42 protein-coding genes (1 of these 42 running past the window's edge) are annotated in these 57671 nt (G+C 62.9%); 24 read left to right on the top strand and 18 right to left on the bottom strand.

From position 1 onward, the window contains the following. The 7 genes from M3P27_01190 to M3P27_01160 form a co-directional block, all read left to right on the top strand. A protein-coding gene (locus tag M3P27_01190; protein MDP9266925.1) for a TM0106 family RecB-like putative nuclease crosses the window boundary here: on the top strand, positions 1-1436 show its end. 2044 nt of this gene lie to the left of the window's left edge; the window shows 1436 of its 3480 coding nt (coding positions 2045-3480); the start codon falls outside the window, past its left edge; it ends in the stop codon at positions 1434-1436. A 1534-nt stretch (positions 1437-2970) separates the two neighbouring features. Then, positions 2971-5724 (top strand): response regulator, encoded by a 2754-nt coding sequence (locus tag M3P27_01185; GenBank protein ID MDP9266924.1) that lies wholly within the window; start codon positions 2971-2973, stop codon positions 5722-5724. Then, on the top strand, positions 5721-6098 hold the full coding sequence (locus M3P27_01180; GenBank protein MDP9266923.1) for a response regulator: 378 nt from the start codon (positions 5721-5723) through the stop codon (positions 6096-6098). Before M3P27_01185 ends, M3P27_01180 begins: the two co-directional genes overlap by 4 nt. 31 nt (positions 6099-6129) lie before the next feature. Further along, positions 6130-6813: a response regulator gene (locus M3P27_01175; GenBank protein MDP9266922.1), complete on the top strand. Its 684-nt coding sequence runs from the start codon at positions 6130-6132 to the stop codon at positions 6811-6813. A 586-nt stretch (positions 6814-7399) separates the two neighbouring features. Next, a complete protein-coding gene (locus M3P27_01170; GenBank protein MDP9266921.1) occupies positions 7400-7582 on the top strand; it encodes a hypothetical protein in 183 nt (60 codons plus the stop codon). 136 nt (positions 7583-7718) lie between these two features. Next, positions 7719-7898 (top strand): CsbD family protein, encoded by a 180-nt coding sequence (locus M3P27_01165; GenBank protein ID MDP9266920.1) that lies wholly within the window; start codon positions 7719-7721, stop codon positions 7896-7898. A gap of 1337 nt (positions 7899-9235) precedes the next feature. Beyond that, positions 9236-9892: a hypothetical protein gene (locus M3P27_01160; GenBank protein ID MDP9266919.1), complete on the top strand. Its 657-nt coding sequence runs from the start codon at positions 9236-9238 to the stop codon at positions 9890-9892. Positions 9893-10428: 536 nt separating this feature from the next. On the opposite strand, the gene M3P27_01155 is transcribed toward M3P27_01160, so the two are convergent. Continuing rightward, positions 10429-11064, bottom strand: coding sequence for a hypothetical protein (locus M3P27_01155; protein ID MDP9266918.1), 636 nt, complete (start codon positions 11062-11064; stop codon positions 10429-10431). Positions 11065-11225: 161 nt separating this feature from the next. Here M3P27_01155 and typA point away from each other — a divergent pair, with 161 nt between their 5' ends. Next, positions 11226-13055, top strand: a complete 1830-nt coding sequence (gene typA / locus M3P27_01150; protein MDP9266917.1) for a translational GTPase TypA — start codon at positions 11226-11228, stop codon at positions 13053-13055. Between the two features lie 22 nt (positions 13056-13077). Here typA and M3P27_01145 read toward each other — a convergent pair whose 3' ends face one another. Continuing rightward, positions 13078-14733, bottom strand: coding sequence for a protein kinase (locus M3P27_01145; protein MDP9266916.1), 1656 nt, complete (start codon positions 14731-14733; stop codon positions 13078-13080). Between the two features lie 115 nt (positions 14734-14848). Between M3P27_01145 and M3P27_01140 the strand changes: the two genes are divergently transcribed. Next, positions 14849-16348 carry a M20/M25/M40 family metallo-hydrolase gene (locus tag M3P27_01140; GenBank protein MDP9266915.1) on the top strand — a complete coding sequence of 500 codons (1500 nt, stop codon included), beginning with the start codon at positions 14849-14851 and terminating at the stop codon, positions 16346-16348. 101 nt (positions 16349-16449) lie between these two features. On the opposite strand, the gene M3P27_01135 is transcribed toward M3P27_01140, so the two are convergent. From M3P27_01135 to M3P27_01115, 5 genes are all read right to left on the bottom strand, one after another. Then, positions 16450-17538 carry an energy transducer TonB gene (locus M3P27_01135; GenBank protein ID MDP9266914.1) on the bottom strand — a complete coding sequence of 363 codons (1089 nt, stop codon included), beginning with the start codon at positions 17536-17538 and terminating at the stop codon, positions 16450-16452. After that, positions 17531-18103 carry a sigma-70 family RNA polymerase sigma factor gene (locus M3P27_01130; GenBank protein ID MDP9266913.1) on the bottom strand — a complete coding sequence of 191 codons (573 nt, stop codon included), beginning with the start codon at positions 18101-18103 and terminating at the stop codon, positions 17531-17533. Before M3P27_01130 ends, M3P27_01135 begins: the two co-directional genes overlap by 8 nt. A 117-nt stretch (positions 18104-18220) precedes the next feature. Continuing rightward, positions 18221-18895: a hypothetical protein gene (locus M3P27_01125; GenBank protein ID MDP9266912.1), complete on the bottom strand. Its 675-nt coding sequence runs from the start codon at positions 18893-18895 to the stop codon at positions 18221-18223. Positions 18896-18978: 83 nt separating this feature from the next. Then, the gene (locus M3P27_01120) at positions 18979-21012 is read right to left on the bottom strand and encodes a M13 family metallopeptidase (protein MDP9266911.1); all 2034 of its coding nucleotides are present in this window, start codon (positions 21010-21012) and stop codon (positions 18979-18981) included. A gap of 144 nt (positions 21013-21156) precedes the next feature. Then, positions 21157-22578, bottom strand: coding sequence for an amino acid permease (locus tag M3P27_01115; GenBank protein ID MDP9266910.1), 1422 nt, complete (start codon positions 22576-22578; stop codon positions 21157-21159). A gap of 61 nt (positions 22579-22639) precedes the next feature. Here M3P27_01115 and M3P27_01110 point away from each other — a divergent pair, with 61 nt between their 5' ends. The 5 genes from M3P27_01110 to xerC all read left to right on the top strand — a co-directional run bounded on the left by M3P27_01110 (position 22640) and on the right by xerC (position 28015). Next, positions 22640-24106 carry a class I SAM-dependent methyltransferase gene (locus M3P27_01110; protein ID MDP9266909.1) on the top strand — a complete coding sequence of 489 codons (1467 nt, stop codon included), beginning with the start codon at positions 22640-22642 and terminating at the stop codon, positions 24104-24106. A gap of 138 nt (positions 24107-24244) precedes the next feature. Continuing rightward, positions 24245-25339 (top strand): non-homologous end-joining DNA ligase, encoded by a 1095-nt coding sequence (ligD, locus tag M3P27_01105; protein MDP9266908.1) that lies wholly within the window; start codon positions 24245-24247, stop codon positions 25337-25339. A gap of 47 nt (positions 25340-25386) precedes the next feature. Beyond that, positions 25387-26133 carry a DUF72 domain-containing protein gene (locus M3P27_01100; protein ID MDP9266907.1) on the top strand — a complete coding sequence of 249 codons (747 nt, stop codon included), beginning with the start codon at positions 25387-25389 and terminating at the stop codon, positions 26131-26133. 27 nt (positions 26134-26160) lie between these two features. Continuing rightward, the gene (locus M3P27_01095; GenBank protein ID MDP9266906.1) at positions 26161-27096 is read left to right on the top strand and encodes a tyrosine recombinase XerD; all 936 of its coding nucleotides are present in this window, start codon (positions 26161-26163) and stop codon (positions 27094-27096) included. A gap of 13 nt (positions 27097-27109) precedes the next feature. Beyond that, on the top strand, positions 27110-28015 hold the full coding sequence (gene xerC, locus M3P27_01090) for a tyrosine recombinase XerC (protein MDP9266905.1): 906 nt from the start codon (positions 27110-27112) through the stop codon (positions 28013-28015). 81 nt (positions 28016-28096) lie between these two features. Here the strand turns inward: xerC and M3P27_01085 are convergent, their stop codons facing one another. Both M3P27_01085 and M3P27_01080 read right to left on the bottom strand, forming a co-directional pair. Further along, entirely contained in the window at positions 28097-30952 is a 2856-nt protein-coding gene (locus M3P27_01085) for an AMP-binding protein (protein ID MDP9266904.1), read from the bottom strand. Between the two features lie 154 nt (positions 30953-31106). Beyond that, complete coding sequence (locus M3P27_01080; protein MDP9266903.1) at positions 31107-31658, bottom strand: superoxide dismutase family protein; 552 nt, start codon at positions 31656-31658, stop codon at positions 31107-31109. Between the two features lie 184 nt (positions 31659-31842). On the opposite strand from M3P27_01080, the gene secA reads away from it, so the two are divergent. Then, positions 31843-34803 carry a preprotein translocase subunit SecA gene (secA, locus tag M3P27_01075; GenBank protein ID MDP9266902.1) on the top strand — a complete coding sequence of 987 codons (2961 nt, stop codon included), beginning with the start codon at positions 31843-31845 and terminating at the stop codon, positions 34801-34803. Positions 34804-34844: 41 nt separating this feature from the next. Here the strand turns inward: secA and M3P27_01070 are convergent, their stop codons facing one another. The 6 genes from M3P27_01070 to larC form a co-directional block, all read right to left on the bottom strand. After that, on the bottom strand, positions 34845-35414 hold the full coding sequence (locus M3P27_01070; protein ID MDP9266901.1) for a class IV adenylate cyclase: 570 nt from the start codon (positions 35412-35414) through the stop codon (positions 34845-34847). Then, positions 35415-36416, bottom strand: a complete 1002-nt coding sequence (locus tag M3P27_01065; protein ID MDP9266900.1) for a polyprenyl synthetase family protein — start codon at positions 36414-36416, stop codon at positions 35415-35417. Positions 36417-36421: 5 nt separating this feature from the next. Next, the gene (locus M3P27_01060) at positions 36422-36919 is read right to left on the bottom strand and encodes a YajQ family cyclic di-GMP-binding protein (GenBank protein ID MDP9266899.1); all 498 of its coding nucleotides are present in this window, start codon (positions 36917-36919) and stop codon (positions 36422-36424) included. 122 nt (positions 36920-37041) lie between these two features. Then, on the bottom strand, positions 37042-37845 hold the full coding sequence (locus M3P27_01055) for a TatD family hydrolase (protein MDP9266898.1): 804 nt from the start codon (positions 37843-37845) through the stop codon (positions 37042-37044). 154 nt (positions 37846-37999) lie between these two features. Next, the gene (metG, locus tag M3P27_01050; GenBank protein ID MDP9266897.1) at positions 38000-40144 is read right to left on the bottom strand and encodes a methionine--tRNA ligase; all 2145 of its coding nucleotides are present in this window, start codon (positions 40142-40144) and stop codon (positions 38000-38002) included. A gap of 72 nt (positions 40145-40216) precedes the next feature. Next, on the bottom strand, positions 40217-41704 hold the full coding sequence (gene larC, locus M3P27_01045; GenBank protein MDP9266896.1) for a nickel pincer cofactor biosynthesis protein LarC: 1488 nt from the start codon (positions 41702-41704) through the stop codon (positions 40217-40219). A 129-nt stretch (positions 41705-41833) separates the two neighbouring features. Between larC and M3P27_01040 the strand changes: the two genes are divergently transcribed. Together M3P27_01040 and M3P27_01035 are read left to right on the top strand one after the other, a co-directional pair. After that, entirely contained in the window at positions 41834-43792 is a 1959-nt protein-coding gene (locus M3P27_01040; GenBank protein MDP9266895.1) for an arginine--tRNA ligase, read from the top strand. Between the two features lie 62 nt (positions 43793-43854). Further along, positions 43855-44838 carry a hypothetical protein gene (locus tag M3P27_01035; protein ID MDP9266894.1) on the top strand — a complete coding sequence of 328 codons (984 nt, stop codon included), beginning with the start codon at positions 43855-43857 and terminating at the stop codon, positions 44836-44838. Positions 44839-44862: 24 nt separating this feature from the next. Here M3P27_01035 and M3P27_01030 read toward each other — a convergent pair whose 3' ends face one another. Further along, entirely contained in the window at positions 44863-46398 is a 1536-nt protein-coding gene (locus M3P27_01030; protein ID MDP9266893.1) for a leucyl aminopeptidase, read from the bottom strand. Between the two features lie 101 nt (positions 46399-46499). Continuing rightward, positions 46500-47027 (bottom strand): SsrA-binding protein SmpB, encoded by a 528-nt coding sequence (smpB, locus tag M3P27_01025; protein MDP9266892.1) that lies wholly within the window; start codon positions 47025-47027, stop codon positions 46500-46502. A gap of 172 nt (positions 47028-47199) precedes the next feature. Here smpB and M3P27_01020 point away from each other — a divergent pair, with 172 nt between their 5' ends. The 7 genes from M3P27_01020 (at position 47200) to M3P27_00990 (ending at position 57053) form a co-directional block, all read left to right on the top strand. Further along, positions 47200-49617, top strand: coding sequence for a type II and III secretion system protein (locus M3P27_01020; GenBank protein ID MDP9266891.1), 2418 nt, complete (start codon positions 47200-47202; stop codon positions 49615-49617). Further along, positions 49618-50091, top strand: coding sequence for a type II secretion system GspH family protein (locus tag M3P27_01015; GenBank protein MDP9266890.1), 474 nt, complete (start codon positions 49618-49620; stop codon positions 50089-50091). A 15-nt stretch (positions 50092-50106) separates the two neighbouring features. After that, on the top strand, positions 50107-50517 hold the full coding sequence (locus M3P27_01010; protein ID MDP9266889.1) for a prepilin-type N-terminal cleavage/methylation domain-containing protein: 411 nt from the start codon (positions 50107-50109) through the stop codon (positions 50515-50517). 37 nt (positions 50518-50554) lie between these two features. After that, on the top strand, positions 50555-52240 hold the full coding sequence (hutU, locus tag M3P27_01005; GenBank protein ID MDP9266888.1) for a urocanate hydratase: 1686 nt from the start codon (positions 50555-50557) through the stop codon (positions 52238-52240). A 1-nt stretch (position 52241) separates the two neighbouring features. Next, the gene (locus M3P27_01000) at positions 52242-52772 is read left to right on the top strand and encodes a hypothetical protein (GenBank protein MDP9266887.1); all 531 of its coding nucleotides are present in this window, start codon (positions 52242-52244) and stop codon (positions 52770-52772) included. Positions 52773-52856: 84 nt separating this feature from the next. Beyond that, the gene (hutI, locus tag M3P27_00995) at positions 52857-54128 is read left to right on the top strand and encodes an imidazolonepropionase (GenBank protein ID MDP9266886.1); all 1272 of its coding nucleotides are present in this window, start codon (positions 52857-52859) and stop codon (positions 54126-54128) included. A gap of 153 nt (positions 54129-54281) precedes the next feature. Continuing rightward, complete coding sequence (locus M3P27_00990) at positions 54282-57053, top strand: M1 family metallopeptidase (protein MDP9266885.1); 2772 nt, start codon at positions 54282-54284, stop codon at positions 57051-57053. On the opposite strand, the gene yihA is transcribed toward M3P27_00990, so the two are convergent. Continuing rightward, positions 56936-57559 carry a ribosome biogenesis GTP-binding protein YihA/YsxC gene (gene yihA / locus M3P27_00985; GenBank protein MDP9266884.1) on the bottom strand — a complete coding sequence of 208 codons (624 nt, stop codon included), beginning with the start codon at positions 57557-57559 and terminating at the stop codon, positions 56936-56938. The two genes, M3P27_00990 and yihA, sit on opposite strands and share 118 nt — an antisense overlap. Positions 57560-57671 lie beyond the last annotated feature (112 nt).

Raw genomic sequence — 57671 nt, 5'->3', positions numbered from 1 at the left:
ATCACCCAACCTCCGCATTTGCGCACACGCACGTGCCTGCCGAAGTGCTTGAGGAGGCGATCTACAGGATGGGAGAGAAGGTCGCTGACGACGGCGTGATAAGCGGAAGCAAGACCGAGGCGCACCCCGTCGGGCGACAGCTGCTTCTAGCGCGGCCACCGCGGCTATGTTCCGGGAAGTTTGTGCCGGAACCCGCCGAAACCGCCGTCGACTTTGCCGTGCGGATTGCCGCCGATCTGGACAAGACAGTGTTGGCGATCCAAGGTCCGCCGGGGTCGGGGAAGACATTCAGCGGCGCCCGGATGATCTGCGCCTTAGTTGGGCAGGGGAAGAAAATAGGCGTGACGGCGACCAGTCACAAGGTCATTCGCAACCTTCTCGACGCTGTCAGCAGGGCCGCGAAAGAACTTGGCCTCGGCGTGAGGCTGGCCCATAAGGGGGCCAAAGAGGACGACGAGGAGACTGGCAGCGCATCGCCTGTGGCTGTGCTGGGTGACAATTCGGAAGCGCTCGATGCCCTGCGGTCCGGGGAGGCAAATGTGCTTGGCGGCACCGCCTGGCTCTGGGCGCGGCCGGAGTTCGCCGAATCGGTAGACGTCCTCTTCGTCGACGAGGCCGGCCAGATGTCGCTGGCCAACGTTTTGGCTGTCTCACACGCCGGGAAGAGCGTCGTTCTTCTCGGCGACCCGCAGCAGCTGGAACAGCCACAGAAGGGCAGCCATCCGGAGGGCGTGGATGCGTCGGCGCTGCAGCATATCCTCGGTCAACAGAAGACGATCACACCTGCCCGAGGCATCTTCCTCGGGGTTACCTGGCGTCTTCCCCCCGACATCTGCTTGTTCACGTCGGAGTTGTTCTATGAGAGCCGGCTCGAATCGAAGCCCGGGCTTGAGCGTCAATGCCTGACTGGCACCGACGGCTTCGATGGCAGTGGTTTGTGGGTGGTGGATGTGGAGCACGACGGCAATTGCAACTCGTCGCTGGAAGAGATCGACGTGGTCGCTGATCTCGTCGCGCGCCTCCAGGCACCCGGCACCCGTTGGATCGACGAGCACGGAAAAGACAGGCAAGTGACCAGTAACGACATCCTGGTGATCGCTCCCTACAATGCGCAGGTCAGCCGACTGATTGAGCGGTTGGACGCCAGCGGCGTTCGCGTTGGGACGGTGGACAGGTTCCAGGGGCAGGAGGCCCCCGTGGTCATCTATTCCATGGCGACCTCCCGGCCCGAGGACGCCCCGCGAGGCATGGAATTCCTTTACAGCCCGAATCGTCTGAACGTTGCGACTTCACGCGCCCGATGCGCTTCCATCCTGGTTGCCAGCCCGCGCCTCTTCGAGCCCGATTGCCGGACGCCGCGACAGATGCAGTTGGCCAACGCGTTGTGCCGCTATCGAGAGCTGGCCAGGCCTGCTAACGCCGTCGCCCGTTCCTAAGCGGTCCGAGCGCCTCTGATTCCTGAAGACATCCTTGCAAGCGACCGCGGAGCCCTGTTCGGGATGATAAAGATAAATATGATTGTTCTGAAACCGGAACATGGCACTTCCGGTCAATCAGGCCGACTACTCGATTAAGAACCGAAGTAGCTTTCGCCGAACAATCGATTCCTTTGTTGTCTGACACTTCCAGACTTGAAGTACCTTCCAGCCCATCTGCTTAAGTTGCTTAGCTACGAACGCATCGCGGGCGCTGTTCCGGCCTACCTTGGATTTCCAGTAGGGTGTTTGAACGCGGAACGCGGGCGTTCTTGCATCCGCAATGTCCGTGCCAGAAGCACCCGTTTACAATAACGACCTTCCTCTTGCCTGCAAAAACTAAGGTCCGGCCTACCGGGGAGTTTGGCGCAATGGAGCCTGTATCTAAATCCGGCGTCACCAATTCGTCACCAAAACTCGTCCGAAATAGGGGTTTTGGTGACGAATTAAATTGCGGAAAAACAAAGCAGGCAAAGGCATTTAGGTTGTTGACCTCGTTGTTGACACGGTAGAGGTCAGGAGTTTGAATTTCCTCGTGCGTGCCTTCCTGTTCAGGTGCTTATCCCCGAATCCGACCCCTCCCGCGCACGTTACGGCGGTGAACCCCTGGTGAGCAACTAGGGGGGTACCACTTCACGATCATCTGACACCCATGCGTTTAGCACACTCCCCGAATCGTGTTCCAAATCCAGAACAAAAATGCAAGCTGCTGCGCAACTGCGCTCGAAACGTGGACAATTTCGGTCCTGAATTGACGCGTGAGGTCGGACTCCCCCGGATCGGTGGCCCTGATGGCTTGGTGGCATTTGCGGTGTCCTAAATGCATTAGTAGCGATATCCATGCGCGGCCTCCCAAGAGCCGAACGGAGCGATTCCTCTCGGGAATAGGCGTAAAGCGTCATTATTGGTGCCGCAACTGCAACTGGCCGTTCTCTGCCGTCATCTTTCGGCGGCCATCGGGTTTCCTGAAGCGTGAGGCCTGATCCGGCCGAGGACGGCCTTGCGCCCTCCTTGGGAGACTTTCGCAGAGATTGGTCGCAGCCTGCGGGTGAGCGTAGGAGACCTTGTTCTGGATTCAGAACAAAACGGCCGGTGAGCACCGGTTAGCGGGGCAGAAAGCCTTGGAGTTATGTGACCAGGGATCAGTGGCGGGGGGCAAAATGTACCTACATTACTCTGTTCTCTAGGCAACCAAAACTCTCGCCGGGGCACCTAATGTTTGATCTTGTTCCGTTTTCGGAACAGATACACGCCTATCGCCGTATTCGTCGAAGATTAAGGTACGTTTCTTTAGGCCATAGATAGAAGGCCCCGCCCCCCGCGGGGACTAGGATCTAGTGTTTCGGTAGCTTCCTGCAAGGATCGGCGCTCACCAGCCAGAGAAATAGACGGGACTGGAAGCAGGTCCACGGGCTACACGACACAGCAGGCCATCGGCCATGTGGAGCACCACGGCCCGGATGAGCACTTCACCAGGACACTACGACAGCGACTCATGCTGCAGTTGGGATTTCGCAGCGAGGTTCACTTGTCCATACGCTCGAAGCTGATTGTCGCGTTTCTCTCGATTATGGTTCCCCTCGCATTGGCAGGGGTTCTCTCCTATGTCGGAAGCAAGGAGTTAATCGCCAGCGATCAGCGGGTCACGCACACCCATCAGGTGCTGGGCGCCACCCAGCAATTCCTGCGCGCGATGTTCGGCATGGAAGCCTCAGCACGCGGATACATGGCCAGTCGCGACGAATCATTTTTGACCGACTATCAGGAACGCCGCAGTGGAGCTTCGCCGGCACTGGGAGTGATCCGCGCGCTCACCGCGGACAATCCAAGACAGCAGGGACGTCTGCAAGAGATCGATGCGCTGCTGCAACAGAAGATTGCCATCATGGACGGCATCGTGGAGGGCCGCCGCCAAGGCGATCCCATGGTCCCTCTCGTCGATGACATGCGGCACAGCCGTGAGCTGACGACAAAGATCGAGACTCTGGCGGGCGCCGTCACGGGAGAGGAGGAGGAACTCCTCGCCGAACGGAAACAACAGGCCCAGCGCCAGGCGGCAGTCACGCGGGGAGTGATCATCCTGGGCACGGGGCTGACGTTGCTCTTCGTTCTGGTCGTGGCATTCACTCTGGCGAACCAGATCGCTTCCCGGATCAGCCAATTTTCCGCCGGCGCAGACCGCTTGGGGACTGGCGATCTGACAACGCGGGTCGAGATCGGGAGTGGGAAACATGAGCTAGGGAAGCTTGCGTCCGCATTCAACCGCATGGCGGATGATCTGCAAACGGAGGACGAGCAGCTCAAGGCGAGCTTAGAGGAGCGGGACCGCTTCTTCAGTATGGCGCTCGACATGCTGTGTATCGCAGGCTTCGATGGCTATTTCAAGCGCGTTAATCCTGCCTTTACCGACACGCTGGGTTACACGACAGAGGAGTTTCTGGCTCTGCCATTCATGGAACTCGTCCATCCCGACGATAAGGCTCCCACTCTGCAGTCGATGGAGAGACTCAAGGCCGGAAGCAGTGTGGCGGGTTTTGAGAACCGTTGCCGGTGCAAGGATGGCTCCTATCGCTGGTTGGCATGGAGAGCGGTTGCCCATCCCGACGGTCTTATCTATGTCACGGGACGGGATATCACGGAGCAGAAACACTTACAGCAGGAAAAGCAACAGAACCTCGAGTTGATCGAGGCACAGCACAATCAACTGGAACTGCGCAATCGGGAGGTCGAGCGCGCCAACCAGATGAAGAGCCAGTTCCTGGCCAATATGAGCCATGAGCTGCGAACGCCGTTGAACGCCATCCTGGGCTTCTCGGAGCTGCTGGACGACCAGGGACCCGGGCCATTGAACGAGAAGCAGGCGCGCTTTGTCGGATACGTCCGCACCGGCGCGCGCCACCTGCTGCAGTTGATCAATGACATCCTCGACCTTTCCAAGATCGAAGCGGGACAATTGGAACTGCAATGCGAGGACTTTCACCTCTACAGCGCTGTGCCCGAGGTGATCTCCCTGATCCGGCCATTGGCGATGGGCAAGCGAGTGACCCTGGAAGTTTCTGAACCCGAACAGGAGCTGACGGTCTATGCCGACCGCTTGCGGATCAAGCAGGTCCTCTACAACCTGCTGAGCAATGCGGTGAAATTCACGCCCGAAGGAGGCAAGGTCACCCTCGAGGTCGGGATCCACGGCGGAAGACCTGCGATCATCGTCACCGACACTGGCATAGGCATACGGCCTGAGGATCAGGAAACGATCTTCGAAGAATTCCGCCAGGTCGGAGACGAAGCCAGCAAGCAGCAAGGCACCGGCCTGGGGCTGGCGATCACACGGCGGCTGGTCGAGAACCAAGGTGGAAAGATTTGGGTCGAGAGTGAACCGGGCAAGGGAAGCCGCTTCATCGTGGTGCTTCCCGCCGGCACTCAGGCGGAGCTGCTTGCCATCGCGAGTCCTGTTGCAGCGGAACAGAGGGCGCCGGCGCGCGGGCGTTCCCATCCCCTGCTACTGGTGATCGATGACCACCCGCTCGCGCGTCAGTTGCTGGCCAGTTTCCTTGCCCCCGAGGGTTTCGATATCCGCGGGAGCGAGGGCGGCGAAAGCGCGCTGCGCCTGGCGCGCGACCTGCAGCCGGACGCGATCCTGCTGGATGTTCTCATGCCCGTAAACGGCTGGAGCATCCTGAGCGACCTCAAAAAAGACCCGCGAACGGCAGAGATACCGGTCATCGTCGTCACCATCCTTGACCAGAAAAGCGCGGGCTTTGCGCTCGGCGCCGCAGACTATCTGGTCAAGCCGGTCTCCCGCGATACATTGCTGCGGGCCTTGCGCCGCCAGCTCGCGCCCACGACGCGACCGTACCGCATCCTGATCATCGAGGACGACCCCGCCCACCTCCATCTCGTCAACGAGGTGATCGAATCGGCCGGGTTCATCTCGCTGCAGGTTTCGAACGGCGCACAAGGTCTGCGGAAATTGCGCGAAGAACGGCCCGACGCCGTGCTGCTCGACCTGATGATGCCGGAAATGGACGGTTTCGAGGTATTGCGCACGATGAAGCAGGATGAGTCCCTGCGCTCGATCCCCGTCTTCATCCTGACGGGAAAGGACCTGACAGAAGAGGAGGAAAGATTTCTGTCGCGTGAGGCACAAGCGCTGCTGACCAAAGGCGGCCCGTGGAAGGAAGAGTTGCTCGCCAAGCTTCGCGCTGTGCTCGTCCGGGCCACCCCCGACCCCGAAGGGAAGCGCGCATGAACATCCTGGTGGCAGAGGACAACGCCGCGAATCGCGAGCTGCTGCGCGAGGCGCTGGGCATGAAAGGCCATTCCGTCACCGAGGCGGAGAACGGTGAGGAAGCGCTCGCCAGGCTAGAAGAGTTTGCCCCCGACATGATCCTGCTCGACATCCAAATGCCGAAGTTGGATGGCTACGAGGTGATACGCAGGATCCGCCTCGACGAACGCTGGCAGAAGCTAAAGGTCATCGCGCTGACCGCTTTTGCCATGCGCGGCGAGCAAGAAAAAGCGCTGGCCGCCGGTTTTGATGGTTACGTCTCGGAACCGATCACGCTTTCCGTGCTGTGGGCGGAGATCGAAAAGGTAAAGCAGTCGTCCGACGGGATGTCGTGAACACGTACTGAAAGACAGTGGAGGCACACAAGTGGCATTGCAAGTATTGGTGGTTGAAGACGACATCGCCTCGCTGGAGCTCATTCGGGAGGTGCTGATCTCGATGAAAGCAGACGTCGAGGCCTTCAGTAAGAGCCGGCAGGCGGTGCCCTTGTTGCAAGAGAAACGCTTCGACGGAATCTTTCTCGACTTACAAATGCCCGGACTGAACGGCTTTGAGTTCGCCCGATTGGTCCGCGCTTCCTCGCGCAATAAGGCTACGCCGATCATCATCGTCACCGGCCGCGAGGAGCGGGAAACCATGGGGCAGGCGTTCGAGGCAGGGGGAACCTTCTACCTGCAAAAGCCGATCGATCGTTACAAACTGATCGCGCTGTTCCGCACCACGCAGGGCGCGATGCACGACAACCGCCGCCGGTTCGCACGGATCTCCTTGCGCACCGAGGTGAGTTGCGAGGGCCCCGGATTGGCGGTCAAAGGCGAGAGCGCCAACCTGAGCTGCGATGGGATCCTGTTCGATTCCGCAGGCGCCCTGGGGTTGAAGGCGAACGTAAGCCTGACATTCAATCTGCCCGCGCAACGTGGTCCGATCCGCGCGCAAGGCTTGGTCGTTCGAGTCGACGACAAGGGCCGCGCGGGCGTGCAGTTCACAAGTATCAGTGCCCGCGACAAGCAACGCATCCAACAACTGGTCGACCAGGAAATAGGCCAGTAGCGCGAACCGCTGAGCAAGTGGCGGTGTTGCGTCGCCGCGCGCCCGGGATTCAGGAACGCAGGCGGTTCCTAGAGGAGGGGACCGATGAGCCCGACATCTCCCGACGGAACGGCGATTCTGCTCGCGATCGACGACGATCTACAAAACCTGGAGCTGATCTCTACCGTGTCAATTATGTGGTCACGAACCTAAATCCCTTTGCCTGCCTTGCTTTCCGCATTTTCATAACCCCAAAAAAAGGCCAAAATCGACGAGTTTTGGTGACGAATTGGTGACGAGTTTCTGTACGGTGCCATCGTTTCTGTGTCAGCTACCGGAACTGACTGCGAAAGGTCGAGCATGCCGTCCCTTTAGGCTCCTGTATAGAGACGATGAATCAGGAAGCCGCTCCTGCGCGACTGGCCGCGGTAAGTAGGTCGCTTCCCCACCCGTCATTCAGGTCCTCTCCCGCGGGTAGAGCACTTCTGAACAGACTAGGGGGGACCGCGCGCCTATAAGGTCTTGCGGTGCCTCTTTCGGGGCATAACGGCATCTTGCATCGAGCAGCACCTACCAACAACAGAGAGACCAGCAAAGGAGAAGTAAAATGTCAGATCAAGGAAATCGCAGCCCACAACATAGCGATCCGCAGAAGCCCGGTTCGGAGCAGAAACCTGGGAACCAGCCGGACCAGCCCGTGCAACAGAAACAGCAGGTCCCGAGCGGAGAGCCCAAGAGTCCGCAGTCGGAACAAGAGAAACACGATCAAGAGCAGAAAAAGCAGGGTTAGGCTGCAGTGGATTTAGACCGGTGAACTGGAGAGCTCAGGGCGGTTCGATTGACATCGAGCCGCCCTGATAAACGGCAAGGGCCCGGCAAAGCTAGATCAGGCAAGCTTCAACCAATCAACGATAAGGAGAAGACACATGAAGCCGAGTACGAAGAATGAGATTAAAGGCACCTTCCATGAAGTGAAAGGCACAGTCAAAGAGAAGGCAGGCCAAGTAACGGACAATCCTAAGTTGAAAGCTAAAGGCAAAGCCGAACATGTCCGCGGCAAGGTCGAGAAGAAGGTCGGCGAGATCGAGAAAGTGCTGGGGAAGTGAATCCCGGCGGTGATTCGGAGACGGAGGCGCCACCGCGCGTCCATGAACCTCTGCGGTGATGGGCTACAACGATGCCGTCGGCCCGTGAGCTAACGTTCAGAAGAAAGTGAGGATCCACAATGTTGTTGATAGTGGTGATCATTTTGGTGTTGGTGTTGGGTGGCGGTGGGGGGTACTACGGCCATAGCCGCTGGGGTTACGGTGGGGGCGCGGGCATAGGATTAGGCACCATATTGGTGATTCTGCTCATAGCCTACCTGTTGGGAGCTTTCCGCTGAGGCGAAGCCCGCCACTCATCACTCTGCACGACCAGTGCTAACTTGTGGCACAAGTGAGACGAGTCGCACACCTACGACTCGCTCGGACGCGGCCTGACGTCATCCCGCGCGAACGGCGTCCAGGCGGTGACGGTGACGTACCCGCAGTAACCATTGGGCTCATTGCGCGAGATTGAACAAAGAACCCTCGGCATGAGGCTGCCGAGGGTTCTTTTGCCGTTACCGCTGACCGAGTCCCGCTGATCCCTCCTCCCACACAAGCAAAACCAGCTTGTGTGGGGCACCCACATTTGTGTCGGGCGCAACCTAACCAGCTTGTGTTGTCGCCCATGAAGGAGAGACCATCGTGATGCGAGCGTTGTCTGGGCCACCCGCCAGCTCACGTGTGAGTGCAGCAAAGTCTGGTGGTTCTTTGGTCTTCGTGGAAGCTGCCATATGTCGACGATAGACCATAACCTTACTATTGGAAAGGTTCTTCCGCCCCGGGAGCACACGCTTAGCGGTCGTGCCATCGTCGAGAATGTGGAGGACACTAAGGAGAACAAAGCACTGAGGTCTGAGGTCTTTGAAAGTGGGGTCGGGCGGGAGGATCCTCAGCGGGGCAATCTTCGCGCCAAACGAAGTCGTGCCTGGGTCGGTTTATTGACCGCGGCGGCGGAAGTCGCCGCATGCGGCCGCAGTGGGACGGCGCCGATGACTCATTGCTGCTTTATAGCCCAGGAATCGTCCACGATTGGTCTCTTCGGACAGATACGAAAAGGCCACGTTGGGGTCGGGCGGGTTAGCGAGTTGTTCCTGCCTCAGCGCCGCGGCTGCGGCAAGAGCGTCGGCTAAGCGGTTGCGGCTGGTTACCTCCGTAACTTGCGGGCTTTCCCGCGGGGGTGCATTCTCTTCCCGTGAGCAAGCAGAAGCGCATCCTCTGGATCCGAACGGGGAAATGATCATGACCGTCGAGGTCGAAGGGTCACGCCCGTTCACGGTCTCGATAACTCCGGGGAACTTGAAACTCGGCAACACCAGCGGGCAAGAAGCGATTTTGACAATAGAGAGGGACCGGCAATGAGCACTTCCGAAGTGACACCAGGACAGTTGGCGCCTCCGAACACCATCGCGATCGAGAACATCTCGATGGATTTCACCGAAACCATGCCAAAGAAGAACCGCGAGGCGGAAGAAGACAGCAAGTTGAAGGACCTGGTGCAGGCGATCAAGACCTATCTTCGCCTCTCGACGCCGGCGCAGAACTGCCTCTCGCTCCCCGTAGGCCAACTGACGCTCGCGGACGTGGAATTGCGAAGCTTCTTGAATCCGTTCGAGGGTGAGTTGAGCTTCCGCGGCGATTATGCCGCATGCATACGCGAGCTTTTCGTGGTGCAGGTGCGGATGGCAGTCGAGTTTGCCGCGTTGCGCGGTCGTGGAGAGACGACCTACCTCTGGCAAAGCCATGCCGAGTCATTGAACTATCTCTTGCAGAAGGCGAACCAGGCGTTGCAGTCCTCCGTCCGCGTGATGGGACAAGCGGCCCGGCGGGGGTTGATCGAAAGGACCCACGAACTCGAGTGCTGCCGCACCAAGTTGGAGGAGACCGTCCGGGAAGTGACGGATGTCCTACAGCAGCACCCGAAGATCGCTTCCAAGGGCGAAGAAGACTTCGCCTATAGCGCCGACTCGATCCAGGAGGAAACACAAAGCCTCTCCTCATTGCTAGCGCAGTAGGAGCGATGTGTTTTTGCAGCCGGCTTCAGAAAGGCTAAAGACGTGGCCGCAAAAACTTGGGTCCAATTTGGGTCCAATCGGTGCCGAACACCCTGCACTTAGATGTACTACGACGCAGAACCAACCTAAGCGAACCAACAACATAGCGAATCGGTTATATTTCGGGACCAGGGGGTCGGAGGTTGGATGAGCGCTGTTTAAGCGCCAACGACCAACATCTTGGGTCCAATTGGGTCCAGCGGCGATCTCCCCTTCCACGCGTCCGTTCAATCCAGTCATCAAGCTCATGGCAGTGCGGACATCCTTATTTACCTGTGCCCAGAACTGTGCCCACGCTGCATGGGAAATGGTCGAAGACCATAGCAGAGCGAAGTACGGGGACGCTCAGCTAACCCTTTGTCTGTCTAGTACTAATGTCAACTGGTTCATACCAGTCCTCATGACTCCCGGCATCTGTTAACCGGAGGGTTGTAGGTTCGAGTCCTACCTGAGGAGCCATTTCTTAGCGCGAACCTTGCTTCACCCTTCCAATCTGCCTACCGCACCGTGAGCGTGACGGTTGTCGTACGCGTCGTGGCGCCCGATGTTCCGGTGACGGTCACGTTGTAAGTGCCAGCCGGGGTGCCGGGGATCTGGCGGCGCGCACTGCCGCTGCTGCCGCCGCATCCCGCCATCGCGAGCGTAAGCAGCATGCCCAGCCCGATCAGGCCGAGCACTCTCTGCCGCCGAGACACACGGCGCGCCGCGTTCCATCCCAGCAGCGCTAGCGGCAGCGGTAGCCACAGCGCGAAGATAGACGACTCCCGGAGCAGCGCCGCCGTGATGGGCGCCGACGTGCTGATGGTCAGCGTGGTCGTTGCCGGACTAGCTCCCGGCGTGACCGAGGCGGGCGAGAACACGCAGCTGGCCAGCGACGGCACTCCGGTGCAGGAGAAAGTGATCGCGCTGTTGAACGTTCCATTCTGCGGATTCACTGTCAGCACGAACGCGGCCTGCTGGCCCGCAGACACAGTCACTGGCGGTGGCGGGGTGCCGAAAGCGAATGTCGGTTCCAGGTTGAAGGTCGCGTTCACCGTGCGCGGCGCGTCCATCGTCACCACGCAGGCGCCCGCGCCGGAACAGTCGCCGCCCCAGCCGGCAAACACCGAACCGGCGCTCGCGGCCTGGGCCAGCGATACGGATGTGCCCTGCGCAAAGGGTGCTGCGGAGAGGATCGCTCTCCCACCTTGTACACATGCCTGGCCGCGGCCCCACCAGAACGTCGCCTCCGCGGCAAGTCAACCGGCACATTGTCGGTTACACTAGGAAGACCTACTTCCTGCAAGGAAATCCTTTGGATCAGGCAATCCGCAACATCGCCATCATCGCGCACGTTGACCACGGCAAGACCACCCTGGTGGACGCCATGCTTCGCCAAAGCGGCGTCTTTCGCGCCAACCAGGAGCTGGTCGACCGCGTCATGGACTCGAACGATCTCGAGCGCGAGCGTGGCATCACCATCCTCGCCAAGAACACGGCCGTGTTCTACCACCACGTGAAGATCAACATCGTAGACACGCCCGGCCACTCCGATTTCGGCGGCGAAGTGGAGCGCGCCCTCAAGATGGTGGATGGCGTCATGTTGCTGGTGGACGCCAGCGAAGGCCCGCTGCCGCAGACGCGCTACGTCCTGGGGAAGGCGCTCGAGGCCAAGCTGCCGCCCATCGTGGTGATCAACAAGATCGATCGCCCAGACGCGCGCGCGCAGGAAGTGCTGAACGAGATCTACGACCTGTTCATCGACCTCGACGCGGAAGAAGACCAGCTCGATTTTCCCGTGCTCTACACCAACGCGAAGCTCGGCACCGCCACGGCAGACGTTGCCAAGCCCGGCGCCGACCTGGCGCCGCTCTTCGAGACGATTGTCACCACCATCCCGGAGCCGACGGGCGATCCCGATGGTCCGCTACAGATCCTGGTGGCGAACCTCGATTACTCCGACTACCTCGGCCGTCTCGCCATCGCGCGCGTCGCCAACGGCACGCTGCGCACGAACGACGAAGTCGCCATCGCCAAGCTCGACGGGACGTTCCAGAAGACCAAGATCACCAAGCTTTTCACCTTCGACGGACTCACCCGCGTGGACGAGACCGAGACCGCGATCGGGGACATCGTCGCCATCGCCGGCGTCACCGGCATCACCATCGGCGAGACCATCACCAACGTGGAGAACCCCGCGCCGCTGCCGCCCATCGTGATCGATGAGCCCACCATCGCGATGCTGTTCACCATCAACACCTCGCCCTTCGTCGGACGCGAAGGCGAATACGTCACTTCGCGCCATCTGCGCGACCGCTTGCAGAAAGAGTTGCTCACCAACGTCTCCATCCGCGTGGAAGATACCGACAGTCCGGACTCCTTCCGCATCGCCGGTCGCGGCGAATTGCAACTCTCCATCCTGCTCGAGATGATGCGGCGCGAAGGCTACGAACTCATGGTCGGCAAGCCCGAGATCGTCACCAAGACCATCGGCGGCAAGACCATGGAACCGGTGGAGCACCTCACCGTCGATATCCCCGAGGCCTTCGTCGGCGTGGTGATGGAAAAACTCGGGATGCGCAAGGCCGAGATGGTGAAGATGCACAACCACGGCTTCGGCCGCGTGCGGATGGAGTTCCGCATACCCAGCCGCGGCTTGATCGGGCTGCGCTCGGAGATGCTCACTGACACGCGCGGCACCATCGTGATGAACTCGCTGTTCGACGGCTACACCGAGTGGCAGGGCGAGATCCCGCACCGGATAACCGGCGCCCTCGTCTCCGACCGCACCGGCGCGACCACCGCGTATGCGCTCTGGGGATTGCAGGAACGCGGCGAACTTTTCGTGGGACCGACCACCGAGGTCTACGAAGGCATGATCGTGGGCGAGAACTCGCGCGAGAACGATCTCGACGTCAACGCCGTCCGCGAAAAGAAACTCACCAACATGCGTTCGTCGAGCGCCGACGACGCTATCCGCCTCGTCCCGTACCGCGCGCTCAACCTGGAGCAGGCCATCGAGTTCATCGCCGACGACGAATACGTCGAGGTCACTCCGAAGTCGCTGCGCCTGCGCAAGAAAGTGTTGCAATCGAACCGCCGCCCGAAGAAGGGCGCCATCCCGGTGGGCGCAGCCGAAGAGTAGCAGGATCGCCGCCGCTGGCGCGCTACTTCACCGCGAGCAACTGGACGTCGAAGATCAGGGTTGAGTTCGGCGGGATCTCGCCGCCGATGCCGGTTGCACCGTAGCCGGCTTCCGGCGGGACGCGCAGCCTGCGCTTCCCGCCGACCTTCATGCCCTCGATGCCTTCCTCCCAACCCTTGATCATCATGCCCTTCCCGAGCGGAAACTCGAACGGTTTCCCGGCGTTAGCGCTGCCGAACGGCGTCCCATCGGTCAGGTGTCCGCTGTACAGCACCGTGACCGTCTTGCCCTTGGTCGCCACGGCGCCGGTACCTTCCTTCGTGTCCCAGTACTTCACGCCTGACGCGGTGGTCTGCATCGTCGGCAACGGAGGGGTCGGCACCAACTTGGCGGGAGTCGGCTCGGCCTGCTTGGACTCGGATTTGACGACGGGCGCCGCTGGCGTTGGAGTCGGCGTTGACGCAGGCGACGACGCAGGCGCCGTTGCTGCCGGTTGGTTGGCCGGGCTCGCCGGAGTCACACCCGGTGCCGCGCCCAGCGACGTCGCCGCCGCTGTCACTTCCGACGCTGCTGACTGCGCGTCTTGCCTCTCCCTCTTGCTCCAGACGAGCGCGACAACGAATATCGCGATGAGCGCCGCCGCGATAAACATCACCTTCTTTCCAGACCCTCGACCTTCGCCGCTGCGAAGCGAAGTGGCCCTCGTCGCGTGCGCGGGCTGCGCCGCAGGATCCATCGCGGTAGCTTTCGGAGCGCTCACGGGTGGCGCCGCGCTCATGCGCGTCGGCGCCGGAGCCACTGTGGCCGCCGGTTCGCGCAGCTGCGACACATCCGGAAGCGGGCGGATAGAAGTCGCCCTCATCCCGCTGAGCTCCTGCGCCAGCAAGTAATCGCGCACCGCCTCGCCAAACTCGCGCGCGGTCTGGTAACGGTCTGCCGGCTCTTTCTCGAGCGCGCGGCCCACCAGCTTGGCTAGCGACTGGGGCGACACTACGCCCTCGGCCTTCAGTTCCGGTGGCTCTTCCTGCAGGATCCGCATCATGGTCTCGGCGGTGGATTCGCCCTCGAAGGGAAGTTTGCCGGCGAGCATCTCGTAGAGCATGGCGCCGGCGGAGAAAACGTCTGACCGCGCGTCCACCGGCTTGGCCTTGAGCTGTTCGGGCGCCATGTAGGCCACCGTGCCGATCATCATGCCGGTGCGCGTGATGCCGGCATCGCCGGTGCGCGCGATGCCAAAGTCCACCAGCTTCGCGCCTCCTTTTGTCGGCAGGATCACGTTGGCCGGCTTCACGTCGCGATGGATCACGCCGCTCTGGTGCGCGAAGTGCAGCCCATCGCAGATGAGCGCGAAGATCTCGAGCTTGGCTTTGGTGGTCAGCGTGTTTGCGGCCAGCGCTTTATCGAGCGGCTCGCCCGCCAGGTATTCCATGGCGATGTAGGGCGCGCCATTGTCCTCGCCGAGGTCGTAGATCACCACGATGTTGGGATGTTGCAGGTTGCCGGCGGCGCGCGCCTCACGCAGGAAGCGCTCGCGCAACTCGCCTTGCTGGGCAAGAGCAGCGCCCATCACCTTGAGTGCGACGTGGCGTCCGATAGCAGCGTCGCGGGCGCGGTAGACCACGCCCATCCCGCCATGGCCGATGACTTCCAGGACCTCGTATTTCCCAATGGTCTGCAAAGGGTATGTGCGCGAGTGTAGCTTGCAAATACGCCGCGCGCAACGTCTCGCGACCGCCGTCGCGTGACGCCCAACGGTGGACACGCCCCGCATCCACGGTCTATCTTGTTCGGCCATGAACCGGCGAGAGCTTCTTTATGGCGCAGCGATGAGCGGGGTGGCGATGGCGCTGCCGCGCGCGGCCTTCACCCAGCAGGACGACCTGGCTCCGATCACGAGCGAGATCCAGAAGCGGCACGACGAGACCGTGCAGCGGCTGCAGCAGTGGATCCGGCAGCCTTCGATCGCGGCGGAGAACCGCGGCATGAACGAAGGTTGCGCCCTGACCATGCAGATGCTAAAGGATGCCGGCTTCCAGTCCGTTACCAAGCTTCCTACCGATGGAGAGCCAGGGATCTTCGCCACGCTCGACGCCGGCGCGCCCCGCACGCTCGGCCTCTACTTCATGTACGACGTGAAGCAGGTCGATCCGGCCGAGTGGTCGTCACCGCCGTGGGATGCGGCCCTGGTCGACAAGCCGGGCTTCGGCAAAGTGGTTATGGGCCGCGGCGCGGTGAACCAGAAAGGCCCGGAGGCGGCCTTCATCGCGGCGCTCCACGCCATCCGCGGCGCCGGACGCAAGCTGCCGGTGAACCTCGTGCTCGTCGCGGAAGGTGAAGAAGAGATCGGCTCGCCCCACTTTCCGCAAGTGGTGCGCCGGCCCGAAGTGCTGGCCGCGCTCAAGCATGTGGAAGGCATCTTCATGCCCAGCGCGTCGCAAGCTCCCGACGGCAGCGTCACGCTGACCTTGGGCGCGAAGGGCGTGATCGAGTGCGAGCTCACCTCGAGCGGCGAGCTGTGGGGACGCGGTCCGGCGAAAGACATCCACTCCAGCCTGAAGGCGCGCGTCGACAGCCCGGCGTGGCACCTGGTGAAAGCGCTCTCGACCTTGGTCTCCGAAGACGGCAACGACCCGGCCATCGCTGGATTTGCCGATAAAGCCCGGCCGCTCAGCGCCGCGGAGAAGCAGATGATCGCCGTCGCCGCCAAGCGGATGAATGAAGAGGTCGCGAAGAAATCCCTGGGCGTGAAGCATTGGATCCACGACGTGAGTTTCCAGGAATCGCTGGAGATGCTGATGTCGCGTCCCACCGTGAACATCGAGGGATTGGTCGGCGGCTACACCGGCCCCGGCGGCAAGACCATCCTGCCGCACCAAGCGGTCGCCAAGCTGGATTTGCGTCTGGTTCCCGACATGAAGGCGAGCGAGGCGCTCGCCGCGCTCAAGGCGCACCTGGTCAAGCATGGTTATGGCGACATCAACGTGAACATGACCGGCGGCTACGACCCAAATTCCACTCCTGCCGACGCGAAGATCATCAAGGTGCAGGAGCGGGTATACAAACGCGCGGGCATCGACCCTATCCTGCTGCCGCGTAACGCCGGCTCGTGGCCGGGATACGTCTTTACCGGAGAGCCGTTGCACCTCGGTGCCGGACACTTCGGATTGGGCCACGGCTCCGGCGCGCACGCGCCCGACGAGTACTACGTCATCGAATCGTCGAATCCGAAGGTGCAGGGCATCGACGGTGCGGTACGTTCGTATGTTGAATTCCTCTACGAGCTGGCGGCTTGAGCTACGGCGCGGTTGTCGAAGGTGGAGACGGCCTTCTGGCCGTCTCCAAAACAAGCAGCCTGAGAGATCCTCTCCGGCTGCGGCAATGCCTCTGCGTGGTTTCAATAAAGCCGGAAGCTCACCTCGATGTTCACCTGCACGGGCACCGCCCTGCCATCTTTTAACGCGGGCTCGAACTTCCATGTGCGGACGGCCTCGACCGCTTTCTCATCGAGACCCATGCCGAGCGAGCGGACGACCTTCACGTCGCGCGGCCGGCCATCCGGCCCCACGATCAACCACAGCACGACGGAGCCCTGATACTTCGCCTTGCGCGCTTCTTCGGAGTAATCCGGATCAGGCGCGTAGATGGCGCGCGGCGCGCTTACTCCTCCACCTACGCGGTATGCGCCACCGCCGATGCCACCTCCCCATCCAGGGCCAACGCCGGGGCCGCGGCCGCTACCCACGCCGCCGCCATCGCCACTGCCGATGCCACCGCCCGAGCCGGTGCCATTCGATGGCGGTCGGTCGAGGCGCGCCAGCGGATCACCGAGCGCGGCCAGGTTAGGCTGCGGCACGTTGATGTTCGGCATAACGACTGTCGGCTCTACCGCGAGCGCCGGATTCGGATTGCGGATGACCGCGCTCGGCGGTGTCACTTGGCTCAGCGAAGCCTTCGGCAGGCGTCCGGCAGAAGCATCGAGCTTGTCGCGGTCGCCGCCTCCACCGCCGCCACCAGCTTTCCCATCACTGATCGGCAGGTTGTACTCACTCAGCTCCGGGCTCACGAGCGCAGTCACATTCTGATGTTTCGTGCTGCTGACCTTCGCGACGAACATGGTGGAGCCGAGCACCAGCGCAATCATCGCGGCATGCACCGCCATGGAGAGCGCAAAGTTTCTTTGTCGCACGGGATAGGTTGCGGGACCGGCGCCGAACAGCGTCGGCAGCGCTTGTTCCGGTGCGATTTGCGCCGCAGGCCGACGAACAATCGGGGGCAGCTTGGGACGCAGTGGCAGGCCGAGCGCGTAGCGCAGGTCATTCTCGAGTGCGGCATGGAATTCCGGACGAGGCAGGCTGCGCAGCTCGGCGGCGAGCTCGAGCAGTCCGCTCGCCTCGGCATCGAGCGTGGGCAGTGCTGTCTCCGGCTCGGCGAGCATGAGCGTGATGGCGTTATCGAGTTGGTCGTAGGTGGTGGGGCTAGTCATGGTGTCCTCTGTCGGGTCCGTTCGGGGACCGCTGGATTCGCGTCCGCAGAGACTGGAGAGCGCGGAACTGCAACTGCTTCACCGCGCCTTCCGTCCGCCCGAGCTCCCGCGCGATCTCGCTGATCGAGCGCTGCTCCACGAAGCGCCGGATCACGACGGTGCGCTGATCTTCTGCGAGCGTCTCTACGAGCTGGCCAAGCAGTACGCGCCGCTCGATAGCCTCGCCGCCGCCGCCCGCCGCTTCCAGTCCGTCTTGTTCTTCCGGCGGAAGCGGATACTCGCGCGCCGCCTGATGATGGCGGTCGGCGATGGCGTTGGCGGCGATGCGCACCAGCCAGGCCGCGAAGGGTACGCCGCGCCATTCGTACTTCCCCAGGTTCTTCAGCGCCTGGTGAAAGACTTCGGCGGTCAGGTCTTCGGCTTCCTCGCGGTTCCGCACGCGGTACGCGATGTATGCGTAGACGCGGTGGAAGTTGTTCTCGTAGAGCGCGGCAAAGCGGTCTGGGTCCCGCTGTGCCGCCTCGATCAGCAGCCGTTCATCCGATGTCGTAGCTAGAGCCCTCAAGCGTTTTCTCCGCGGGACGCCGTTCTGACTAGGTAAACGGAGCGGGGGCCCAAAAGGTCACGCAGCTACTTAGATGTTCGCGGAAGAAAAGCTGGGCGGCGAAAAATGAGGTCAGGATCAGCGGATCTCGATCATGTAGGACTTGGCAAAGCCGATCGAGTCGGCGGGGAAGTGTTCGCAAGCGGAGGCGCCCAGACGGCAGATGCCGAAGGTCAGGCGCGCCGTCGCGAGGTCGGCGCTGAGTTCGTGCTTGGGGATCACGAAGGCGACGGTCTTGCGCCCGTCGGTCGCGGGCGTCACCGTCACGCTGCCCACCGACGGCGCGCCACCACAACCGCCCACCCCGCCACCGCGAATGAAATAGACAGGGCAGAATGTGCCCTCAGCGTCGAGCCCGTAGGAGCGGTCGACGCGCGCGTCCACGTGGCCGTTCTGGTTGTAGTCCACATCGAGGACCGGGGATTCCTCGGCCGCAACCTCGAACTCGAAGTGGACGAAATCCGCCGCCGGCCAGAAGTAAAGCGTCGAGGTGGGCGAGAGCTGCACCTGCTGCGTGCTCGCCGGCCGCGCACTGGCTTCCGGCGTGGGCGTGGGAGCAGGCGTGGGCGGCGTCTCGGGCTGCGGCTCGTGCTGGATGGCCGCCGTCCCGCGCGCTGTGCTCAGGTTCTCGAAATCGCTTTTGTGGCTGCGCCAGTAAAGCAGCGCGGCAAAGCCGGCGGCGATGACCAGCGCCAACGCCAGCACGCCGCCGAATCCCGGTCCGCTCTTCCTTCTCGCCTGCCTTTTTGGCATCGCCCGCAGAGTCTAGTGGTTGTCGCGGCTGAGTCCAAGCGGAGAATCAGCGTGGACAACGCTCCCCGAGAGTTCACGCGCGCCTACCAGACCTCGCAGCGCTTTTCCGGCGGACGCACCATCGTTGTCCCCACCTTGCACGAGAACGCTTTCGCGAACACCGGCATGTTCGAGAGCGGGCCGATGACGCGGAACTTCGCGACCGGATGCGGGTCGCCCTGGATCATCGTCCGCTGGGTCTCGGGACGGGTCTCGTCGCCGCGGAACTGTCCCCAGGCGATGAAGAATTGCTGGTCGGGAGTGAAGCCGCCGACCGTGGGCGCCGGCGTCTTCTGCTGCGCTTTCTGGAAGGCGAGGTAAGCGATCTTGGCGCCGGCCAGGTCGCCGATGGATTCGCCCAGCACGAGCTTGCCGTTGTGGTGGATGTTGGGCTCGATGAAGTAGCCCTCGAACTGGTTGACCACGCAGGCTGTCTTGCTCTGGAATTTCTTCAGATCGTCGGCGGTCCACCAGTTGTTGAGCCGGCCCTGCGCGTCAAACTGCGCGCCCTGATCGTCAAAGCCGTGCGAGATCTCGTGGCCGATGACCACGCCGATAGCGCCGTAGTTCACTACGTCAAGGTTCTCCACGCTGAACGCGGGCGGCAGCAGGATGCCGGCCGGGAACACGATCTCGTTGAGTGACGGATTGTAATAAGCGTTCGAGGTTGGCGGCGTCATGCCCCACAGTCCGCGGTCGGTCGGCTTGCCGATAAGGTTGCGGTTGAAAGCGACGTTACCTTCGTTGCCCGCCATCACGTCAGCGAAGTAATCGGTGCGCGAGATCGGGATCTGGCTGTAGTCGCGCCACTTGTCCGGATACCCCACCTTCGGATTGAAGGTCGAGAGTTTCTCCAGCGCTTTTTTCTTGGTCTCCGCGCCCATCCAGTCGAGGCCTTCGATGATGTCGTGCATCGCCAGCAGCTCGTTGTGGACGAGTTCCTGCATCCGCGCCTTGGCTTCCGGCGGGAAATATTTCTCCACGTACTTCTTGCCCAGCGCCTCGCCCAGAAGATTGTCCGCCTGTTCTACACAGCGCTTCCAGCGCGGCTTCATCTCTTTCGCTCCCTCCAGATGCGCCTGGTAGAACTGGAAGTTCGCCTCGACGAAGGGCTGCGAGAGCGCGGGCGCCGCCGCATTCAGCAACTGCCACTTGAGATACGTCTTCCAGTCGGCGAGCGAGGTGCTTGCCAGTTCCTTGTCGACCACGGCCATGAACTTGGGCTGCTGCACGTTGAGGTCGGCGTTGGGTAGCCCGGCCTGCTTGAAGTAGGCGCTCCAGTCGAAGTGCGGCGTCATCTTTTCCAGGTCAGCGAACTTCGTCTTGTGGTCGGTGGCCTGCGGATCGCGCAGCGCCACGTTGTCGAGCGAGGCGTCGGCGAGGCGCGTCTCCATCGCCATCACGGTGCCGGCGGCCTTGGCGGCGTCTGCGTCACTCGCTCCGGTGAGCTTGAAGATGGTGGTGACGTACTCCTTGTACTTCGCGCGCGTCTTTTGAAAGCGGTCTTCACTTTTGAAGTAATAATCGCGGTCGGGCATGCCGAGTCCGGCGGCGTAGAGGTCGGCGATGGTCTGCGTGGGCTCGTGATTGTCTGGGCCGCCGAACATGCCGAAGGGCACGCTCACGCCCACGTCGTGTAGCTTGCGGATCATCTTCTGCACGTCGGCGGTGGACTTCATCGCGTCGACCTGCTTCAGCCACGACTGGATAGGTTTCGTGCCCAAGCCATTGACGGTGGCCTCGTCCATGCATGCGCCGTAGAAGTCGCTGATGAGCTGCTCGATCGACCCGCGCGGCCAGTCCTTCTTTTGCGAGACGTCGTCAAGGATGACCTTCAACGCTTCCTTATTCTGTTCGCCCGCCTGCCAGCGCCGGCTCCAGCGCGGCATCGACGGCGGGATGGGGTTCTGTGCGCGCCACGTCCCGTTAGCGTAGTCGAAGAAGTTGTCGCACGGGTCGGCGGACTTGTTCATGTCCTCGGGCACGATGGACTTCGTTCCGGCGGTTTGGGCGGCGGCAGGAAGGATCAGGAAACTCAGCAGCAGGGTCGCGGGAAGAACGACGCGCAGAAGACGCATTGTCAGCTCCAGTCGGTGCAACAAGATTGATACAGATTCAGGGCCGTGGGGTCAATCCGCCAGGGCGGCCGGCGCGCAGCCGCTCAAAGCCTGGCCGGTCACGACCTCGCAGGTCATGGTTAGGACGGGCCAGCGGCAGGCTGGTTAGCCGGAAACTCCGCCCGCCGATTTTGAGCCCGCGGACCGCGAGCGGCTGTGGAACCAGAAGTACAGTGGGATGCCGGCCAGCATGATGCCGAGTCCCGCGGCCGAAGGCTTGGGCTCGCGCACCACCGAGCTCACCAGCATGGCGAGCGAAGCCAGGATAAAGAGCGCGGGCGCTACGGGGTATCCCCAGCGCGGAACGCTTTCATCATGCGGGCGCGAGCGCAACACGAAGAGGGCCGCGGTGGCGACGGCGGAAAAAAGCACCACGGCAAAGCCGGTGTAGATGAGCAACTGCTCGAACGTTCCGGTGAGCACCAGCAGCGCGCTCCACAACGCTTGCGCGGCGATGGATGCAGCCGGCGTGTGGAAGCGCGGATGCACGCGGCCGGCGGCGGGGAAGAACAGCCCGTCGCGCGCCATGGCAAAGTAGACGCGTGGTCCGGCGACCACCATCGCGCTGATGCCACCGGCGAGCGCGATCATGATGACGGGCACGAGCGCATTCGCGCCGCGCGGTCCGAACAGCGCCTCCGCAGCGATGTCTCCCGCACTCGGCTTGCCCGCCATCTCCGCCATGGGGACGGCGTAGAGATAGAGCGCGTTGAGCGCGAGATAGAGCACGATGACCACGATGGTTCCGCCGGCCAGCGCGCGCGGCACGTTGCGCGCCGGCTCGCGGACTTCCTCCGCCACGTAGGCGGCGGCGTTCCATCCGCTATAGGTGAACATCACCGGGATGAGGGCGACCAGCCACGCGCTGGGATGCACTGACCCCGCCGCTTCGTGGAAGTGCGTGGCCGAGCCGCGTCCGAAGGCGAAGCCGCACACGATCAGCACCAGCAGCGCGAAAATATTTATTCCGGCCAGCGTGTTCTGCACCACGCGACCGGGACCGAGGCCGCGGATGTGTACCAGCGACAGCACGACGATGAGTCCGATGGCCACCAGCGCACGCGGCGAGCATTCCAGATGCCCTATCCCTAAGGGCACGGAAAAGAATGCGCGGTCGCTGGCGGCGCCCGGAGCGTAGCGGCTGAGATACGAGGCGAAGCCCACCGCGCCGGCCGCGATGGCGCCGGAAAAGCCCGCGACGAACGACATCCATCCCGTCAGGAAGCCGGCAAGCGGGCCAAAGGCCGCGCGCAGGTAAACATATTCGCCGCCCGCGTGCGGACGCAGCGCGGCCAGCTGCGCGTAAGAAATAGCTCCGGCAAAGGCCAGCAGTCCGCCCACCAGCCACGCGGCGAGCATGGGGCCGGGCGCGGGAGCGAGCAGCGCGATGATGCCCGGCGTGGTGAAGATGCCGACGCCGATCACGTTCGAGATGACGAGCGCAGATGCGTCCACCGGGCCCAGCACGCGTCGCAACCCTCCCTGCGGAGATGCGGTGGGCGGCGGCGGGGCGGCGGACACCCGCATACTATACTTGTTCCCGTTCCGCTTCCTGAGCACTGCCAACGACGAACGACCAACACCAACGATGACCCTGCTGCGCTCCGCTCTCCGCACCGCACCCTTGCTGCTGCTCGCCACGCTTGCCTTCGCTGCGCCGCCGGCGTCGCGTCCGCGCGCCCAGGTCAGCCCCAAGCTCATCCCCATGTTCATCCCGTGGGAAGAAGCCGCGCCCATCGTCGCCGCCGCTCCTGCCGCAACCCTGCCGCAAGACCTTGCCGGCAAGAAACCGCAGCACCTCATGGACCTGTGGCCAGACTGGGTCCGGGCGCAGGATAAGCAAGTCCGCGACCGGCTGGCCAAGGGTGACGAAGATTCCCTGGTCAACCTGCTGCTTTTCGGCAACAGCTATACGCGGCAGCCGCGCCTCTCGGCGGAGTTCTTCGAGAAGTTGCGTGCCGAGGGTGATGCGAAACAGGCGCAAGCGCGCCTCGAGCAGGTGATCGGTTACCGCACCCACGACCTGGTGCTGGCCATGGCTGCACCGCAAGGCAACGAACGCGTCGACTTCATGCGTCGGCTCATCGTTGCCCAGGGGATGAGTTTCGCCACGCCCCAGGAAAAGGAGAAGGTCGCAGCATATCTGCTGCATAGCTTCGACCGCGCGCGCACCGAGTTCAGCGGATACATGGAGGAAGTGCGCAAAGCGCGCGAGACGGGCGATAGAGATCAGGAGCTGGCGGTGCGCGCGCGGCTATTCGCCACGCGCGGCGTCTCCCTCGATACCTCGTGGCTGCCCAACCTGGCCATTGAAGACGCGCTACGCGAGCTGATGGCGAAGGGTGTGCTCGCCCAGGGCAGCGCGCAGCGGCTGGCGGTGATCGGCCCAGGGCTAGATTTCGTCGACAAACGCGAGGGATACGATTTCTATCCCTTGCAGAGCTTCCAGCCCTTCGCCCTGATGGATTCCGCACTGCGTCTCGGGCTCGCCGACCGCAAGCAGGTGCGCGTGACTTCGCTCGACATCAGCGAGCGCGTGAACACTCACCTGGCGCGCATGCGGCAGCGCGCGCAAGCCGGCACGCCTTACGTGATCCAGTTGCTGCGCGAAGCCAACGTCCCTTGGACGCCCGAAGCCACCAGGTATTGGGACACCTTCGCCGACCAGATCGCCAAACCCGCCTCCGCGGTCGAGCCGCCGCCCGCGGCGCGCAAGTTGAAGGTGCGCGCCGTGCGCGTGCCGGTGGACCTGGTGCTGCGCATCGACGCGGCCGACCTCAACGTGGTCTACCAGCGGCTCGCGCTGCCCGCGGCCGAGCGCTTCGACGTGATCATCGGGACCAACATCTTCGTCTACTACGGACCCTTCGAGCAGAGTCTGGCGCTGGCCAATGCGGCGCAGATGTTGCGTCCCGGTGGCGTCCTGCTCTCGAACAATCTATTACCGGATGCGGCCGGCACTGGCATGGAGTCGCTCGAGTACGTGACCACGGTCTACTCCGACCGTCCCGAGGACGGTGACCAGATCTTCATCTACCGCAAGCGGCTGCAGTAGAGCGCGCCCGCGGGCGCAAAGCTGCGTAGCCGGTCGTATTTAAGATGGCGAACCATGAGCGCAGTATCCACGCCGTTATATGGCAACGCCGTCGCGGCATGGCAGAATCGGAGACTGCAAGCACCCCGATGCAAGGAGATGGCAGTGGCCGGCAAGAAAGAGTCAGTAGAGATCCAGGGCAAGACGCTGCAGCTTTCGAATCTCGACAAGGTGCTGTATCCGGCCGTGGGGTTCACTAAAGCGCAGGTGATCGACTACTACGTGCGCATCGCGCCCGCGGTATTGCCGCATCTACAAGACCGTCCGCTCACGCTGAAGCGTTATCCCGAGGGCGTGGACGGCTTCCACTTCTACGAGAAGAACGCTCCCAAACATCGGCCCGAGTGGGTGCAGACCGCCAGGATCTGGAGCGCCGGCAACAATCGCTGGATCGATTACGTGCTCTGCAATGACCTTCCCACGCTGGTGTGGGCGGCGAACCTTGCTGACCTCGAGCTGCACACTTCGCTGTCGAGGTTTCCGGAGATGCAGCGGCCTACCACCATCGCCTTCGATCTCGATCCCGGTCCGCCCGCAAGTATCGTCCAGTGCTGCGAGGTCGCGCTCTGGGTACGCGGCATCTTCGAGCGCTTTGGCATGCAGGCGTTCGCGAAGACCTCCGGCTCGAAGGGGATGCAGGTGTACGTCCCGCTGAACACCGCGGTGACCTACGAGCAGACCAAGCCGTTCGCGCACGCGATCGCGCGCTTGATGGAGGCGGCGCATCCGGAGAAGGTCGTCAGCGAGATGAAGAAGTCGCTGCGCGCCAACAAGATCTTCGTGGACTGGAGCCAGAACGACGACTACAAGACCACCGTCAACGTCTATTCGCTGCGTGCGAAAGAGCGGCCCACCGTCTCCACCCCCATCGCCTGGGACGAGGTCGAGAAATGCCTGAAGAAGAAAGACGCCGCGATGCTCGTCTTCACCTCCGGCCAAACGCTGAAGCGGGTCGAGAGACTCGGCGACCTCTTCGAGCCGGTGCTGAAGTTGAAGCAAAAACTGCCGTCGCTGGAGAAGCTGGAAGCGCTGCGGCAGGAGTTGGCCGGGGATGAGGCGGGCGGGGTTCCTAAAGGAACGACGCGTGAAGTCCGCGATCGCAAGCCGTCCAAGCCCACGCCGGCAGCAAAGGCGCGTGCGCGGACGGCCGGTCCGCGGCCTGGACTGCACACTAAGCGGCGCAAGGCCCGGTAGTCCGGCAGCAAGCTGCTACTATTTCCGCCGATGATTCACCCAACCCAATGATCTACGCAGGCACATCCGGCTGGGCCTATCCCTCCTGGAAGCCCGGGTTCTATCCGCCCAAGCTGGCCTCGAAGAAGTTCCTCGAGTACTACGCCACACGGCTGAACACCGTCGAGGTCAACTACACCTTCCGGCGCTGGGTCACCGAGAAGCTGGCCACCTCGTGGCTGGCCTCGACGCCCGCGCACTTCCGCTTCACCTTCAAGGCGCCGCAGGACCTCACCCACATCAAGCGCCTGCGCGATGCTGGTGACGCCACGCGCTCCTTCCTGCAATCGCTGCAGCCGTTCTGCGCGGCAGGGAAGGAGAAGATCGGCGTGGTCCTGTTCCAGCTCCCACCATTCTTGAAAGCCGACACCGGCCTGCTCGGCGAGTTTCTGCCCGTACTGCCCAAGACGATGCGCTTTGCCTTCGAGTTCCGGCACGCGTCCTGGTTCCAGGAGAAGATTTATGCGCTGCTGCGCGAGCACAACGTCGCGCTCTGCATCGCGGAGAGCGAGAAGCTCAGCGTGCCCGAGGTCGCCACCGCCGACTTCGTCTACTACCGCCTGCGCAAGGGCGAATACACCTCGGCGGAGCGGGAGAATATCCGCCAGCGCGTGACGGCGCATCTTGCCGCGAAAGACGGCGCGAAAGGCGGCGCCAAAGACGGCGACGTCTTTGTCTACTACAAGCACGAGGACGATCACGCCGGGACCATGTACGCGGAAGAGCTGCTGCTGGGAGCATCCAGCTCGTCATAGACCAGCGTCCGATAATGTTTCACAATCATGGACGTGGCGGCTGACAGCACCCAGACCATCGCGGCGTTCCTCGACTACCTGAAGATCGAGAAGGGGCTCGCGCCGCTCAGCGTCGCCGCCTACCGCCGTGACGCGCTGCAGTTTGCCGGCTTCCTGGTCAAGCGCCGCAGGAATCTCATGACCGCGAAGCGCGACGATGTTCGCGCCTTCCTGGACCAACTCTATTCGCACGCTCTCGACGGACGTTCCATCGCGCGCAAGCTCTCCGCGCTGCGCCATCTCTACAAATATCTTTTGCTCGACCGCATGATCGACCACGATCCCACGCTCAACCTCGATTCTCCCAAGCAGTGGAAGGTGCTGCCGAAATCGCTGGCCCGCGATGAGGTCGAGCGCATGCTGGATTCTCCCGGCGCGCGAGCGCAAACGAGACTCAGCCCCGCATACGCTCTGCGCGACCACGCGATGCTGGAAGTCTTCTACGGCGGCGCGCTGCGCGTCTCCGAAGTCACCAGCGTGAGACTCGAAGACGCGAAGCTTGACCTCGGGTACCTGCTCGTCCGCGGCAAAGGCGACAAGGAGCGCATCGTGCCGCTGGGGAAGGCGGCGGTCGAGGCGCTGGCGGAATACTTGAAGGAAGGGCGTCCGAAACTAGCAGGCGACGCTCGCTCGGCCTTTGTCTTCATCGCGCGCGGCGGACGGCCACTCACGCGCCAGCTCGTTTGGAAGATGGTCGGCGCGGCGGGCGCCTCGGCGGGACGCCACACCTCGCCCCACATGCTGCGCCATTCCGCCGCCACGCACATGGTGGAAGGCGGCGCCGATCTCAGGACGGTGCAGACCATCCTCGGCCACGCCGACATCTCCACCACGCAGATCTACACCCATCTCGCGCTCGACCGCTTGAAGAACGTCTACAAGCAGCACCATCCGCGCGCCAAGGCGCGCAAGGTGGTCGTGTAATGAAGGGCGCGGAATGAAGAAACTCGAAAAGCAGATCACCTCATTCCTGCGGACCATGCGCGCCGAGCGCCATGCTTCGCCGCACACGCTGCGCGCATACGCCAGCGACCTCTCGCGTTTCGCCGCCTTCATCGGCGAGACCGATGCCGCGAACATCGACCACCTCGCCATCCGCCGCTTCCTCTCGCACCTCTACGACCAGAACCTTTCGAAGACTTCGGTGGCGCGCACGCTGGCGGCGCTGCGCTCGTTCTATCGCTGGCTGGCCCGCGAAGGCGAGGTGGAACAGAATCCAGCCGCGCTCGTCGCCACGCCACGGCTGCCGAAGAGACTGCCGCGCGTTCCCACCATCGAAGAGATGAACGGGATCCTGGACGCGCCCATGCCCGAGCACGCCACTTTCCCGGAGCGCGACCGCTTGATCTTCGAGCTGCTCTACGGATGCGGCATCCGCAACTCGGAGCTGGTCGGGATCCAACTCGACGACATCCGCGCCTCGAACGAAGCCATCCTCATCCGTGGAAAAGGGAAGAAGGAGCGCTACGTGCCCTTCGGCGAGAGCGCGCGCGACGCTCTGGCGGCGTATAGGCCGGCGCGGCAGCAGGCGCTGAGCAAAGACAAGAAGAAGACAGCCACCACCCGCGCGCTGCTGTTGAACCAGCGGGGCGGGCCGCTGACCTCGCGTTCGGTCGGGCGCATCGTCAAGGCCATCGCGGTCGCGAAGGGCCTGCCGCCAGACGTGCATCCGCACACCCTGCGCCACGCCTTCGGCACGCACATGCTGGAAGAGGGTGCCGACTTGCGCGCCATCCAGGAGCTGCTCGGCCACGAGCGGCTCTCGACCACGCAACGCTACACCCAGCTCTCGATGAAGCACGTGATGGCGGTCTACGACAAGAGCCATCCGCGGGCGAAGTAAGCCCCCACGAGAAAACTGCCATGGCTGAGATCAAAAGGATCGACCTCAACAGCGCCGGCGTTCGCGAGCTCACCCAGCTGCTCAGCCGCGCTTATCCCGGTGCAGCTCCGCGTGCATCGGCTCCCACATCTCCACCACGCGGCGTTTCAGCTCGGCGGTGAGCTGCGCATAGGTCTGTTCGGGATTCGCTCCCGCCGAAGCCGGCGGCGCGATAGGATCGCCGATGGCGATGCGCATCCGCGAGAAGCGCTGGAACCAGTTCTTGCCGCGCGGCCAGGCTTCGAAGAATCCATCCATCGCTATGGGATAGATGGGCACTTGCAAGTGCGTCGCCAGGATGGCCGCGCCTTTCTTGAACGCGCGCGGTGTGCCGTCGATCGAGCGCTCACCCTCGGGATAGAGCACGAGCACGCGCCCGTGGCGCAGGCCGTAAGCGCCGGCGCGCATCGCCGGCACCAGGTTCGCGTCCGGATCCACCGGGATGAGCTTGATGGTCCGCGCCAGCCAGCGGCCAAAGCCGGAGCCGAAGATCTCGCTCGTCCCGACATAGAACAATTGTTTGTAGAGCTGCCACGGGAAGAAAGCGACGAGCACCGGCGCGTCTATAAAACTCTGGTGGTTGGGCGAGATGATGTACGGCCCTTTTACCGGCAGCTTTTCCAGGCCAGTGATCTTCAGGTCGAAGAAATCGCGGGTGAAGAGGTTGGCGAAGCGCTCAGCGATAAACCAGAAGAGCGTGTAGAGGAATTGCGGACGCGTGATGGCGCGGACGGCCTCGTCTTCGCTCCCTTCGGTCTCCGCCCCATCGGTTGGCGCGAGGATGTGCTCCCATCCCGCGGCCTGGCGCCTGCTTCCGGCCTCCGGCGCGCCCTTGCCCGAGTGTTCGAGCACCGCATCCACCAGCTCGCGCACGGTGTAGAGCTCGGAGACGCGCGCCTCCGGGATGTTGGCGTTGAACACGTGCTCGAGCGCGACCATCAGCTCCACGCGCTCCATGGAATCGAGTCCGAGATCGAGTTCGAGATTGGCGGCGGGCGCTACTTGCGCGGCGTGTTCACGCGCGGCCTCGCGGATGAGCGCTATAGCTTGCCCGATCTGTGGGCCGGCCATCCACACCGCGTCTGCTTCCGAGAATGACGGCGCGGCCGCTTCCTCCGCGCGCGCGGCTTCCGATTGGCCGCCCTCCACGCGCCGCAGGATCTCAAAGCGCTTCAGCTTGCGCGTGGTCGTCCGCGGCAACTCTTCTTTCCAAATCTCGTAGCTCAAGATTCGCTTCGTCGGGGTGACCTTGGTGGAGAGCGTTTCGATATCGAAGCGGATGACCTCGTTGATGTTGACGATGCGCTTCTCGCGCAGCACCTCGAAGTCGGGCACCACGACCGCGTGCAGGCGCTCCTCCAGGCGGCCGCCCGCCTTGCTCACCAGCCCGACCACGCACATCTCCTTGATCCACGGCGATTGCAGGTAGTGCTGCTCGACCTCTTCCGGATAAATGTTTTTCCCTGAGCTGAGGACGATGATCTCTTTTGCGCGGCCGGTGATGAACAGATTGCCGCCTTCGTCGAAGTAGCCAAGGTCGCCGGTGAGGAACCAGCCATCGCGGAAGGCGGCCGCGTTGGCGTCTGGCCGGTTGTAATAACCCTTCATCACGATGCGTCCGCGCAGCGCGACCTCGCCCGAGGGATGACCGTCCGGCATACCATCTCCGTCGGCCGGCGCTTGCGTCTGCGCCTGCGTTTGCGCTTGCGTCTGCGCCTGCGTTTTAACGACGCGCGCTTCCACGCCGGTCAGCGGCGTCCCCACCGAGCCGAGCACGTTGTGGTTGGGCGGCGTGGCGAAGGCGCCGCCCGAGACTTCGGTGAGTCCGTAGGCCTGCAGGATGTCGAAGCCGAGCGCGTGCAGGTCACGCGCGACGTCGAGATCGAAGCGCGAGCCGCCCGTCACCAGGTAGCGCATGTTCGAGCCCAGCGCCTGGTGCGCGCGCTGGAAGAGCAGCTTGCCGAGGTTGATGCGGAGCTTGCGCAACCCACCTGAAACGGCGAGAAGTCCGCGGAAGGCATGGCGCGCGAGCAGGCCACGCGCCGCCGCTTCCTTCATGATGCGCTCGTGGATGAGGTAGAAGAATTGCGGGACGCAGCAGAAGAGTGTGATGCCGCGCTCGCGCAGTCCGCGCAGCAGCTCGGTAGTGTTCAGCGATTCCAGGTAGACGACGCGCGCGCCGTGGGCGAAGGGCAGCAGCAGGTTGGCCATCTGCGCCAGCGCGTGGAACAGGGGAAGCACGCCGAGGATAGCGTCGGTGGGTCCGATGGTCACGAAGCCGGCCACAGCCTCGACTTCCGCCAGCAGGTTGTCGTGTGTGAGCACCACGCCTTTCGGGTCGCTGGTCGTCCCGGACGTGTAAAGCATTACCGCCGCCTCATCGAGACTTTGCGGTGCGACCGCGCGGAAGTCACCAGGACCGCCGGCAAAGATCTTCTCGACGGAATCAACGCCGGCCGCATCCACGCCGGCTGCGGCGCCTTCGAGCAGGACGAAGCGGATATTTATCCCCATCCCTTCAGCCGCTTCGCGCGCGTAAGGAAGATAACGTTCGTCGACGAACAGGATTGACGCCCCGCTGTCCTGCAGCAGCGTGGCGATCTGCTTGGGCTTGAAGGCGGTGTCGAGCGGGACGGCGACGCATCCGGCGGCGATGGTCCCCACGTAAGCCGCGACCCAGCGCGCGCTGTTGTTGCCCAGGAAGGCGCAGCGAGCGCCGCGCGGCAGGCCGGCTGCGGTGAGCCAGCGTCCGACCGATTCCGCCATGTGGCGTAATTCGGCGTAGGTGTAGCGCTCGAGTGATTGCTCGCGCTGCACCTCGACTGCGACATTCTGCGGCCACTGGTCCGCCGATCCGGAGAAGCAGCCGTAAAACCCCTGCAACTGGCTGGGAGGCAAGCTCGAAATATAGCGGAAGCAGGGCTCGATTCAAACCGCTGTGCGCGCCACCCGAAAAGCGGAGGCAACATCGTATCCAACGACACGAGAGGCGCCCGCGCGGCGGACGCCTCTCGTCGTTCGGGCGACAAAATCCGCTCTTCCTCCACGATGCTTACTTCACGATCAGCCCACAGGCGATGCGGTCGCCGGCGTTGCCGGCCGGGTCGGTCTTCATGTCGTCGGCTTTGGCGTGGATGACCAGCGTGGTGCCGCCGTTGGCGAAGACGGAGTTCGGTTTGCCCTCGTCGAGCGTGACCTGCTTGTTCTCCACTTCGCCATGCACCGTGCCGCGCTTGCTGGCGGTGATGTTCTTCATGTCGCCGTTGTGCGACCCGTCGGGACTCTCCAGGCCATGTTTCTTGCCGTTGGGATTGAAGTGCGGTCCGGCCGACTTGAAGTCGGGTGCGTCACACTTCGCATTCTGATGGATGTGGATGGCGTGTTCGCCGGGCGGCAGGTTCTTCAGGTTCAGCTTGATCTCGACTTCATCCTTTTCCTGCTTGAGCGTGGCCGTGCCCACGCTTTGTCCTTTGGCGTCTTTCAGTTCGACGACCTTCTTCATGCCTTTGGCGAAGGCGGAAGTCGCCAGCAGCAGCGTGAGCGTGAGTGCGATGGGTGTGCGGATGGATGTGCGGATGGGTGTGTGGATCATGATGCGCTTCATTGGATGTCCTCCGGTGTCTACGAATAGGCGCAGCGATCTACGAAGCAACGATTATAGGCGGGTATTGGCGCCGCCGCCGGCCTCCACCGCGGCCCCGGGGAATGAGTCTCGCGCCAAGCGCGCGCATCCAATGTGTTAGGCTGATAAAGCTGGAAAAAGGCACGATCCTGCCCAGGAATTCCTGTTGATCAACACTCTTTTAGCCAAGGTTTTCGGCACCAAGAACGAGCGCGAGGTGAAGCGTCTGCTCCCCGCCGTGGAGCAGATCAACGTGCTCGAGCCGGAGATGCAGAAGCTCTCCGACGCCGAGCTGCGCGCGAAGACCGATAAGTTCCGCGCCCTCATCCAGGAGCGCCTTGCCGCCGTCGAGGGCAGCGAGGGGGATACGGAAAGCGTCACCCAGAAGGATGCCGACAAAGCCTCGGCCGCGGCCGACAAGGCACTCAAGCCGGCGCTCGAAGAGATCTTGCCCGAAGCTTTTGCCGTGGTGCGCGAGGCAGGGCGGCGCGTGCTCAACATGCGCCACTTCGACGTTCAGCTCATCGGCGGCATAGTGCTGCACCAGGGCAAGATCGCGGAGATGAAGACGGGCGAGGGCAAGACGCTCGTCGCCACGCTGCCTGTGTATCTCAACGCGCTCAGCGGACGTGGCGTCCATGTGGTCACCGTCAACGACTACCTGGCCAAGCGCGACGCCGAGTGGATGGGCAAGCTGTACAAGTTCCTCGGACTCTCCGTCGGCGTGATCGTGCATGAGCTCGACGACGAGCAGCGCCGCGATGCCTACGCCGCCGACGTGACCTACGGCACCAACAACGAGTTCGGTTTCGACTACCTGCGCGACAACATGAAGTTCGACCTGAAGGACTGCGTCCAGCGCGTCCACCAGTTCGCCATCGTCGACGAAGTCGATTCCATCCTCATCGACGAAGCCCGCACTCCGCTCATCATCTCGGGCGCGAGCGACGAGACCACCGACAAGTACGATCGCGTCGACAAGATCATCCCGCGGCTCGAGCCGGGCGAGGAACTCAAGGACGGCGACAACAAGCTCTACACCAAGGATTACGTCATCGACGAGAAGCATCGCACCGTCCTGGTCACCGACGAGGGTTGGGAAAAAGTCGAGAAGCTGCTCGGCATCGGTAACATCGCCGACCCGGAAAACTGGGACCTGAAACACCACGTAGAGACGGCCATCAAGGCGCACGCGCTCTACAAGCGCGACGTGGAGTACGTGGTGAAAGACGGTGAGGTGCTCATCGTCGACGAGTTCACCGGACGCCTCATGCCCGGCCGGCGCTGGTCCGACGGACTGCACCAGGCCATCGAGGCGAAAGAGAAGGTGAAGGTCGAGAACGAGAACCAGACGCTCGCCACCATCACCTTCCAGAATTATTTCCGCATGTACAAGAAACTTGCCGGCATGACCGGCACGGCGGAGACGGAAGCGCCCGAGTTCTACAAGATCTACAAGCTGGAAGTCGTCGTCATCCCCACGAACATGACGATGCGGCGCCTCGAAAACCCCGACATCGTCTATCGCACGGAAAGAGAAAAATACTTTGCCGTCTCCGACGAGATCGCGCGCATGCACGAGAGCGGGCAGCCCATCCTGGTGGGCACCACCTCGATCGAGAAATCGGAGCGCATCTCCGAGCTGCTCAAGAAGAAGGGCATCAAGCACGTCGTCCTGAACGCGAAGTACCACGAGAAGGAAGCGGAGATCGTGGCGCAAGCGGGCCGGCGCGGCATGGTGACCATCGCCACCAACATGGCCGGCCGCGGTACGGACATCCTGCTCGGCGGCAACGCCGAGTTCATGGCAAAACAAGAAGCCGTGAAGCGCGGCCTCGCGCAGCCCCGCCAGCAGGCCGTGGGACAAGTCATCAAGGGCGCGCAGCGCGCCGATTCCACCGTTTTCTATTATGCGGGCACCGAGTTCGAGATGCCCATCGCGCAATGGGACGAACTCTTCACCAAGTATCGTGGCGAGACCGACGCGGAGCACGACGAAGTGACCGGCGTCGGCGGCTTGCACATCCTTGGCACCGAGCGGCACGAGGCGCGGCGTATCGACAACCAGTTGCGCGGGCGCGCCGGACGCCAGGGCGATCCTGGCTCATCGCGCTTCTACCTCTCGCTCGAAGACGACCTGATGCGCATTTTCGCCAAGGAGTGGGTGTCGAACCTGCTGCAGCGGCTGGGGATGGAAGAGGGCATCCCCATCGAGTCGAAGCTGATCTCGCGGCGCATCGAGGCGGCGCAGAAGGCGGTCGAGGCGCAGAACTTCGAAGCCCGCAAGCACGTGCTCGAGTACGACGACGTGATGAACAAGCAGCGCCACGCCGTCTACGGACTGCGCCGGCAGCTGCTGCACGGCGTGGAGCAGAAAGAACTGCTGCTCGAGGATTACGTTGCCGGCATCCTTGGCGAGCTGATGACGAAACACGTTCCCGAGAATGCGCACCCCGACGATTGGGATATCGAAGGCCTGAAGAAAGAGGTCTTCACCCGCTTCGGTGTGGACTTCATCGCCGAAGGCGTGAAGCCGGCGGAGCTCAACCGCCAGGAGCTGGGCGACGCCATCTTCGGGAAGTTGAAAGATCGCTACGAGGCCAAGGAACGCCTCATCGGTCCCGAGGAGATGCGCTATCACGAGCGCATGTTGATGTTGAGCATCATCGATCAGCAGTGGAAAGACCACCTGCTGAACATGGACCACCTGCGCGAAGGCATCGGGCTGCGCGGCTACGCACAACACGATCCGCTGGTCGAGTACAAGCGTGAGAGCTTCCAGATGTTCGAAGCGATGATGCAGCGCTTCGAGGAAGAGACGGTGCGCTACCTCTACCTCCTGCAGATCGTGGACAACGCCACCGGGCGTCCGGTGGATGTGTCCGCGGAGCCAGCGGCCGGCGGCGGCAACGGGGCGTCACGCCGCGCGCAGACCACCATCGACGAGATCGAGGCCGAGTTCCAGCGCAAGAAAAAGCGCGAGCTCGAACAGGCGCGCATGGCCGGCGCCGGCGACCAGACGCCGGTGCAGCAGGTGAAACGCGAAGGTTCGAAGGTCGGACGCAACGATCCCTGCCCCTGCGGCTCCGGCAAGAAATTCAAGAAGTGTCATGGCGCCGCCGCGTAAAGGCGGCGTGGATCACGCGGCCATGCAGGCTCTCTCGCAGGCTATCGTGAAGGTGTAGCGCCCACTGCTGCAAAGGTCATCTGCTCGGCGGTGCTGCCGGTGCGCCGCTTCCAATCCTCGAACAGTTGCCCGTAACTCTTGGTGATGTAGTCCCGTTCGGAAATGCCAAGTTTCTCTGCCATGGCATCGATCCACTCGGGAGGGCCTTCGATCTCCGCCACGTTGCCGATGGGCGTCTCATCGAGGACGACGTGGCCCTCGCCATCGCTCCATTCACTGCGGTATTTCTCGTAGCGGAAAGTCTCGTCCAGCCCGAGCGAACGGAGAATGCTTTCGAGCGCCCCACCATCCTCGACCTCGGTCTCCGTCTCGGCGCGTGATTTGTGTTTGCCGGTCGTGCCCGGCGACTTGTGGGTGAGCGTCCACTTGTCGCCGTACTTGCGGATGCGCAGCAGTTCGCCGCGCGAACGCAGCGCTTGCCCGGGAAGGTCGTAGAGCACGTTCATCTCGTGCGTGCGCGGCGTTCGCTCGCTAAAGCCGGCAGTGCGTAGCTTCTCGCGCAGCGCCGCGAGCTCCGGCGCCAGGAACTTGATCTCGACTTCGTTGGGCATCTACTTCTCGCGTTCGACCACGAAATCGGGCATCCAGAGCAGGGCCCGCTTGATCTCGGAATCGGGAAAGCCTTCCAGGCTATCGCGCGCCGCCTGCGCATATTCGCTGGCGCGAGCGGTGGCGTAGTCCACCGAGCCGTAGCGCGTGAGGATGTCGAGCACCTGGTCAAGCGTCACGGAGCGGAACGCGCGCTCGCGCAGCACCGTCTCGATCATCGCGCGCTCACCTTTGGAGCAGCGCTCCAGCGCGTGGATCACCGCGAGCGTGACTTTGCCTTCGCGCAGATCGCTCCCCACCGGCTTGCCCAGCACGTCGGCGGTGGCGGTGAGGTCGAGCACGTCGTCCACGATCTGGAAGGCGAGGCCGACGTTGCGTCCGTAGCTGGCGAGCTTTTCTTCCTCCTCTTCCGACGCGCCGCTCACGATCGCGCCCATCCGCATGCAGACCGAAAACAGGCACGCCGTTTTGCGATAGATGAGGTCGAAGTGTTCTTCGGAAGAGATCATCTTGCCGAGCTTTTCCATCTGCAGCAGTTCGCCCTCGACCATCGCCTGGGTGAGGTCGATGAGCGCATCGAGCACGCGGAAATTGCGCTCCTGCACCGCGATCTTGAAGGACTGCATGTAGAGCCAGTCGCCGGCCAGCACGCACTTGGAATTGCCCCACTGCGTGTTGGCGCTGGCGCGGCCGCGGCGCGTCTGCGCTTCGTCGATGATGTCGTCGTGCACCAGCGTGGCGGTGTGGATGATCTCGACCACCGCGCCCAGCCGGATGACCGAACGTCCCGAATAGTTGAAAAGTTTCGAAGACAGCAACAGCAGCGCCGGACGGATGCGCTTGCCGCCGCCGCCGCGCAGGTACTCACCGATCTCAGTGATGGCGCCCACGTTCGACACGGTGTCCCGACCGAACTCGCGCTCGATCGCCGCCAGGTCGTCACGCAGCAGATCGAAGAGCTCCTTGGCGTTGGTGGCGGGCGGGTTTATGCGCGTGTCTTTCATTGCGATCAATTCGTCCGGTAGTTTGTGAACTGCATGTCGATCCCGAAATCCTTGCCCTTCACCAGCGCGATGATCTCCTGCAACGAGTCGCGGTCTTTGCCGCTCACGCGCACGGTGTCACCCTGGATCGAGGCTTGCACCTTCTTCTTCGAGTCTTTGATCGCTTTCACGATCTCGCGCGCCTTCTCTACCGGGATGCCTTGCTGCATGCTGATCTTCTGGCGCACAGTCGCTCCGAGAGCCGTCTCCACCGCGCCATAGCTCAGCGCCTTGAGTGGGACTTGCCGCTTCACCAGCTTCTGCTGGAAAACGTCGTTGACCGCCTTGAGTTTGTACTCGTCGACGGCGGTGAGGATGATCGCGTCCTTGCCTTCGAGCTTGATGTCCGCCTTCGCGTCTTTCAAGTCAAAGCGCGTATGGACTTCCTTGAGCGCGTTCTGGATCGCGTTCGCGACCTCCTGCAGGTCTACCTTGCTCACGATGTCGAATGAATTGTCGGCCATATTGTCTTCACCACGGAGACACGGAGCGCACCGAGGGAACGGCTCTTGTCTGTGGGACGAACAGTGTAAGCGATGAGGCGACGACAGAGGAAGTCGCAACTAGGGAGTAACCAGGGTCGATCCTATAGGCCGAATAAGCCGCGGAAATTGCGGCTGGTGGCCATGCCGATGTCCTCAGCGCTCACGCCACGAAGCTGCGCCAGATACCGCGCCGTCTCGACCACGAAGGCCGGCTCGTTGCGCTGGCCGCGGTGCGGCGCGGGCGCGAGGTAAGGAGAGTCAGTCTCGATCAGCATGCGGTCGAGCGGGACCTGTCGTGCGGCTTCCTGGATCTCGGCGGACTTCGGGAACGTCACCACGCCGGCGAAGGAGATCAGGAAGCCAAGGTCGAGCGCGCGCTTGGCCTGGTCAGCGTTGCCGGTGAAGCAGTGGAAAATGCCGCGGCCGCCAAGGCCCGTGGGCTGCCAGTGTTCGCGCAGCAGGCGGAAGGCGTCTTCCCACGCGGCATCGTTTTCCGTTGCCGGGCGGATGTGCAGGATGATGGGAAGCTCCGCCGCGCGCGCGATCTCCATCTGGCGGATGAAGACCTCTTGCTGCACCAGAGGCTCAGAGTGTTTATAGAAGTAGTCGAGTCCGATCTCGCCGATGGCGATGACTTGTTTCTGCTCAACCAAGCGCTCGATCTCCTGGTAGCTGGCCGTGTTCGCGAGCCTGGCATCGTGGGGATGGACCCCGGTCGAGGCGTAAATGCCGTCGTCGCGATGATGTTCAGCGAGTTTAGCGGCGCAGTCGAGCGTGCCGGGGCCAGTTCCGTTGCCGATGCATAGGATCGCTTTGACGCCGGCAGCGCGGGCGCGCGCGATGACCTCGGCGCGGTCGGAGTCGAACTTCGGGCCGTCGAGATGAGCGTGAGAATCGATGTACATGAAAAGAAAACCTACCACAGAGGCACGGAGACACCGAGAAGGTCAAAAGACATAGAAGGATAAACAACGAGGATTGGAAGATGGGAAGCCAAGACAAAGCACAAAGAAGAAAGCAGAAAAAAGAGAAAGACTCTGTGCCTCTGTGGTGGGTGTCTTACTTGAGCCGCGCCCCCACAGGGACGTCCTCGAGGAAGCCCGCCAGCACCGGCGAGCCTTCCTCGCCGGCCGACGCTGCGACGATCATCCCGTTCGACTCGAGGCCGCGCAGCTTCCGCGGTGCGAGGTTCACGACGATGATGACCTTGCGTCCGATGAGTTTTTCCGGCTCATAGGCGGCAGCGATGCCGGCTACCACCTGGCGGACCTCGGTGCCGATGTCCACTTCGAGCCGCAGCAACCGGTCCGCGCCTTTTACTTTCTCCGCGAACTTTACCTGGCCCACGCGCATCTCCACCTTCACAAAGTCGTCGATGGAGATCTTCGCATCGGTATTCGCGGCCGGGGGAACCCCCGCCGGAACACTCGCCGCCGGAGTATTCGCGCTCGCCACAGGGGTGCTCGCCGCCGGACCGACCGCAGCCTGCGTCGCCGGCTGGCCGGCCTTGGCGTCCGTGCCTGCCGGCTTGTCTTTCTTTTTACCCTGCTCACTCTCGGCGCCGGCTTCCTGGGCTGCTTCCTTCGACGCCAGATTGCGCTGCTCTTCCATCTTCTGCATCCTTTCGATCGCGCTCTTATCGGCGCGCGGGAACACGGGCTCGATCTTGCCCAGCTTGGCGCCGATCTTCAGCTCGCCCCACTTCAGCTTCGCCGGATCGAGCTTCTTGATGTCGCCCAAGCCGAGCTGCTTCCATATCTTCGTGGTCGCCTCGGGCATCACCGGATGGACGAGCACAGTGACGATGCGCAGCGCTTCCGCGGCGGTATAGAGGATGGTGCCCAGCCGCGCCCGGCTCTGCTGATCTTCCTTCTCGCCCAGCGACCAGGGCTCGTTCTCGACCAGGTACTTGTTCACGGCGGCGACGAGCGACCACGCGGTCTCGAGCGCGCGCGAGAACTGCGTGTCATCGAATTGCGCGCCGAAGGTAGAGATGACCTCGCCGGCAAGCTTCGCGATGGCATCATCGGCGTCGCCGCGAGCGGCGGTGGCCGAGGGATACGGCACCTCGTCGCGGAAATACTTGTTGATCATCGTCAACGTGCGGCTGGCGAGGTTGCCCAGATCGTTGGCCAGGTCGGCGTTGTAGCGGGTGACGAGCGCGTCGAAACTGAATGCGCCGTCCTGCCCGAAGACGATCTCGCGCATCAGGAAGTAGCGCAGCGCGTCGGCGCCGAGCACGTCGAGGATGGTCTCCGCCCGCACGATGTTGCCGCGCGTCTTCGACATCTTGCTTTCCTCGAACAGCAGCCACCCGTGCGCCACGATCGACTTGGGAAGCGGCAGCCCGGCAGCCATCAGGAACGCCGGCCAGTAAACACAGTGGAAGCGCACGATCTCTTTGCCGATCATCTGCACGTCGGCGGGCCAGTAGTGCGCGTAATTCGCCTGTTCTTTCTTGTCGCCACCATAGCCGATCGCGGTGATGTAGTTGGAGAGTGCGTCGAGCCACACGTACATCACGTGCTTGGGATCGTCGGGCACGGGGATGCCCCATTGGAAGGTCGAGCGCGAGACCGAAAGATCGCGCAGACCGGAGCGCACGAAAGACGTGACTTCGTTGCGGCGCGTCTCCGGGCGGATGAACTCCGGATGCTCGGCGTAATACTTCAGCAGCTTGTCTTCGAACTCCGACAGCTTGAAGTAGTAGTTCTCTTCGCTCACCGTCTCGGTCGGACGCCCGCATTCGGGGCAGGGCGCGCCTGGCCCGACGGAATCGACGTAGAGCTCGTCGAAGACGCAGTACTGCCCGGAGTACGTGCCCTTGTAGATGTATCCGTTCTTCTTCAGCACGCGCCACAGCTCCTGCGCGCCGTGCTGGTGGCGTTCTTCCGTGGTGCGGATGAAATCGTCGTAGCTGATGCCCATGCGGTCCCAGAGCGCGCGAAAAGCCTGCGCGACTTCGTCCGCCAGTTTCTTCGGTGTGGTGCCGCGGGCGGTGGCGGCGCGTTCGATCTTCACGCCATGCTCGTCTGTGCCGGTGAGGAACCAGGTGTCGCGGCCGAGCATGCGCTGGCGGCGTGCGATGGCGTCGCACACGATCGTGGTATACGCGTGGCCGATGTGCGGCCGCGCGTTCACGTAGTAGATCGGCGTGGTGATGTAGAACTTCTGGGGCTTATCAGTCTGGGGCTTATCAGTCATCGTCAAGGACTTCGTTCGCTGTCGTACCTCGCTGCACCTGGCGCGTGACTTGCGGCATGAGCGGCAAGAAAGTCATTTCTTTTTCTTGGAACTCTTGTCGGCGAGCGTGGCGTAGGCGCTCATCGCTTCCTGCATCACGCGCTTGAGCGGGACGCCGCTTTCCGTCGCGATGCGGCGGCAATCTTCATACTCCGGCGCGTAGTTGCTCACCGTGCCATTCAGGTTTGCCACCTTCATGCGCACCACGCCCCACGGCGTTTTCACTTCTACGCTGCGCCGCGCGAGCGTGGCGCGCTTCTCTTCGCGGTTGCGGACGCCGAGCGTCGTCGTCTCGCTGAACAGCAGCTTGGTCAGCTTGTCGGCGTCCGCCGGTTTCGCCAGGACGGTCAGCAGCATGCCGGGACGGTTCTTCTTCATCTGCACCGGCGTGGCAAACACGTCCAGCGCGCCGGCGGCGAGCGCGCGCTCCATCACGTAGCCGAAGAGCTGCGGGTTTAGGTCGTCGAGGTTCGCTTCGAGCACGGCGATGGTCTCTCCCGTGCCGCCGCCGGCGCGCACTTCGCCGGCGAACTCGCCGACGGTGATGCGCAGCACGTTGGCGTGCTTGTGAAAGTCGCGCGTGCCCGCGCCGTATCCCGTTTTCGTGATCTGCATCGCCGGCATCGGCTCGAAACGGCTGACGAGCGCGCGCACGATCGCTGCGCCGGTCGGCGTGACCAGCTCAGCTTCCAGTCCGGATGAATAGATGAGCGCGCCGGAGAGCAGTTCTACGGTCGCAGGCGCGGGAACAGGGAACGTCCCGTGCGCGCATTCTACGGTGCCGCTGCCTACGTTGAGCGGCGATGCGACCCATTCGTCCACGCCCAGCGCCTCCGCGCCAACCGCGGCGCACACGATGTCCACGATGGCATCCACCGCGCCGACCTCGTGGAAGTGGACTTCTTCGACCGGGATGTTATGCACCTTCGCCTCGGCCGCGCCCAAAACTTCGAAGATGCGTGTGGCGGTCTGCTTCGCTTTCGCGGTGAGCTTTGCCTTGGAGATGATCTGCTTGATCTCTTTTAAATGGCGGCCGTGCCCGCCGCCATGGCCGTGACCATGTTCCTGCTGCGCTTCCTTCGCGCGCCTCATGCTCTCCGGGATGGCGGCGATGCGCGGAAAGTTGTGCTTGAGCAGCCCAACCTCGTTCTCTTTTTCCTGGCGCCGAGGTCCCGGCTGCTCGTGAGTATGCTGCTCGTGACCATGGTGCTCGTGTCCCGGGTCATCCCCAAAGATGCGCTCGTGCGCGTGCTCGTGCGTGTGCCCATGCTTGTGGTCGCCGTGGTCATGCTCCACGCGCGGCTCATCCTTCTTGCCATCGACCAGCACGTCCACCTTGGTGGCGGAGATGCCGCTGCGGTCCACCTTGCTGATCTCGAGTTCCGCGCTCGAGCCCAGATGAACGGCGAGCGCGGCCACGGTCTGCTGCAACAGCTCGGGCGAGACTCCGGCATCGACCACGGCGCCAAGGAACATGTCGCCGGAGATGCCGCTGAAGCAGTCGAGATAAGCGATGCGCATAAGACGACCCAAACTTCTGACCCAAACCTCTGATGATAGGTAAGGCGGGGAGAAGCGTCAAACCGGAGTGGGGAAACGCCTCTGCTATAATCGCCTTTTTCTACAGCAACTTACGGAGATTCCTGCAGCGTGTACCGCATGCTCCAGCGCCGCCTTGCCGACCGGGTTCGCGGATTCCTGCGCACCAAGTGGGGCATTGACCAGGCCAACGTCGTCATCGAGCAGCCGCCCAAGGTCGAGCTCGGAGAATTCGCGCTGCCACTCGCGTTCGAACTGGCCAAGCAGTTGCGCCAGCCGCCGCGGAAGATCGCGGAGGAATTGGTCGCGGGCATCGGTGTGCTCTCCGGCTTCCACAGCTTCGAAGTCGCGGGCGCGGGATACATCAACGCGCACGTGAACCGCGGCGAGGTGGCGGCGGCGCTCGCGGCCGACAAGCACGAGACCGCCGAACTCAACCGCGACAAGATCCTCGTCGAGCACACCTCCATCAATCCCAACAAAGCCGCGCACATCGGACACCTGCGCAACGCCGTGCTGGGCGACACCTTCGTCCGCCTGCTGCGCGCCGACGGACGCCAGGTGGACGTCCAGAACTACATCGACAACACTGGCGTGCAGGTCGCCGACGTGGTCGTCGGCTTCGTCCACCTGGAAAAGAAGAGCAAAGACGATATCGCCAGGCTCATCGCCACCGACCTGCGCTTCGACTACACCTGCTGGGACCTCTACGCGCGCGTCTCGCAGTGGTACGTCGAGGACAAGACGCGCGACAAAGTTCGCCTCGAGGTGCTGCACGCCATCGAGCAGGGCGGCAATCCGCTAGCCGGGATCGCCGACATGATCTCCACCGACATCATGCGGCGCCACCTGCACACCATGCAGCGGCTCGACATCGTCTACGACTTCCTTCCCCGCGAGAGCGAGATACTGCGCCTCCACTTCTGGGACGCCGCTTTCCAACTGCTCAAGGAAAGTGGTGTGCTCTACTTCGAGAAGGAAGGGAAGAACGCAGGCTGCTGGGTGATGCGACGCGCGGGCGCAGGCAAAAAAACTGCTGAAGGCGCCGACGAAGCAGAAGACCAGAAAGTCATCGTGCGCTCCAACAGCACCGTCACCTACGTCGGCAAAGATATTGCCTATCACCTGTGGAAGTTCGGACTGCTGGGAAAAGACTTCGGCTATCGCCGGTTCTACGAGTATCCCGACGGCCAGTGGTGCTGGGTCTCGGCGGAGACGGGTGAGAAAGATCATCCCCACTTCGGCGGCGTGGGCGCGATCTATAACGTGATCGACGCGCGCCAGAGCGATCCGCAGAATCAAGTCCGCGAGGCCATCCGCGAGCTCGGCGACACCGAGCACGCCGAGAACTACCACCACTTTTCCTACGAGATGGTCGCGCTGACGCCGCGCTGCGCGGCCGAGATGGGCTACGACATCCTGCCGGAAGACATGAGCAAGCCCTACATCGAGGTCTCGGGACGCCGCGGCTTCGGCGTGAAGGCAGACGACCTCATCGACACGCTCATCCAGTCGGCGGCGGAGGAAGTGACGGCGCGGCACGCGCAGCTCGAGGCCCCCGAGCAGCGCGGCATCGCCGAGCAGATCGCCATCGGAGCGCTGCGCTACTTCATGCTGCGCTACACCAAGAACTCGGTGATCGCCTTCGATTTTAAAGACGCGCTCAGTTTCGAGGGCGAGACCGGTCCCTACGCGCAGTACGCCGCCGTCCGCGCCGCCAACATCTTTCGCAAGGGCGACACCACGGCGGAAGCGGTGCTCGCCGAGCGCATCAACTTCGAACAGTTCCTCCACCCGCCCGACGGCAATGAACTTTGGGAATTATGGCTGGCCGCGGCCAAGCTCTCGACCGTCGTCGAGCAATGCATCGCGACCACCGAGCCGGCCTACCTGGCGAAGTACGCCTTCCAACTGGCACAGCAGTTCAGCAACTTCTACCACCGCCACCACATCCTGAACGAGACCGATCCCGAGCGGAAGAAGTTCCTGCTGGCCACCGCGGCGGTCGTCCGCCGCGAGTTGACGCGCGCGCTCGAGATCATGGGCATCGAAGTCCCGCCGGTGATGTAGTCGTTCCAACGACATACAACTGAGGTAGAATCTGCGCGCCCCCGCCAGGCGAAGGAGCCCGTGTGTCCAGAGCTGATGTGTTTGTCCATGAGAACATCGCCCCCCTGCCGGGCCAGTTCCACGCGTTAGCAATTCGCGAGGACGTGCTTTACAGCGACGCTCGCGGCCGCCCGAAGAACACCCTTCGCAAACAGGCGGAAAAGATCCTGCCCAAGCTGGAGCCGATCCTGGGGAAACTATTACAACCGGGCGAGTCGATCTTCTACGTCGCGCGGATGAACACGCCCATCAGCGTTGCGGAGCAACTCACCGCGGGTTGGTTTCTGCATCGCAGCGTCGTGGTGGTGATGGTGTTCACCAATGAACGCGTGATCTGCCTGCCGGTGACCTATGCAGGGGCGCCGAAGGGAAGCGCGCGCGTGATCGCATACCCGGCACTGGCCGCGGCCAAGGTGGGTGGCGTGCTTTCGAAAGTGCTGGAACTGCGTTACGGCACGGGGAAGAAAGACCGCTTCTGGAGGTTGAAGCGGCGGGATGCGAAGAAGATAGCGGTGCTGCTGCGGGTTTTCACCGCACAGAACACCGGCGCCACGGTTTCCGCGGGCCTGGTCTCGTTATGCCCGGAATGTTTGCAGGCACTCACGCCCCAGGTTTATCAGTGCGCTGGTTGCGGGCTCGTCTTCAAGGACGAGCGCACTATGCGGAAGCGGGCGTTGCTCATCCCCGGTGGCGGCTACTTCTATAGCGGCGCAACCGGCATGGGAGTGCTGGCGGTGATCGCCGAGGTCTACCTTGTGGCGGAGCTGCTTTTCCTGACGTTGGCATTCTTCGGCGCGTTCGCTCTGCCTGCGGAAAAACGCTCCGAGGCGCTGATCGGCGTCGGCATCGTCATGATATTTTTCCTCGCCGCGCTGGGCTTCGAGAAGCTGGTGCAGATAAACCACTGCAAGCGGTTCATCCGCGACTTCATCTCGACGGGAGAGAAAAAGCCCATCCTGGTTGCGACCGGCGCTGCGGCCGGCGCGACTGCCTCCGGGATGCGTTAGAGCCCCACGTCGTTGTCCAAGCGGCTACGGCGCGCCATTCGCCGCGACGTCCCTCACGAACTCCACCAGCGAGCGCACCGCGATGCCGGTTGGTCCCTTGGCGATCCAGCTCTTGTCCTGCTCCATCCACGCGACGCCCGCGATGTCGAGGTGGATCCACGGCGTCTCATCCACGAATTCCTTGAGGAACATGGCGGCGGTGACGGCGCCGCCCCAGCGTCCGCCGGAGTTCACGATGTCGGCGATGCCGCTCTTGATCATTTCCTGGTATTCGGGATCGAGTGGCAGCCGCCACATCTTCTCGCCCGCACGCTCGAGCGCGTGGCGGAAGCGCTCGTACATGGCGTCGTCATTGGCGAAGACGCCGGCGTTGATCATGCCGAGCGCCACCACGCACGCACCGGTGAGCGTGGCCGCGTCGATCAGGTGCGTGCAGCCGAGCTGGCGCGCGTAGAACAATCCGTCGGCCAGCACGAGGCGGCCTTCGGCGTCGGTATTGATGATCTCGATGGACTTGCCGCTCATCGCGATTTGCACGTCGCCCGGCTTTTGCGCGTGCCCGCTGGGCATGTTCTCCGACGCGCACACGATGCCAATGACCTTCACCTTCGGTTGCAGCAGCGCGATGGCGCGCATCGCACCGATCATCGCCGCGCCCCCGGCCATGTCGTACTTCATCTTCTCCATGCCGTCCGATGGCTTGATGGAGATGCCGCCAGAATCGAAAGTGATCCCTTTTCCGACGAGGCCCAGCACCGGCTTCTCCGGCGCTCCGGGCGGCGTGTAGGTCATCACGATGAGCGCGGGTGGCTCGTCCGAGCCTTGCGAGACCGACCAGAACGCTCCCATCTTCAATTCGCGGATCTTCGCTCCGTCGAGCACCTCGCACTTCAAGTGCGGCGACTTCACCGCCTCGCACATCTTCTTCGCGCGGTCGGCAAGCATCGTCGGAGTCATGCGGTTGCCGGGCTCGTTGACCAGTTCACGCGTGAAGTTCTGCGATTCGCCGATGATGCGTGCCTGGTCGATGGCCGCCTGCAGGGCCCTCTGATCGCCGCTGGATGACGCCGGCGCCACGACGCTCATCTCCTGCATGGCCAGGTCTTTACGGTCGGACTTATAGGTGTCAGGATCAAAGTCGCCGACGAGCGCGCCTTCCACCACCGAGCGGACGGAATCCGCCATGCCCGACTGCGGCGTCATCTGCAATTCTGGCGCAACGAAGGCGAAGCTCTTGATGCCCTTCGGCTTGAGGAAGCGGACAGCCGTCCCCGCCATCTTGCGCAGCTCGTAGGACGAAAAATCCTTCACCTTGCCGCCGCCGATCACCAGCAGACGCTTGGCCTTGAGGCCGGCGGGACGGTGCAGCATCACGGCCTCGAACATCTTGCCCTTCACCTCGCCGGACGCGATGAGTTCGGCCGCGGCGGCATCGAGCGCCGCGTCGGCAGGGGAGAGCTGGGGAGCGTTCTTGTCTTTTTCGCCGTGGTCGAGCGCGATCACGGCAAGGCATTCGGTCTCGAGTTGAGCTGCGCTGCTGGTAACAAGGGTCGTCTTCATAAGAATCTCTTTTCACCACGGAGACACGGAGGCACGGAGGGAATCACTTTCTTTCTTTTTCTAGCTCCGTGTCTCAGTGCCTCCGTGGTGGGTGTAGGTATCTAACTCTTTCTCGACCTGGCAATCGCTTCACGCGCTTCTTTGTCGGCCGTCCTGCGGCGCTCGGTCTCGCGCTTATCCCAAAGCTGCTTGCCCTTGGCCAGCGCGATCTCACACTTCACTCTCCCGCGCCGGAAGTACAGCCGCGTAGCGATGAGCGTAAAGCCCTTCTGCTGCGTCTTGCCGATGAGCTTCCGCAACTCTTCTTTATGGACAAGCAGCTTGCGAGTGCGCAGCGGGGCGTGCCCGGAGTAGCCGGCATTCTCATAGGCCCCGATGTGGGCGTTGAGCAGCCAGAGCTCGCCGTCTTTGATCAGGCCGTAAGCGTCTTTCAGGTTCGCCCGGCCTCCGCGGATAGATTTAACCTCGCTGCCGGTGAGCACCACGCCGGTCTCGAACTTCTCCAGCAGGAAATAGTTGTGGCTGGCCGCGCGATTGACCGAGGCATCGCGCTCGCCCGCGGCCACGGGGTCGCGCTTCGGGTTCTTGGGCGCGCTCGGCTTGGTCTGGTGGGCTGATTGGCGGGCCATGGAAGTGGTCGCTGACGCGGAATCTTGCATCGTAACACAGGCGGAATCAGCGGCTTGGGCTCACATCCGCGGAGCCGGTGTTATAATCTGCGATTCGCTCGAGCACTCGTCTCGCGCCTGCAGAGTCGCGCGAAAATCAGAACGGAGATTCCGCCCCGTCGTCTAACACCTAATGAAGCGCCTGTTCCAGTCCGCAGCGCTCCTGCTCGTCCTCTCGCTCGCCGGCGCGCCGCTGCTCGCCGAGGATTCGGCTAAGTCCCTCTACAACAAGGGCAAAGACGCCGAAACGCGCAACGATTACGAGCAGGCCTTCGTGTACTTCCGCCAAGCCTGGGAGAAAAAGCCCAAAGAGGTGAAGTACCGCATCTCGATGCAGCGCACGCGCTTCCTGGCCGCCGCTTCGTACGTGCATCGCGGCCAGTTGCTGCGCGATAAGGGACAGCTCGACGAAGCGCTCCAACTCTTTCTCAAGGCCAAAGAGATCGACCCTTCCAGCTTCATCGCTGACCAGGAAGTGCGGCGGACGCAGGCGGTGATCGACGCTTCGCGGAATAATCCCGGGAGTGAGCTGCCTGCGACCGTCCCGCAGAAGAGCCAACTCTCCAAGCGCATCGAGGAGGCGGAGGGCCCAGTCGAGCTCGCTCCCATCGCCGACACGCCCATCACGCTGCGCATGACGGAAGACACCAAGGTCATCTACGAGACCATCGGCAAGCTGGCGGGCCTGAACGTGATGTTCGATCCCGATTACACTTCGCGGCGCTTGAAGATCGACCTGAACGGCGTGACGCTGAACCAGGCGCTCGACATCCTCGCGCTCGAATCGAAGACGTTCTGGCGGCCGGTCACGCCCAACACCATCTTCATTGCCAGCGACACGGTGGCGAAGCGCAAGGAATTGGAGCAGAACGTAGTCAAGACGTTCTACCTCACCAACCTCTCCTCGCCCACCGAGCTGCAGGATACGGTGAACGTCATCCGCACGCTCGCGGAATTGAGCAAAATCCAGCAGATGCCCTCGGTAGGCGCCATCTTGGTGCGCGGCACGCCCGACCAAGTCGCACTCGCCGAGAAGATCATCAACGACATCGACAAGGCACGGCCGGAAGTGGTGATCGAGGTGGCCGTGCTGCAGGTACGGCGCGACAAGCTGCTCGATCTCGGCATCACACCGCCCACCAGCGTGACCGGACAGCTCAGCGATAACCTGCCCACTACCACGACCACCAGCACGGGCACGGGAACAAGCAGCGGGACCGGCACCACGACCACCACGAATCCGCCGGGCTCGATCAATCTGAATAGCCTGGCCAGCCTGAGCGCGAGGAACATCGTGCTCACCATCCCGGCGGCGACGGCGAACTTTCTCTACAACGACTCCACCACCAAGGTGATCCAGAATCCGCAGATCCGCGCGCTCGATGGCGCGAAGGCGTCGCTCAAGATCGGCGACCGCGTGCCGATAGCGATAGGCTCGTTCCAGCCCGGCATCGGCGGCATAGGCATCAATCCGCTGGTCAACACGCAATTCCAGTACATCGACGTCGGCGTGAACATCGACGTCACGCCGCGCGTCCATCCCGGCCGCGAAGTCACACTCAAGATCATGCTCGACATCTCTTCCGTCACCTCGCGCGTGAATATCGGCGGCATCGACCAGCCGGTCATCGGACAGCGCAAGATCGAGCACGAGATCCGCCTGAAGGAAGGTGAGGTCAACCTGCTCGGCGGCATCCTGGAAGAGGATGACATCAAGAGCCTGAGCGGCCTGCCCGGACTCTCGCAGATCCCAATCCTTAAGTATTTCTTCTCCACGACCAATAAGGAACGCGTCGAGAACGAGATCGTTTTCATGCTCACGCCGCGCATCGTGCGCGCGCAGGAACTCACCGAGATGAACCTGCGCACGGTGGACGTGGGCACCGGCACCGCCATCGACCTGCGCCGTGCCAGCCGGACGCAGCCGGCCGGCCCGAAGCCTACGCCGATGACCTCGCCAGGTCCCGTCCAGCAGGCGCCCGCCGTTAGCGGACAGAACGCTAGCGGACAGAACGCCAGCGGACAGAACGTTAGCGGACAGAACGCTAGCGGACCGATGCCGCCGGCGCCGCCTCAGCGGGCCCCAACCGGCGCGAAGCCGTCGCCGGCCATCACTGGAGCGCAGCCCGCGCCCGGCAGCGTGGGCTTCCGCTTCGATCCGGAGATACTCACGCAGACCGTAGGCTCCACCTTCGCCCTCAATGTGGTGATGAGCTCCGGAGTGGACGCCTGGCAGGTGCCGGCGCAGATCATCTACGACGCGAAGACGCTGCAGCTGGTCAACGTGTCGAATGGCGGATTGCTCTCGAAAGACGGCCAGCCGGTCGCGCTCGTCCATCGCGACGATCCCGCGAGCGGCACGCTGCAAGTCTCCGCCACACGGCCGCCGCGCGCGGAAGGCATCACCGGCACTGGCGTGGTCTTCACGCTCACGTTCGTGGCCAAGGCGCCGGGGCAGAGCACCGTCTCCATCGCGCGGCCTGGCGTGCGTAACGCCGCCGGACAGTTCTTTCCGGCAAGCCTCGCGCAGGCGCAAGTCACGGTGAAGTAGATGTTGCCGCTCTTTAAGCCTGCGCGGGGAAGATCGTGGCGCGGTTTCACGCTCGTCGAACTGATCGTCGCCATCACGATCCTGCTCATCCTCACCAGTGCGGCGATCCCCATCGCGCGCGTCCGCATCAAGCGTGAGAAGGAACGCGAGCTGCGCCGCGACCTGTGGGAGGTGCGCGACGCCATCGATAGATATAAAGATGCGGCCGACCGTGGCGCCTTCCAGATCAAGCTTGGGTCAGACGGTTATCCGCCCGACCTCGAGACGCTGGTCAACGGGGTGGACGTGCAAGGGAAGAAAGTGCGTTTCCTTCGGCGCATCGCGGTCGATCCGATGACCGGCGCGACGGAGTGGGGACTGCGCTCCACGCAGGACGATCCGAAATCCACCTCCTGGGGTGGACAGAACGTCTTCGACGTCTACACTAAGTCGAACGACACGGCTTTGGACGGAACAAAGTATTCTGACTGGTAACATAGGTTCGCGCCCATGAAGTTCGCGCACATGAAACGCCGCAGGTCACAAGCCGGCTTCACCCTGCTCGAGATGATCATCGTGATCTCGATCATCCTCATCCTGGTATCCATCGCCATCCCCAACTACGTCACCTCCACGGCGCGCGCGAAAGAAGCCGTGCTGCGCAATAACCTCTTCACCCTGCGCTCGACCATCGACCAATACACCATGGACAAGCAGCAGGCGCCGCAATCGCTCGACGACCTCGTCAGCGCCGGCTACCTGCGCTTCATCCCCAAGGACCCGCTCACCGGCGAGGCCAACTGGGAGGTGGAACAATGCGAGACCTATCTCTCCATCGACCAGTCCCAGACCGGCATCTGCGACGTCCACTCCGCCGCCAACAATCAATCGAGCGGCGGCGCCGCCTACAGCACCTGGTGATTGCGCGCCACGCGCACGTCCACGTAACATCTTCCTGATGGCGACGATCACCGAGACTCCGATCACCGCATCGAACTACACGCCCATCCAGGCGCCGCGCGGCAACGTGCTTTCCTGCAAGGGATGGCAGCAGGAAGCCGCCATGCGCATGCTGATGAACAACCTCGACGAGGAGGTAGGCGAGCGCCCGCGCGACCTCGTGGTCTACGGCGGTACGGGACGCGCCGCGCGCAGCTGGCAGGCCTACCACGCCATCGTCGCCGCGCTCAAAGACCTGGCCAATGACGAGACGCTGCTGGTGCAATCCGGCAAGCCCGTCGGCATCTTCCAGACGCACGACTACGCGCCGCGCGTGCTCATCGCGAATTCCAACCTCGTGGGCCACTGGTCGAACTGGGACACCTTCAACCAGCTCGAGCGCGCCGGACTGATGATGTACGGCCAGATGACCGCCGGCTCGTGGATCTACATCGGGTCGCAGGGCATCGTGCAGGGAACCTTCGAGACCTTCGCCGCCGCCGCCGACAAGCACTTTGGCGGCGACCTCAGCGGCAAGCTGGTCGTCTCCGGAGGCATGGGCGGCATGGGTGGCGCGCAACCTCTCGCGGCCACCATGGCCGGCGCCGCCTTCCTCGGCATCGACGTCGACGCCGAACGCATCAAGAAGCGCCTCAAGACCGGCTATTGCGATTTCATGGTCAACACGCTCGACGAGGCGTTGCGCATCCTGAAGAACGCGGTGCGCAAGAAGGAAGCCGTCTCCGTCGGCCTGGTCGGCAATTGTGCGGACGTCATTCCTGAACTCGCCGCCCGCGGCGTTGTCCCTGACCTGCTCACCGACCAGACCTCCGCCCATGATCCGCTGAACGGATACGTCCCGAATGGGATGCCGCTAGACGAGGCGCTCAAGCTGCGCCAACGCGATCCCAAGGCTTATGAAGACGCCTCGCTGGACGCGATCGCGCGCCACGTCGAGGGCATGCTCGCTTTGCAGAAGATGGGGGCCGTCACCTTTGACTACGGCAACAACATCCGGACGTTCGCCTTTCAGCGTGGTGTGAAGAACGCGTACGACATTCCGGGGTTCGTGCCCGAATACATCCGGCCGCTCTTCTGCGAGGGCCGCGGACCCTTCCGCTGGGTGGCACTCTCCGGCGACCCGGCGGACATCGCCGTCACCGACGACCTGGTGCTCGAACTCTTTCCCCACAATCGCATCCTCGACCGCTGGATCAAGCTGGCGAAGAAGCGCATCAAGTTTCAGGGATTGCCCGCGCGCATCTGCTGGCTCGGTTATGGCGAACGCGCGCAGTTCGGCCTCGCCATGAACGACCTCGTCAAGAAAGGGAAGCTCAAGGCGCCCATCGTCATCGGGCGCGACCACCTCGACACCGGCTCGGTCGCTTCTCCCTTCCGCGAGACCGAGGCGATGAAAGACGGCTCCGACGCTGTCGCTGACTGGCCGCTGCTCAACGCCCTGCTCAACACCGCTTCGGGTGCGAGCTGGGTCTCCATCCATAACGGTGGCGGCGTGGGCATCGGATACTCGCTGCACGCCGGCCAGGTCTGCGTGGCCGACGGCACCGACGCCATGGCCAAACGCATCGAGCGCGTGCTCACCAACGATCCCGGCATCGGCATCGCGCGCCACGTGGACGCCGGCTACGACGAAGCGAAAGACACCGCGCGAAAAAAAGGTGTCAAGATCCCGATGGGAGGTTAGGTTGTTTCCCTCGCTGCTGTTGCTATTGCTGTTCCAGGGAGCGCGGCAGCCATCGCCGGCGAAACCCGTCCAGTATCTTGCTCCGGCTGCCTTCTCGCGCGTGCCGGAAGCGATTCGCGCAGACCTGGAGCGCCGAGGGTGCGGTATTCCGCAGGCGTTGGAGAGAGGACCCCACAACGTGATATCCGGATCCTTTGCGCGACCGGGACAGACAGATTGGGCGATTCTTTGCTCCACGCACGGTCAGTCGCGTGTGCTTGTGTATTGGGGCGGGCGCGCGCGTTGTAAGTCCGACCTTCCCGTCACGCGTGACGAGGATTCCATGCAGCAGATGGGCGAAAACGAAATGGCGTTTTCGCACAAGATCGTTTCAGCCAGCCCTGGAGACATCCAGCGACACGCTCGCGATTACCAGGCTTCGGTCCCATTTCGAATCGAGCACGACGGGATCGATGATGGCTTCGACGGCAAGGCCTCTGTGGTTCGCTATTGCCGGCTGGGGGAGTGGCACACCTTGCAGGGTGCCGACTAGTGCCGCTTCCCATAAACATCACCCAACTCCTCACCCTCCGTGTCTCCGTGCCTCCGTGGTGGGTGTTTGTGCGCAGAGGCGAGAATGCCCGTTAACGCCCTTCTCCTCACCAACATCACCCAGCTCCTCACCCTGCGCGGCACCACCAAGCCTCGCCGCGGGCCGGAGCTGAACAACGTGGGCGTAATCGCAGATGCAGCCGTGCTCTGCGCCGGCGGGAAAGTCATCTCCGTCGGACGCACCAAAGACGCGCTCAAAGATCCTGCCGTCAAAAAGCTCAAGAAAAAACTCATCGAGCTCGACTGCGCCGGCAAGGTCGTGCTGCCCGGATTCGTGGATTCGCACACCCATCCCGCCTTCACCGCGCCGCGGCTCATCGATTTCGAGAAGAGAATCGCGGGCGCGAGCTACGAAGAGATAGCCGCGGCCGGCGGCGGCATCCGGTCGAGCGTGGACGCGCTGCGGAAATGTTCCCCGGCTCAGTTAACCGCTTCCGTGTTGGGAGCGTTTAACCAGATGGCGGCGCAGGGGACCACGACCGTCGAAGCGAAGTCGGGTTACGGGCTCAGCACGGAGGCGGAGTTGAAGTCGCTCGAGGCCATCCGCACTGCCGCCGCGCGCTGGCCCGGCACGGTCGTTGCCACCCTAATGGCCGCGCACGTTGTCCCCAAAGAACACGCCGGCAAGCCCGACAAGTACGTGGACGAGATCATCAAGCAGATGATCCCGGCGGTGAAGAAACGGAACTTGGCGCAGTTTGTCGACGTATTCATTGAGCGTGGGGCGTTCACCCAGGCACAAGCGGAGCGCATCTTCGAGGCGGCCCAGAAGGCCGGCCTCGGCGTGCGCGCTCACGTTTGCCAACTCTCGCCGTCTGAACTATGGCCACTGCTGCGCTTCCAACCATCCTCTTTCGACCACATGGACTACGTGAACGACGAAGACATCCCGCAACTCGCCCGCCGCGATACGGTCGCGACGCTCGTCCCCGGCGCGAACTATTTCCTCGGACTGCGCGAGTACCCGCCCGCGCGCAAGCTCATCGATTCCGGCGTCGCCGTGGCGCTCGCCACCGACTACAACCCCGGCACCTCGCCCACCGCCAGCATGCCGTTCATCCTGTCGCTGGCGTCTACGCAGATGAAGATGAAGCCCGCGGAAGCCATCGCCGCCGCCACCATCAACGGCGCGCATGCGTTGCGCCTGGCCGAGCGCAAGGGAAGCCTCGAGCCCGGCAAAGACGCTGACCTCGCCGTCTTCGACGTGAAGGACTACCGCGAGATACCCTATTGGTTTGGCACGAGTTCCTGCACCACCACCATCATCGGTGGACAGATTCTCGACTCAGCTCACTGAAACCTTCACCACGGAGACACGGAGACGCGGAGAAGGACAAGAACAGGAACAGCGGAACAAATCAAAAACAAAAACAAAAACAAAAAGGACCTCCGTGCCTCTGTGTTTCCGTGGTGGGTTTTGAACTGATCGAATAAAAGAAGGGAACCACCCATGCGCCGTTCCGCACTCCTGCTCTTCCTCTGCACCGCCACGCTCGCGCTCCACATGGAGGCACAGCGCCTGCCAGACACGGTCACCCCGCACCACTACATCCTCAAGTTCTCGCCCGACCTGAAGACGGCGAAGTTCTCGGGCGAAGAGACCATCCACGGCGACGTCAACCGCGCGACGAAAGACATCGTCCTCAACGCGCTCGAGATCGAGTTCCAGCTGGTCACCATTCAGGCGCTACCCTCTGGCCCGGTGCAGACGGCCAGGGTCTCGCTGCAACCGGAAAAAGAGATGGCTACGCTCTCGGTTGACCAGGAGCTGCCGCAAGGTCCGGTCGAGATCAAGATCAGGTACACCGGCATCCTCAACGATCAGTTGCGCGGCCTGTATCTGAGCAAAGGGTCGAACCGGGATTACGCGGTCACGCAGATGGAGCCCACCGACGCGCGGCGCGCCTTCCCCAGCTGGGACGAGCCGGCCTACAAGGCGCCGTTCGACATCAGCGTGGTCGTCGATCAGGGCGACACGGCCATTTCGAACGGACGCATCAAGAAAGACGAGCCTGGCCCCGGGCCCGGCAAACGCACCATCACTTTTGCGATGACGCCGAAGATGTCCACCTATCTCGTGGCGCTCGCCGTCGGCGACTGGAAGTGCAATGAGGGCGAGATGGACGGCGCTCCCATCCGCATCTGCGCCACGCCCGACAAGGTGCACCTCACCGGTGAAGCCCTGACGGCGGCGAAATCCATCCAGCATTACTACAACCAGTGGTATGCGACGAAGTATCCGTACGGCAAGCTCGACGTGCTCGCCGCGCCCGACTTCTCCGCCGGCGCGATGGAGAACACCGCCCTCATCGTCTACCGCGAGATCTTGCTGTTCGTGGATCCGAAGTCCACTTCGTCCTCCCTGCAGAAGACGGTGTGGGACGTGCTCGCGCACGAGATGGCGCACCAGTGGTTCGGCGACCTCGTCACCATGCAGTGGTGGAACGACATCTGGCTCAACGAAGGTTTTGCCACCTGGATGAGTCCCAAGCCGGTGCGCGCCGCGCATCCCGAGTGGAACAACCAGATGGACGAGGTCGATAGCGCCACTAACGCCATGAACGTGGATTCGCTCGTCGCCACTAGGCCCATCCGCCAGGACGCGACTACCTCCGCCGAGATCGGCGAGCTCTTCGACGGCATCGCCTATGAGAAGACCGCGGCCGTGCTGCGCATGCTCGAAGGCTATGAAGGCGCCGCCGCCTTTCAGCAGGGCACCAACGCTTACCTCGAGGCCCATAAGTACGCCAACGCCACCGCGGAAGATTTCTGGGGCGCACAGACCACGGCATCCGGCAAGCCCATCGACAAGATCATGGCGAGCTTCGTGCTCCAGCCCGGCGTGCCGCTGGTGAACGTCGAGGCGAAATGCTCAGCCGGCAAGACCAGCGTTGCCGTCACCCAGCAACGCTTCTTCAGCGATCGCCTGGCGATGGAAAAAAGCGACAAAGGTTCGGGCGACCAGCTCTGGCAGATCCCTATCTGCCTCAAGTATGGAGCGAAAGGCAAGGCGGAGACCAAGTGCGAGCTGGTGACTGCAAAGCAGGCCACCATCACGCTGCCGGCGTGCGCCGAGTGGGTCTACGGCAACGCCGACGCTCGCGGTTACTACCGCGCCGCTTACTCGCCCGCTTCCTTCAAGCAGCTGATGGCGGTCGCGGCCACAAAACTGTTGCCGCAGGAGCGGCTCGCGCTGGTGGATAACCAGTGGGCGCTGGTCCGCAGTGGGCGCAGCAGCGTTGGCGACTTCCTCGAACTCACTCAGGCGCTGCGCAGCGACCGCGACCGCGCTCTATGGGAGAACATCACGGCGCGGCTGAGCACCGTCAAGCGTTACCTCACCACGCCGGAAGATAGTGCGCAGTTCCGCGCCTTCGTCGCATCACTGTATCGTCCCATGCTCAACGAGCTGGGTTACGCGCCGAAGCCGGGCGAGAGTGCGGACACGCAACAGCTCCGCCGCGAGGCTTTCAGCGCGCTCGCGCTGGTGGCGGAAGATCCCGCCGCCATCGCCAAGGGAAAAGACATGACCCAGCAGGAGATTCGGCAGCCCGGCTCCGTGGACGCCGAGCTGCTGAGTGTCGCCGTCTCCGCGGCGGCTCGCTTCGGCGACGCCGCGCTCTATGACCAGTACCTCGCCGCGCTCAAGCAGGAGAAAGAACCCGAGCGCCACTACGACTTCCTCTACGGGCTCACCCTCTTCCGCCAGCCCGAGCTGGTCAAGCGCAGCTTCGCGATGGCGGAGGGACCCGACATCCGCAATCAGGATGCGACCGGCTTCGTCAACTCGCTGGTCGGCGATCCCTACAACCAGCAGCAGTCGTGGGAGCTGTTCAAGCGTGACTGGCCGCAGCTCGAGAAGAAGATGTCGAGTTACGTCCGCGGCGAGAGTGTGCGCGTAGCCAACACGTTTTGCGATGCCGGCATGCGCGATGATGCCAGGCAGTTCTTCGAATCGAAGGGGAATCCCGGGTCGCGCACCTTCCGCCAGACGATGGAGCGGATCGCTGGCTGCATCGACTTGAAACAGCAGCAGCAGCAGAAACTCTCCGCCTGGCTCAGCGAGCACGGTGGTGGGAAGACGCGTGCGGCGAACGTCCCGCCTTACTCCCCGCCGTCCGCTTCGTTCGTCGCCTCGAAGATCATCTGCCACAACTCCTTCAGTCCGGCGCCCGTCTCGGCGGAGAAGGGGAGCACCGCACCCACCTCATGTGCCACTTGAAGTTCTGTCAGTGACGCCCTGAGTTTATTGTGCGATAGCTTGTCTGCCTTCGTCCCCACCATGAGGAACGGACGCTGATGCTGGCGCAGCCACGTGATGAGCTGGTGGTCGCTGGGCTGCGGCGGGATGGACGAATCCACCAAACAGACGCACAGCGCGAGCGTCTCGCGGTCGCGCAGGTAAGGCTCGATGAAGGTGGGCCACTCCGCCGAGATCGATTTCGAGATCTTGGCGTAACCGTATCCCGGCAGGTCGACGAGCAACAGCTCGGGCTCAGGTTTTGCCGTCTTTGTATTTCCGGCGTCAAAGTTTATTCCGAAGAAGTTGATGGTCCGCGTGCGGCCGGGCGTAGAACTCACGTGCGCCAGCTTGCCCCCGGCAAGCGCGTTCAGCAGGGACGACTTGCCCACGTTGGAGCGTCCGGCAAAGGCGATCTCCGGCACGGTGGGCGCCGGGAACTTTGCCGGATCGACGGCGGACGTCAGGAACTTGGCGCGGACTTTCATCGGAAGGCAAACCTACCACAGAGGCACAGAGGCACGGAGTTGCACAGAGAAGGACAAGGCCCGCATCGCTGCGGGCCTCTCGGTACTCGGTACTCGCAACTCGGTACTCGCC

Source organism: Acidobacteriota bacterium (assembly GCA_030774055.1).
In the GTDB taxonomy this organism is placed as follows: Bacteria; Acidobacteriota; Terriglobia; order Terriglobales; family Acidobacteriaceae; genus JACPNR01.
This window is presented reverse-complemented; position numbering and strand designations above follow the sequence as displayed.

What these genes read in the sequence shown, in the direction of transcription:
- M3P27_01170 (MDP9266921.1), top strand. Translation starts at nt 7,400, where the DNA reads ATGTCAGATCAAGGAAATCGCAGCCCACAACATAGCGATCCGCAGAAG.
- M3P27_01070 (MDP9266901.1), bottom strand. Translation starts at nt 35,414, where the DNA reads ATGCCCAACGAAGTCGAGATCAAGTTCCTGGCGCCGGAGCTCGCGGCG.
- M3P27_01095 (MDP9266906.1), top strand. Translation starts at nt 26,161, where the DNA reads ATGGACGTGGCGGCTGACAGCACCCAGACCATCGCGGCGTTCCTCGAC.
- M3P27_01135 (MDP9266914.1), bottom strand. Translation starts at nt 17,538, where the DNA reads ATGACTAGCCCCACCACCTACGACCAACTCGATAACGCCATCACGCTC.
- hutU (MDP9266888.1), top strand. Translation starts at nt 50,555, where the DNA reads ATGGCGACGATCACCGAGACTCCGATCACCGCATCGAACTACACGCCC.
- M3P27_01010 (MDP9266889.1), top strand. Translation starts at nt 50,107, where the DNA reads ATGAAGTTCGCGCACATGAAACGCCGCAGGTCACAAGCCGGCTTCACC.
- metG (MDP9266897.1), bottom strand. Translation starts at nt 40,144, where the DNA reads ATGACTGATAAGCCCCAGACTGATAAGCCCCAGAAGTTCTACATCACC.
- M3P27_01160 (MDP9266919.1), top strand. Translation starts at nt 9,236, where the DNA reads ATGAGCACTTCCGAAGTGACACCAGGACAGTTGGCGCCTCCGAACACC.
- M3P27_01125 (MDP9266912.1), bottom strand. Translation starts at nt 18,895, where the DNA reads ATGCCAAAAAGGCAGGCGAGAAGGAAGAGCGGACCGGGATTCGGCGGC.
- M3P27_01180 (MDP9266923.1), top strand. Translation starts at nt 5,721, where the DNA reads ATGAACATCCTGGTGGCAGAGGACAACGCCGCGAATCGCGAGCTGCTG.
- M3P27_01060 (MDP9266899.1), bottom strand. Translation starts at nt 36,919, where the DNA reads ATGGCCGACAATTCATTCGACATCGTGAGCAAGGTAGACCTGCAGGAG.
- M3P27_01065 (MDP9266900.1), bottom strand. Translation starts at nt 36,416, where the DNA reads ATGAAAGACACGCGCATAAACCCGCCCGCCACCAACGCCAAGGAGCTC.
- M3P27_01015 (MDP9266890.1), top strand. Translation starts at nt 49,618, where the DNA reads ATGTTGCCGCTCTTTAAGCCTGCGCGGGGAAGATCGTGGCGCGGTTTC.
- M3P27_01100 (MDP9266907.1), top strand. Translation starts at nt 25,387, where the DNA reads ATGATCTACGCAGGCACATCCGGCTGGGCCTATCCCTCCTGGAAGCCC.
- M3P27_01055 (MDP9266898.1), bottom strand. Translation starts at nt 37,845, where the DNA reads ATGTACATCGATTCTCACGCTCATCTCGACGGCCCGAAGTTCGACTCC.
- hutI (MDP9266886.1), top strand. Translation starts at nt 52,857, where the DNA reads ATGCCCGTTAACGCCCTTCTCCTCACCAACATCACCCAGCTCCTCACC.
- M3P27_01115 (MDP9266910.1), bottom strand. Translation starts at nt 22,578, where the DNA reads ATGCGGGTGTCCGCCGCCCCGCCGCCGCCCACCGCATCTCCGCAGGGA.
- smpB (MDP9266892.1), bottom strand. Translation starts at nt 47,027, where the DNA reads ATGGCCCGCCAATCAGCCCACCAGACCAAGCCGAGCGCGCCCAAGAAC.
- M3P27_01185 (MDP9266924.1), top strand. Translation starts at nt 2,971, where the DNA reads ATGCTGCAGTTGGGATTTCGCAGCGAGGTTCACTTGTCCATACGCTCG.
- M3P27_00990 (MDP9266885.1), top strand. Translation starts at nt 54,282, where the DNA reads ATGCGCCGTTCCGCACTCCTGCTCTTCCTCTGCACCGCCACGCTCGCG.
- M3P27_01110 (MDP9266909.1), top strand. Translation starts at nt 22,640, where the DNA reads ATGACCCTGCTGCGCTCCGCTCTCCGCACCGCACCCTTGCTGCTGCTC.
- xerC (MDP9266905.1), top strand. Translation starts at nt 27,110, where the DNA reads ATGAAGAAACTCGAAAAGCAGATCACCTCATTCCTGCGGACCATGCGC.
- M3P27_01165 (MDP9266920.1), top strand. Translation starts at nt 7,719, where the DNA reads ATGAAGCCGAGTACGAAGAATGAGATTAAAGGCACCTTCCATGAAGTG.
- yihA (MDP9266884.1), bottom strand. Translation starts at nt 57,559, where the DNA reads ATGAAAGTCCGCGCCAAGTTCCTGACGTCCGCCGTCGATCCGGCAAAG.
- M3P27_01120 (MDP9266911.1), bottom strand. Translation starts at nt 21,012, where the DNA reads ATGCGTCTTCTGCGCGTCGTTCTTCCCGCGACCCTGCTGCTGAGTTTC.
- M3P27_01140 (MDP9266915.1), top strand. Translation starts at nt 14,849, where the DNA reads ATGAACCGGCGAGAGCTTCTTTATGGCGCAGCGATGAGCGGGGTGGCG.
- larC (MDP9266896.1), bottom strand. Translation starts at nt 41,704, where the DNA reads ATGCGCATCGCTTATCTCGACTGCTTCAGCGGCATCTCCGGCGACATG.
- M3P27_01080 (MDP9266903.1), bottom strand. Translation starts at nt 31,658, where the DNA reads ATGAAGCGCATCATGATCCACACACCCATCCGCACATCCATCCGCACA.
- M3P27_01030 (MDP9266893.1), bottom strand. Translation starts at nt 46,398, where the DNA reads ATGAAGACGACCCTTGTTACCAGCAGCGCAGCTCAACTCGAGACCGAA.
- ligD (MDP9266908.1), top strand. Translation starts at nt 24,245, where the DNA reads ATGGCAGTGGCCGGCAAGAAAGAGTCAGTAGAGATCCAGGGCAAGACG.
- M3P27_01020 (MDP9266891.1), top strand. Translation starts at nt 47,200, where the DNA reads ATGAAGCGCCTGTTCCAGTCCGCAGCGCTCCTGCTCGTCCTCTCGCTC.